Origin of the sequence: Streptomyces solicamelliae (assembly GCF_045348655.1) — a bacterium.
In the GTDB taxonomy this organism is placed as follows: Bacteria; Actinomycetota; Actinomycetes; order Streptomycetales; family Streptomycetaceae; genus Streptomyces; species Streptomyces solicamelliae.
Genome location: NZ_CP160404.1, coordinates 5,435,343 through 5,492,183, shown reverse-complemented (window position 1 = coordinate 5,492,183; position 56,841 = coordinate 5,435,343). Strand labels below are relative to the sequence as shown.

General features: G+C 72.1%; 49 protein-coding genes and 1 riboswitch (2 of these 50 running past the window's edge). Of the genes, 18 read left to right on the top strand and 31 right to left on the bottom strand.

Annotated features, from left to right (window positions below; genetic code table 11):
- From ABZO31_RS25495 to ABZO31_RS25470, 6 genes are all read left to right on the top strand, one after another.
- On the top strand, positions 1-1,022 hold the 3' portion of the coding sequence (locus tag ABZO31_RS25495; protein WP_406863601.1) for a 3-keto-5-aminohexanoate cleavage protein. Its footprint begins 31 nt before the window's first position; the window shows 1,022 of its 1,053 coding nt (coding positions 32-1,053); its start codon lies off the left edge, out of view; the stop codon is at positions 1,020-1,022.
- A 54-nt stretch (positions 1,023-1,076) separates the two neighbouring features.
- Positions 1,077-2,051, top strand: coding sequence for a quinone oxidoreductase family protein (locus tag ABZO31_RS25490; RefSeq protein ID WP_406863600.1), 975 nt, complete (start codon positions 1,077-1,079; stop codon positions 2,049-2,051).
- 27 nt (positions 2,052-2,078) lie between these two features.
- Positions 2,079-2,993, top strand: a complete 915-nt coding sequence (locus ABZO31_RS25485) for a TauD/TfdA dioxygenase family protein (protein WP_406863599.1) — start codon at positions 2,079-2,081, stop codon at positions 2,991-2,993.
- A 41-nt stretch (positions 2,994-3,034) separates the two neighbouring features.
- Positions 3,035-4,381: an MFS transporter gene (locus ABZO31_RS25480; protein WP_406863598.1), complete on the top strand. Its 1,347-nt coding sequence runs from the start codon at positions 3,035-3,037 to the stop codon at positions 4,379-4,381.
- The gene (locus ABZO31_RS25475) at positions 4,378-4,974 is read left to right on the top strand and encodes an RBBP9/YdeN family alpha/beta hydrolase (protein WP_406863597.1); all 597 of its coding nucleotides are present in this window, start codon (positions 4,378-4,380) and stop codon (positions 4,972-4,974) included. Before ABZO31_RS25480 ends, ABZO31_RS25475 begins: the two co-directional genes overlap by 4 nt.
- Before the next feature lie 146 nt (positions 4,975-5,120).
- Positions 5,121-6,023 (top strand): LysR family transcriptional regulator, encoded by a 903-nt coding sequence (locus tag ABZO31_RS25470; RefSeq protein WP_406863596.1) that lies wholly within the window; start codon positions 5,121-5,123, stop codon positions 6,021-6,023.
- On the opposite strand, the gene ABZO31_RS25465 is transcribed toward ABZO31_RS25470, so the two are convergent.
- The 4 genes from ABZO31_RS25465 to ABZO31_RS25450 all read right to left on the bottom strand — a co-directional run bounded on the left by ABZO31_RS25465 (position 6,004) and on the right by ABZO31_RS25450 (position 12,434).
- Positions 6,004-7,062, bottom strand: coding sequence for a YeiH family protein (locus ABZO31_RS25465; protein WP_406863595.1), 1,059 nt, complete (start codon positions 7,060-7,062; stop codon positions 6,004-6,006). The two genes, ABZO31_RS25470 and ABZO31_RS25465, sit on opposite strands and share 20 nt — an antisense overlap.
- A gap of 150 nt (positions 7,063-7,212) precedes the next feature.
- Positions 7,213-8,943, bottom strand: a complete 1,731-nt coding sequence (locus ABZO31_RS25460; RefSeq protein ID WP_406863594.1) for a TnsA endonuclease N-terminal domain-containing protein — start codon at positions 8,941-8,943, stop codon at positions 7,213-7,215.
- 51 nt (positions 8,944-8,994) lie between these two features.
- Complete coding sequence (locus ABZO31_RS25455) at positions 8,995-10,314, bottom strand: class I SAM-dependent RNA methyltransferase (RefSeq protein WP_406863593.1); 1,320 nt, start codon at positions 10,312-10,314, stop codon at positions 8,995-8,997.
- Positions 10,315-10,382: 68 nt separating this feature from the next.
- Positions 10,383-12,434 (bottom strand): APC family permease, encoded by a 2,052-nt coding sequence (locus ABZO31_RS25450; protein WP_406863592.1) that lies wholly within the window; start codon positions 12,432-12,434, stop codon positions 10,383-10,385.
- 234 nt (positions 12,435-12,668) lie between these two features.
- Here ABZO31_RS25450 and ABZO31_RS25445 point away from each other — a divergent pair, with 234 nt between their 5' ends.
- Both ABZO31_RS25445 and ABZO31_RS25440 read left to right on the top strand, forming a co-directional pair.
- Complete coding sequence (locus tag ABZO31_RS25445; RefSeq protein WP_393649209.1) at positions 12,669-13,337, top strand: potassium channel family protein; 669 nt, start codon at positions 12,669-12,671, stop codon at positions 13,335-13,337.
- Positions 13,337-14,017, top strand: coding sequence for a potassium channel family protein (locus ABZO31_RS25440; RefSeq protein WP_406863591.1), 681 nt, complete (start codon positions 13,337-13,339; stop codon positions 14,015-14,017). Before ABZO31_RS25445 ends, ABZO31_RS25440 begins: the two co-directional genes overlap by 1 nt.
- 85 nt (positions 14,018-14,102) lie before the next feature.
- Here the strand turns inward: ABZO31_RS25440 and ABZO31_RS25435 are convergent, their stop codons facing one another.
- Genes ABZO31_RS25435 through ABZO31_RS25420 form a run of 4 tightly spaced genes read right to left on the bottom strand, consistent with a single transcriptional unit; the run spans position 14,103 to position 18,619 of the window.
- The gene (locus ABZO31_RS25435; RefSeq protein WP_406863590.1) at positions 14,103-14,864 is read right to left on the bottom strand and encodes a DUF3159 domain-containing protein; all 762 of its coding nucleotides are present in this window, start codon (positions 14,862-14,864) and stop codon (positions 14,103-14,105) included.
- A gap of 3 nt (positions 14,865-14,867) precedes the next feature.
- Positions 14,868-15,266 (bottom strand): OB-fold nucleic acid binding domain-containing protein, encoded by a 399-nt coding sequence (locus ABZO31_RS25430; RefSeq protein WP_406863589.1) that lies wholly within the window; start codon positions 15,264-15,266, stop codon positions 14,868-14,870.
- Positions 15,267-15,326: 60 nt separating this feature from the next.
- Positions 15,327-16,013: a response regulator gene (locus tag ABZO31_RS25425; RefSeq protein WP_406863588.1), complete on the bottom strand. Its 687-nt coding sequence runs from the start codon at positions 16,011-16,013 to the stop codon at positions 15,327-15,329.
- A gap of 26 nt (positions 16,014-16,039) precedes the next feature.
- Positions 16,040-18,619 carry a DUF4118 domain-containing protein gene (locus ABZO31_RS25420; RefSeq protein ID WP_406863587.1) on the bottom strand — a complete coding sequence of 860 codons (2,580 nt, stop codon included), beginning with the start codon at positions 18,617-18,619 and terminating at the stop codon, positions 16,040-16,042.
- A 244-nt stretch (positions 18,620-18,863) separates the two neighbouring features.
- Between ABZO31_RS25420 and ABZO31_RS25415 the strand changes: the two genes are divergently transcribed.
- Positions 18,864-19,256, top strand: a complete 393-nt coding sequence (locus tag ABZO31_RS25415; RefSeq protein WP_406865473.1) for a YciI family protein — start codon at positions 18,864-18,866, stop codon at positions 19,254-19,256.
- Positions 19,257-19,277: 21 nt separating this feature from the next.
- Here the strand turns inward: ABZO31_RS25415 and ABZO31_RS25410 are convergent, their stop codons facing one another.
- The 4 genes from ABZO31_RS25410 to ABZO31_RS25395 all read right to left on the bottom strand — a co-directional run bounded on the left by ABZO31_RS25410 (position 19,278) and on the right by ABZO31_RS25395 (position 22,017).
- Positions 19,278-20,009 carry an ABC transporter ATP-binding protein gene (locus tag ABZO31_RS25410; RefSeq protein WP_406863586.1) on the bottom strand — a complete coding sequence of 244 codons (732 nt, stop codon included), beginning with the start codon at positions 20,007-20,009 and terminating at the stop codon, positions 19,278-19,280.
- Positions 20,010-20,151: 142 nt separating this feature from the next.
- Positions 20,152-20,919: a DUF3710 domain-containing protein gene (locus tag ABZO31_RS25405; protein WP_406863585.1), complete on the bottom strand. Its 768-nt coding sequence runs from the start codon at positions 20,917-20,919 to the stop codon at positions 20,152-20,154.
- A gap of 1 nt (position 20,920) precedes the next feature.
- On the bottom strand, positions 20,921-21,433 hold the full coding sequence (dut, locus tag ABZO31_RS25400) for a dUTP diphosphatase (RefSeq protein WP_406863584.1): 513 nt from the start codon (positions 21,431-21,433) through the stop codon (positions 20,921-20,923).
- A complete protein-coding gene (locus tag ABZO31_RS25395) occupies positions 21,433-22,017 on the bottom strand; it encodes a PaaI family thioesterase (protein WP_406863583.1) in 585 nt (194 codons plus the stop codon). The genes dut and ABZO31_RS25395 overlap by 1 nt, the downstream gene beginning before the upstream one ends.
- Before the next feature lie 58 nt (positions 22,018-22,075).
- On the opposite strand from ABZO31_RS25395, the gene ABZO31_RS25390 reads away from it, so the two are divergent.
- Entirely contained in the window at positions 22,076-22,549 is a 474-nt protein-coding gene (locus ABZO31_RS25390; protein WP_406863582.1) for a DUF3093 domain-containing protein, read from the top strand.
- On the opposite strand, the gene ABZO31_RS25385 is transcribed toward ABZO31_RS25390, so the two are convergent.
- From ABZO31_RS25385 to ABZO31_RS25370, 4 genes are all read right to left on the bottom strand, one after another.
- A complete protein-coding gene (locus tag ABZO31_RS25385; RefSeq protein WP_406863581.1) occupies positions 22,546-23,484 on the bottom strand; it encodes a hypothetical protein in 939 nt (312 codons plus the stop codon). The genes ABZO31_RS25390 and ABZO31_RS25385 overlap by 4 nt on opposite strands.
- A 13-nt stretch (positions 23,485-23,497) precedes the next feature.
- The gene (locus ABZO31_RS25380; RefSeq protein ID WP_003955561.1) at positions 23,498-23,794 is read right to left on the bottom strand and encodes a DUF4193 domain-containing protein; all 297 of its coding nucleotides are present in this window, start codon (positions 23,792-23,794) and stop codon (positions 23,498-23,500) included.
- 394 nt (positions 23,795-24,188) lie between these two features.
- Positions 24,189-25,427 carry a sensor histidine kinase gene (locus ABZO31_RS25375; protein WP_406863580.1) on the bottom strand — a complete coding sequence of 413 codons (1,239 nt, stop codon included), beginning with the start codon at positions 25,425-25,427 and terminating at the stop codon, positions 24,189-24,191.
- Positions 25,428-25,431: 4 nt separating this feature from the next.
- On the bottom strand, positions 25,432-26,085 hold the full coding sequence (locus ABZO31_RS25370) for a response regulator transcription factor (RefSeq protein WP_331920146.1): 654 nt from the start codon (positions 26,083-26,085) through the stop codon (positions 25,432-25,434).
- Positions 26,086-26,444: 359 nt separating this feature from the next.
- Here ABZO31_RS25370 and ABZO31_RS25365 point away from each other — a divergent pair, with 359 nt between their 5' ends.
- On the top strand, positions 26,445-26,618 hold the full coding sequence (locus tag ABZO31_RS25365) for a hypothetical protein (protein ID WP_406863579.1): 174 nt from the start codon (positions 26,445-26,447) through the stop codon (positions 26,616-26,618).
- An 82-nt stretch (positions 26,619-26,700) separates the two neighbouring features.
- Here ABZO31_RS25365 and ABZO31_RS25360 read toward each other — a convergent pair whose 3' ends face one another.
- Positions 26,701-27,543, bottom strand: coding sequence for an inositol monophosphatase family protein (locus ABZO31_RS25360; protein ID WP_406863578.1), 843 nt, complete (start codon positions 27,541-27,543; stop codon positions 26,701-26,703).
- Positions 27,544-27,552: 9 nt separating this feature from the next.
- Entirely contained in the window at positions 27,553-28,680 is a 1,128-nt protein-coding gene (locus tag ABZO31_RS25355) for a ferrochelatase (RefSeq protein ID WP_406863577.1), read from the bottom strand.
- Positions 28,681-28,831: 151 nt separating this feature from the next.
- Here ABZO31_RS25355 and ABZO31_RS25350 point away from each other — a divergent pair, with 151 nt between their 5' ends.
- The 3 genes from ABZO31_RS25350 to sepH all read left to right on the top strand — a co-directional run bounded on the left by ABZO31_RS25350 (position 28,832) and on the right by sepH (position 32,860).
- Positions 28,832-30,112, top strand: coding sequence for an MFS transporter (locus tag ABZO31_RS25350; protein ID WP_406863576.1), 1,281 nt, complete (start codon positions 28,832-28,834; stop codon positions 30,110-30,112).
- Positions 30,033-31,391, top strand: a complete 1,359-nt coding sequence (locus tag ABZO31_RS25345) for a D-arabinono-1,4-lactone oxidase (RefSeq protein ID WP_406863575.1) — start codon at positions 30,033-30,035, stop codon at positions 31,389-31,391. Before ABZO31_RS25350 ends, ABZO31_RS25345 begins: the two co-directional genes overlap by 80 nt.
- A 395-nt stretch (positions 31,392-31,786) precedes the next feature.
- Positions 31,787-32,860: a septation protein SepH gene (sepH, locus tag ABZO31_RS25340; RefSeq protein ID WP_406863574.1), complete on the top strand. Its 1,074-nt coding sequence runs from the start codon at positions 31,787-31,789 to the stop codon at positions 32,858-32,860.
- A gap of 58 nt (positions 32,861-32,918) precedes the next feature.
- On the opposite strand, the gene ABZO31_RS25335 is transcribed toward sepH, so the two are convergent.
- Positions 32,919-33,746 carry a sulfurtransferase gene (locus ABZO31_RS25335; protein ID WP_406863573.1) on the bottom strand — a complete coding sequence of 276 codons (828 nt, stop codon included), beginning with the start codon at positions 33,744-33,746 and terminating at the stop codon, positions 32,919-32,921.
- A gap of 205 nt (positions 33,747-33,951) precedes the next feature.
- On the opposite strand from ABZO31_RS25335, the gene ABZO31_RS25330 reads away from it, so the two are divergent.
- Complete coding sequence (locus ABZO31_RS25330) at positions 33,952-34,752, top strand: VOC family protein (protein WP_406863572.1); 801 nt, start codon at positions 33,952-33,954, stop codon at positions 34,750-34,752.
- Between the two features lie 42 nt (positions 34,753-34,794).
- On the opposite strand, the gene ABZO31_RS25325 is transcribed toward ABZO31_RS25330, so the two are convergent.
- The 3 genes from ABZO31_RS25325 to ABZO31_RS25315 are packed head-to-tail and all read right to left on the bottom strand — an operon-like array spanning position 34,795 to position 39,818.
- On the bottom strand, positions 34,795-36,105 hold the full coding sequence (locus tag ABZO31_RS25325) for a polysialyltransferase family glycosyltransferase (protein ID WP_406863571.1): 1,311 nt from the start codon (positions 36,103-36,105) through the stop codon (positions 34,795-34,797).
- A gap of 35 nt (positions 36,106-36,140) precedes the next feature.
- Complete coding sequence (locus ABZO31_RS25320; RefSeq protein WP_406863570.1) at positions 36,141-37,106, bottom strand: glycosyltransferase family 2 protein; 966 nt, start codon at positions 37,104-37,106, stop codon at positions 36,141-36,143.
- Between the two features lie 39 nt (positions 37,107-37,145).
- Complete coding sequence (locus tag ABZO31_RS25315; protein ID WP_406863569.1) at positions 37,146-39,818, bottom strand: YfhO family protein; 2,673 nt, start codon at positions 39,816-39,818, stop codon at positions 37,146-37,148.
- Positions 39,819-39,990: 172 nt separating this feature from the next.
- Between ABZO31_RS25315 and ABZO31_RS25310 the strand changes: the two genes are divergently transcribed.
- Together ABZO31_RS25310 and ABZO31_RS25305 are read left to right on the top strand one after the other, a co-directional pair.
- The gene (locus ABZO31_RS25310; RefSeq protein WP_406865472.1) at positions 39,991-41,853 is read left to right on the top strand and encodes a ricin-type beta-trefoil lectin domain protein; all 1,863 of its coding nucleotides are present in this window, start codon (positions 39,991-39,993) and stop codon (positions 41,851-41,853) included.
- A 113-nt stretch (positions 41,854-41,966) separates the two neighbouring features.
- Complete coding sequence (locus tag ABZO31_RS25305; protein ID WP_406865471.1) at positions 41,967-45,104, top strand: glycoside hydrolase family 3 protein; 3,138 nt, start codon at positions 41,967-41,969, stop codon at positions 45,102-45,104.
- Positions 45,105-45,177: 73 nt separating this feature from the next.
- On the opposite strand, the gene ABZO31_RS25300 is transcribed toward ABZO31_RS25305, so the two are convergent.
- The 5 genes from ABZO31_RS25300 to ABZO31_RS25280 all read right to left on the bottom strand — a co-directional run bounded on the left by ABZO31_RS25300 (position 45,178) and on the right by ABZO31_RS25280 (position 52,187).
- Positions 45,178-46,575, bottom strand: coding sequence for an FAD-binding oxidoreductase (locus ABZO31_RS25300; protein WP_406863568.1), 1,398 nt, complete (start codon positions 46,573-46,575; stop codon positions 45,178-45,180).
- 98 nt (positions 46,576-46,673) lie between these two features.
- The gene (locus tag ABZO31_RS25295) at positions 46,674-47,324 is read right to left on the bottom strand and encodes a thymidine kinase (RefSeq protein WP_406863567.1); all 651 of its coding nucleotides are present in this window, start codon (positions 47,322-47,324) and stop codon (positions 46,674-46,676) included.
- A gap of 60 nt (positions 47,325-47,384) precedes the next feature.
- Positions 47,385-48,596 (bottom strand): alkaline phosphatase family protein, encoded by a 1,212-nt coding sequence (locus tag ABZO31_RS25290; RefSeq protein ID WP_406863566.1) that lies wholly within the window; start codon positions 48,594-48,596, stop codon positions 47,385-47,387.
- Positions 48,596-49,180 (bottom strand): DUF5998 family protein, encoded by a 585-nt coding sequence (locus tag ABZO31_RS25285; protein WP_406863565.1) that lies wholly within the window; start codon positions 49,178-49,180, stop codon positions 48,596-48,598. Before ABZO31_RS25285 ends, ABZO31_RS25290 begins: the two co-directional genes overlap by 1 nt.
- Positions 49,181-49,271: 91 nt before the next feature.
- Positions 49,272-52,187, bottom strand: coding sequence for a GNAT family N-acetyltransferase (locus ABZO31_RS25280; protein ID WP_406863564.1), 2,916 nt, complete (start codon positions 52,185-52,187; stop codon positions 49,272-49,274).
- Positions 52,188-52,359: 172 nt separating this feature from the next.
- Between ABZO31_RS25280 and ABZO31_RS25275 the strand changes: the two genes are divergently transcribed.
- Positions 52,360-52,641, top strand: a complete 282-nt coding sequence (locus ABZO31_RS25275; RefSeq protein ID WP_406863563.1) for an HPr family phosphocarrier protein — start codon at positions 52,360-52,362, stop codon at positions 52,639-52,641.
- Positions 52,642-52,866: 225 nt separating this feature from the next.
- Here the strand turns inward: ABZO31_RS25275 and ABZO31_RS25270 are convergent, their stop codons facing one another.
- The 4 genes from ABZO31_RS25270 to ABZO31_RS25255 form a co-directional block, all read right to left on the bottom strand.
- Positions 52,867-53,574 (bottom strand): GntR family transcriptional regulator, encoded by a 708-nt coding sequence (locus ABZO31_RS25270; protein WP_406863562.1) that lies wholly within the window; start codon positions 53,572-53,574, stop codon positions 52,867-52,869.
- 200 nt (positions 53,575-53,774) lie between these two features.
- A complete protein-coding gene (locus tag ABZO31_RS25265) occupies positions 53,775-54,545 on the bottom strand; it encodes a M23 family metallopeptidase (protein ID WP_406863561.1) in 771 nt (256 codons plus the stop codon).
- 12 nt (positions 54,546-54,557) lie between these two features.
- Positions 54,558-54,722: riboswitch (cyclic di-AMP (ydaO/yuaA leader) on the bottom strand.
- A gap of 201 nt (positions 54,723-54,923) precedes the next feature.
- On the bottom strand, positions 54,924-56,321 hold the full coding sequence (locus ABZO31_RS25260) for a M16 family metallopeptidase (protein ID WP_406863560.1): 1,398 nt from the start codon (positions 56,319-56,321) through the stop codon (positions 54,924-54,926).
- On the bottom strand, positions 56,318-56,841 hold the end of the coding sequence (locus tag ABZO31_RS25255; protein WP_406863559.1) for a M16 family metallopeptidase. The gene runs 841 nt beyond the window's last position; the window shows 524 of its 1,365 coding nt (coding positions 842-1,365); the start codon falls outside the window, past its right edge; the stop codon is at positions 56,318-56,320. The genes ABZO31_RS25260 and ABZO31_RS25255 overlap by 4 nt, the downstream gene beginning before the upstream one ends.

Below are 56,841 nucleotides of genomic sequence, written 5' to 3'. Positions count from 1 at the left end.
AGAACCAGCAGAAGCTGGTGATCCAGGCCGCCCCCTACGGCCCGGAGTGGCTTCCCGGGGATGCCGACGACCTGCCCCTGACGATGGACGAGCACGTACAGGCAGCCGTGGACTGCCACAACGCCGGCGCCACCGTGCTCCACATCCACGTCCGGGAGCTCGACGGCAAGGGCTCCAAGCGGATGTCCCTGTTCAACGAGCTGCTGGGCCGGCTGCGCGAGGCCGTCCCCGACATGGTCCTGCAGATCGGCGGGTCGATCTCCTTCGCCCCCGAGGGCGAGGGCGGCGACGCCAAGTGGCTCGCCTACGACACCCGCCACATGCTGGCCGACCTCACCCCGGCGCCGGACCAGGTGACGATCGCGATCAACACCAACCAGATGAACATCGTCGAGATCATGACCGCCGACGACCTGGAAGGCACCTCGATCGCCAAGCCGGACTACTACCGGGCCTACCGCGACATGGTCGTCGAGGCCGGCCCGGAGTTCTACCTCGAGCACCTGAAGCGCCTGCACGCGAGCGGTATCCAGCCGCACTTCCAGCTCGCCACCCTCGCCCAGCTCGAGACCGTCGAGCGCCTGATCCGCACCGGCGTCTACACGGGACCGCTCATCCTCAACTACGTGGCGATCGGCGGCGGTTTCGCCGGGCGGCACCCCGCCGACCTGATCGAGTTCATCCGCCGCGTCCCGGACGGCGCCGTGCTCACCATCGAGAGCTCCATGCGCGCGGTGGCACCGATGAACGCCGTCGCCATCGCCCTCGGCGTGCACGTCCGGGTGGGCAACGAGGACAACCTGTGGCGGCGCAAGGGGGAGCGGATGTCCTCCGTCGAGCAGATCGAGCAGACGGTGCAGATGGCCGAGGCGCTCGGCCGCGACATCGCGACCGGCGCGGAGGCCAAGGAGATCTACCGGATCGGCGAGTACTACACGAGCGCCGACGACACCCTGGCCCGCCTGGGCATGGTGCCGAACCGCCGTCCCGGTCAGCGCGGCTTCATGCTGCGCGACGTCTGACCGCGCGGCACTCCCACCGCGCCGCCGACCTGCCACGAGAACGGAGCACACACCATGGCTCATGCCGTCCGATTCCAGGAAACCGGCGGTCCCGACGTCCTGCGCTGGGAAGAGGTCGTCGTCGGCGACCCCGGCCCGGGCGAGGTACGGATCCGGCACGCGGCCGTCGGACTCAACTTCGCCGACACCTACTTCCGCACCGGCCTTTATCCCGCGCCGCTCCCGGCCGGACTGGGCGTCGAGGCCGCCGGGGTGGTCGAGGCGGTGGGCGAGGGCGTCACCCACGTCGCCCAGGGCGACCGGGTGACGTACACCGGAAGCCCGCTCGGGGCCTACAGCACGGAACGGGTCATGCCCGCCGACTCCCTGATCCGGCTGCCGGACGGCATCGGCTTCGAGACCGCCGCCGCGATGACCATGCGCGGCCTCACCTCCGCGTACCTGCTGCGCAGGATCCACCCGTTGAAGGCCGGCGACACCGTCCTGCTGACCGCGGCGGCGGGCGGCGTCGGCCTCATCGTCTGCCAGTGGGCCAAGCTGCTCGGGCTCACCGTCATCGGCACCGTCTCCACCGAGGAGAAGGCGGAGCTCGCCCGCGCCCACGGCTGCGACCACGTCATCCACTACCGGCGGGAGAACGTGGCCGAGCGGGTGCGCGAGCTGACCGACGGCGCCGGGGTCCCGGTCGCCTTCGACAGCGTCGGCAGGGACACCTACGCCACCTCGCTCGCCTCGCTCCGGCGCCGCGGTCTGCTGGTCTGCTTCGGTACGGCCTCCGGTGCGGTACCACCCATCGACGCCATGCACCTGGCCGTCGGAGGCTCGCTGTTCGTCACCCGGCCGGCGCTCGCCGACTACATCGCGGACCCTGCGGAGCGGGCCGAGCTGGCGGGCGAGCTCTTCGGCCATGTCGCGTCCGGACGGATCGCCATCGAGGTCAACCAGCGCTACGCGCTCGAGGACGCCGTCCACGCGCACCGCGAGTTGGAGTCGGGACGGACCACGGGGTCGTCCGTCTTCGTCCTCTAGCACCGGACCTTCCAGAAGGGAAACACCATGGAGAAAGCAGTCGCTCCCCCGGAGGGAACACCCGCGCCGGTGCGCGTGCGTTCCCACGGTTCGATCAAGGTCGAACCGCTGACCTGCACCATCGGCGCCGAGCTCTCCGGCGTGAACCTCGGCGACGCCGCGCGCGACGACGACCTGTTCGCCGAGATCAGGGCCCTGCTCCTGCAGTACAAGGTGCTGTTCCTGCGGGACCAGGACATCACCCGGGCCGAGCACGTCGCCTTCGCCGAGCGTTTCGGGCCGCTGGAGGACCACCCGGTGGCCGGCAGCGACCCCGATCACCCCGGCCTGGTACGGATCTACAAGGATCTGGACAGCGCGCCGGAGCACTACGAGAACGCGCTGCACACCGACGGCACGTGGCGTGAGAACCCGTCCATGGGCGCCGTGCTGCGCTGCATCGAGTCGCCCCCGGTGGGCGGCGACACGATCTGGGTCAACATGGCCGAGGCCCACCGCCGACTGCCCGAGCACATCAGGAACCAGATCCAGGGGCTGCGCGCCCGGCACAGCATCGAGGCCACCTTCGGCGCCGTCATGCCGCAGGAGCAGCGGCACGCGCTCAAGGCGCGGTTCCCCGACGCGGAGCACCCGGTCGTCCGCACCCACCCCGAGACCGGGGAGCAGATCCTCTTCGTCAACGCCTTCACCACGCACTTCGTCAACTACCACACGCCCGGCAACGTGCGCTTCGGGCTGGACTACGCCCCCGGCGCCGGCCTCCTGCTCAACCACCTGATCAGCCAGGCCTCGGTCCCCGAGTACCAGGTGCGCTGGCGCTGGACGCCGAACAGCGTCGCGATCTGGGACAACCGCTCCACGCAGCACTACGCCGTCCAGGACTACTGGCCCGCCGTCCGCCGGATGGAGCGCGCCGGAATCGTCGGCGACAGACCGTTCTGACCCCTTCTCCAGCAGTTCCACAAGCCCGTGAGGTGATGACAATGGAGTTGCACGTCACTGCTGGGTCCGGCCCGGAGACCGACACGAAGGTGTCGTCGGGATGGCCGGTGTCCCCCCGCTACGCCTGGGTGGTCTTCGCCCTGAGTTTCGGCCTGCTGCTGTCCGACTACATGTCACGGCAGGTGCTCAACGCCGTCTTCCCGATGCTGAAGGCCGAATGGCTGCTCTCCGACGCCGAGTTGGGGTCGCTCAGCGGCATCGTGGCCCTCATGGTCGGCCTGCTCACCTTCCCCCTGTCGCTGTTGGCGGACCGCTGGGGCCGGGTGAGGAGTCTGCTGCTCGCGGCGACGATGTGGAGCGTGGCGACCCTGGCCTGCGCCGTGTCGGCGACGTACGGCCAGATGTTCCTGGGCCGGCTCTTCGTGGGCATCGGCGAGGCGGCGTACGGGAGTGTCGGAATCGCCGTCGTCCTGAGCATCTTCCCGATCGGGCTGCGGGCCACCCTCTCCGGCGCCTTCATCGCGGGCGGCGCCTTCGGCTCGGTCCTGGGAGTGTCGATCGGCGGCGCGGTGGCCGAACAGTACGGCTGGCGCTGGGCGTTCGCCGTCATGGGCATCTTCGGGCTCGTCCTGGCCGCGGTCTACGGCGTCGTCGTCACCGAGAAGAGGCTCGCCCCGCGAGCGGGTGCCACGGCCGGCCTGACCGAGGAGGCTCCACGTGGCCGGCTGCGCGAGCTCCTGCCGCGGCTGTTCTCCTCGGTCTCGGTGATCAGTGCCTATGTCGGCAGTGGACTCCAGTTGTTCATCGCCGCCGCGCTCATGGCCTGGCTGCCCAGCTACTTCAACCGCTACTACGACATGCCCACGGCGAAGGCGGGCGCGACCGCCGGGGTGTTCGTCCTGATCATCGGCATCGGCATGGTCGCCGGCGGCCTCGCCTCGGACCGCATCAGCCGGGTGTTCCCCGTCCGGAAGTGGACCGTGGCCGTCGTCTGCAGCGTCGGCTCGCTCGTCCTGCTGACGGCCGCCTTCCAACTACCCGCAGGAACAGGCCAGTTGCTCGCCTTGGCGGTCGGGGCGCTGCTGTCGGCCGGGACGGCCGGTCCCGCCGCCGCCATGGTGGCCAATCTGACCCCGGCGTCCATCTCCGCGACGGCCTTCGCCACGCTCACCCTCGCCAACAGTCTGCTCGGGCTGGCCCCCGGGCCGGCGGTCACCGGCAGGCTCGCGGACAGCATGGGGCTGCTCGACGCGATGCGGATCGTGCCGCTCACGGCGCTCGCCGCCACCGCGGCCTTCCTGATCGGCCGCCGCTTCTACGCACGTGATCTGGTCCGTCTGACCGGGCGCGTGTCGGTGACGGGCCGGGAAAGGGAGCTTTCGTCGTGAATCGCATCGCCGAACCGGTCGTGGTGATCGTCCCCGGCCTGCGCGACCACGTCGAAGAGCACTGGCAGACCGTGCTCGCGGACCGGCTCACCGCGGCCGGGCGCACGGTCCGCACCGTTCCCCCGCTCACCGAGGACCGGTTGAGCCGCGAGGCCCGCGTCGCCGCGCTGGACGAGGTGGTGGCGGAGACCGCGGGACCGGTGGTGCTGGTCGCCCACAGCGCCGGCGTGATCACCACCGTCCACTGGTCCCGCCGGTCCCCCGTGGAGCAGGCGCAGGTGCGGGGTGCCCTGCTGGTGACGCCGCCGGACTTCGAGCGCCCGTTGCCCGAGGGGTACCCCACCCCCGAGGTCCTCGACAAGAACGGCTGGACCCCGGTACCCCGCACGCCGCTGCCCTTCCCCAGCATCGTCGCCGCCAGCTCGAACGACCCCCTGGGCTCCGTAGAGAGCGTCTCCGCACTGGCCCGGACCTGGGGTGGCCGCCTCGTCGAACTCGGCGAGGTCGGCCATCTCAACCCCGCCTCCGGCTACGGTCCGTGGCCGCGCGCGGAGGAACTGCTCCGCGAACTCGAGCACGCACCGCTCGGCTGAAGCCCCGCCCCCCTCACGCAGCCCCCGCGAAAGGCAACGATGAACACCGACACCGACCACCTGCGGTATCCGGGTCGCCGTGAGCAAGATGCTCACCCGGTTCGCGGACTTCGCGCGAACCTCACCGGGGAACAGGTCCTGAGGCCATGAGCGGGCGGCCCGACCTGGAATCGCTCCGGCTCCTCGTCCTGGTCGGGGACCTGGGCAGCCTGAGCGGCGCGGCGGCGAAGCTGGGCATCGCGCAGCCGTCGGCGAGCAAGCGGCTGTCCGTGCTGGAGCGCAGACTGGGTCTGGCTCTGGTGGAGCGCACCCGCCGGGGATCGCAGCTCACGGACGCGGGCCGTGCGGTGGCCGGCCGGGCCCACCGGGTCCTCGATGAACTGCAGGGCCTCCTGACCGGGGCCGAGGCACTGCGCACCCGGCGGAACGCCGAACTGAAGATCGCGGCGAGCATGACCGTGGCGGAGTACCTGATGCCGGGCTGGATCGGCGAACTGCGGAGCGTGCAGCCGGAGTTGTACGTCGGACTTCAGGTGACCAACAGCGAACAGGTCCCGGAACTGGTCCGCCACGGAGCCGTGGACCTCGGGTTCGTCGAGTCACCGCGGGTCCCGGCCGGGTTGTCGGCCCGGCAGGTCGCCCGTGACCGCCTGCTCGTCGTGGTCGCGCCCGGCCACCCCTGGGCGCGCCTCCCGCGCCGGCTCAGCGCCACCGAACTCGCGGCCGCCCCGCTGGTCCTGCGCGAACGGGGCTCCGGCACCCGCGAGACGCTCGACCGGGCCCTGAGCCGGGCCGGGGCGGGCGAAACCAGGCCACTGCTTGAGCTGGGGTCGGCGACGGCCGTGCGCCATGCGGTGATCGCCGGGACGGGCCCCGCGGTGATGAGCGAGCTGGCCGTACGGACCGACATCGCCGACCGGCGCCTGGTCGCGGTGGACGTCGAGGGCATCGAGCTGCGTCGGTCCCTGCGCGCGGTCTGGGCGGCGGGGCGCGCGCTCATGGGCCCCGCCGCCGAACTCCTCACCGCGATCACAGCGAGCCGACGGTGAACTGCAGGCCGAGGCTCGTGAGCGAGACGATCACCCAGAGGCAGGCCCCGAGGACCAGGGGACGGGGACCGGTACGGCGCAGGCCCGCGAGGTCGGTGGACAGTCCGATCGCACTGAGCGCGACGGTGATGAGGAAGACCGACAACTCGCCGAACCCTCGCTGAACGCCCGCCGGGACGAGCCCGACGCTGTTGGCAGCAGCCGCCATCAGGAAGGCCACGAGGAACCAGGGCACCAGCCCGGCAAGGCGAACCCGCGATGCGGAGGCGCCCGTACGTGCGGCGAGGGCCCGCCGGTTGGCGAGGACGGCGAGTCCGACACAGATCGGGATGATCATCAGAGTCCGGGTCAGCTTGACCACGACGGCGTAGTCGACCGCCGCAGGCCCGTAGGTGGTCGCGGCGGCGACCACGGAGGACATGTCGTTGACGGCGGTCCCGGCAAAGAGACCGAACGCATCCGGATCCATCCCCATCACATGCCCGAGCGCGGGAAACACGATCACCGCGGCCACATTGAACACGAAAATCGTGGAGACGGCATAAGCGACCTCCGCGCCGGCCGCCCCGATGACCGGGGTGACCGCCGCAATGGCAGAGGCACCGCAGATACCGGTCCCCGCCCCGATGAGAGCACGCAGATTGCCACCGATCCCGAGCCACCGGCCGAGCAGAAAGGCCCCGGCCAGACAAGCGACCAACGACCCCACCATGACCGGCAACGACTCGGCACCGACATGAAATATCCGAGCGAGCGAAAGCTGCGTCCCCAGAAGAACGACCGCAATCTGCAAAAGCGACTTGCTCGCGACCCGGACCCCCGGCCGGACCCGCACCCCCGGCTTCCACACCGCGGCCACCAGCGCCCCGACGACGACCCCGGCAACGGGCCCACCGACGAGCGGAAACACCTCCCCCACCACCGTGGCAAACCCTGCAACGCCCGACGCGAGAGCAAGTCCGGGAATGTGGGACGTCAGCGCGGAAATACGTGCGGCAGTCGGCGAGCGGGGCTCCCGGGAATCCAGTTCATTTTCCATGAACCTGACTGTGGCCCTTGACGGACCACCCCTGTAGCCCTCGATACGCGACAAGGCCATAGCCGATCGCTATGACCAACAGTGCACTGCCGCAATGCAATTCACCCCCTCACGGCCGGCCGGCCGAGTTCGACGGAGTGCTGGGGCGGTTCACGGCGAGGCCGGGCGGAGCCGGTAGGGGCGACTCTGCCATGTCCAGCCATGCTTGAGGATCAAGGAACTGAGGCCCAGCGCATCCAGGGGCAGCGAATCGGCCGCGGCCACGACCTGCGGCCAGGTGAGCTCTCCCTGTGCATCGAGGGCGGCGACCAGCGCCGCCTCGAGACGTGGGTCGACCGCGCGGTGCTCCAGCAGTCGGCGTGTGCGGTTGCCGTCGGTGGCCACGAGACCCCAGCCCCGGAGCCGGCAGAACTCCTCGGCGGCCCGGTACTTGGCGACGTTGATGGCCATCGCCATTTCGTAGACCCGTTTGACCTCGATGAGGATGCACCGGCCGTCCTCGGTCACGGCCAGGAGATCCGGATAATAGGTGCGCTGTTGCCCGGCGAACTCGTAGCTGATGGCCAGGGGTTGTTCCTGGTAGTACGCAATCTGCGGCGCGAAGCTGAGCAGGTGGATCACTCTCAGCTCGGTCTCCGACTCGTACGACACATCACGGTCCAGCTTCGGGCAGTGCCACACTCCGAAGCGTCCCCGGTCGGCGTTCTCCTCCTCCCGGAGGGTTTCCCATGCAGTGCGTGGCGGGGCCGGTTCGGGCTCGCCGAACCAGGTGACCTCGCCGACCAGAGCTTCCCAGCGCCGGCCGGCACGTTCGATACGTCGCTCCCGTGTCGCTTCGCGCCGGGCCGACTCGTTCTGCAGGATGCGTATCGTCGACGCCTCCGCAGCCAGATTGTCCGCACGGACCTTGTCCGCGCCGGCCAGCCGTGCCAGAAGGGGTACCGCCTGCCGGGGCGTGACCGAGGGCAGCAGCACGGCTGACAGGTCGAGCAGCCGTTCCGCCGCCGATGGCCCCGCCTCGGGCGGAACCCTCTGCACACAGCTCAGTTCGGCCAGTACCTGTCGGAGCTTGCGCGAAGCCGGAGCGTCGGCTCCGGCCAGGCGGCGGATCGCCCTCGTCTGCAGTTGCCGGACCCTCTCCCGCGACAGACCGAGAGTCTCCGCGACCTTCTCCAGGGTCCGGGCCGGTTGATCGTCGAGTCCCAGACGACGGGAGAGGACCTCCCGGTCCCGCTCCGCGGGCATCTCGTCCACGGCCGCGGCCATCAGCTCCCCCAGGACGAGCACTGTGTCGGCATCGCGTTCGGCGATCAGCGACCAGTCGGCCGCCAGGCGCACAGCACCCGGGCACACGCATTCGAGCAGCCAGTCGTCCAGCAGCAAGACGTCGCCGTCGTGCCACAACCGCCGGGCCGCTGCCCGCCGCACGGCCACGGCTTTGGCCGCCAGGTCGTGGACCACGCTTCGGGCCAGGAAGACCTCGCGGCGCTCGGGACGCAGCACATGGCCGGTGACGTGCTCCCAGTCCGCCAGCACCTCGGCCGTCGAGCTCGCCGGTGCGGCCGCCAGGGGCTCGGCCGGCGCGTGCGTCCCGTGACGCCCACGCCGTTCCCGGAGACGCCGTTCCGCCCCCACCTCCCGCCATGCGTAGCCAGGATCCGCGGCCAGCCTGGACCTCAGCCGACCCAGCGGATCGTCGACGGGCGAGCCGGACCAGGGAACGAACCGGTCCAGACGCGCACGGACACCGCCCGTCGTCCGGCCGTGCCGCTCAGCGAGCTCGGACAGACCCAGCCCTTCGCGCACGCCTTCGACCAGCTGAGCGTCTTCCTCTTCACTCCAGGCACGACCCCGCCTGGCCCCGGCCGCCTGATCCCCCACGCTCTCTCCCCCGCATAAGGCACGCCCCTACAAAGCCACAGGTCAGCAGCCCTACTTCACCGGCTCCAGAATCGCCACGCACTCCACGTGATGCGTCATCGGGAACAGGTCGAAGGCGCGCAGGGTGCGGACGCGGTAGCCGGAGTCGCGGAAGTAGGCGAGGTCGCGGGCGAGGGCAGCCGGGTCGCAGGCCACGTAGGCGATGCGGCGGGCGCCGAGGGCGGCCAGGTGGTGGACCGTCTGCTTGCCGGCGCCGGCGCGCGGGGGGTCCAGGACGATGAGGTCCACGTCGGTGATGCGGGTGCGCGGGAGGACCGTCTCGACCTTGCCCTGCTCGATGCGGACCCGGTCGAAGTGCTGCAGGTTGTGGCGGGCGTCCTCCACCGCGCGCTTGCCGGACTCGATGCCGAGGACGGCTCCCTTGTCGCCGACGCGGTCCGCGATCGCGCCGGCGAACAGGCCGACGCCGCAGTAGAGGTCCAGGGCGGTGTCGCCCTTGCGGGGCATCAGGCCCTGCATGACCGCGAGGACCAGGGTCTGGGCGGCCTTCGGGTGGACCTGCCAGAAGCCGCCCTCGCCGACGCGGTACGTGCGGTCGTCGGCGCGCTCGCGGACGAAGTCGCGACCGTGGACGCGGTGGATCGCCTTGTCCTTCTCGCCCACCCGGAGCACCGAGACCGGCTTGTTCAGGTCCACGATCGGGAGGCGGGCTCCCGGCTTCGGCGTCAGGACCACCTGGCGGTCCTGGGAGCCCGTGGCGGCGATCGCCTCGACCGAGGCCATGCCCTCCCAGGTGCGCGCCTCGATGCCCAGTTCGCTGACGCCCTCGGCGGCGATCAGGCAGTGGTCGATGACCTCGACCTCGTGCGAGCGGTGCTTCCGCAGGCCCGCGCGGCCCTCCGCGTCGACCGCGTACTGGACCCGGGTGCGCCACTGCGGGACCTCGCCCGCCGGGAGCTTGTCGCCCTCGGCCGGCATGACCGTGCCGTCCCAGCCGGCCTCCTCCGGGGTGAGCCCGGCGAGCCTCATGAGCTGCTCGGCGATCACCTCGCCCTTCAGCCGGCGCTGCGCGCCCGGCTTGGCGTGCTGCCAGTCGCAGCCGCCGCAGCGCCCCGGGCCGGCGAAGGGGCAGGGCGCGGCCACCCGGTCCTTCGAGGGGTCGATGATCGTCACCGCGTCCGCGCGCAGGAAGCGGGAGGTCTCCTCGCCCTCCGTGACCCTCGCCACCACCCGCTCCCCCGGCAGCGCGTGGCGCACGAACAGCACCCGGCCCTCCGACGTGCGGGCGATGCAGTGGCCGCCGTGCGCCACCGGGCCGACCTCGACCTCGTACTCGGTCCCGATCAGCGATTCGGCGGGGGCGTTCTGCATGATCGGGGGCTCCAGGGTTCGCACAAGGACAAGTGGGCTGCTGTCCGTGTCGACAGCAGCCCACCAGTTTAGTTCGTCTTTCCGGACGCTTCCTTCGTGCCCTTCTCCACCGGGCCGCGCCGCACCGAGCCCGGCGCGTTCCAGTCCTGGCGCTTGCGGGCCCGCTTCTTCGCCGCCTCCGAGGACTGCAGCTGGTACGGGACCGACGTCACCATCACGCCGGGCGTGAACAGCAGCCGGCCCTTGAGGCGCAGGGCGCTCTGGTTGTGCAGCAGGTGCTCGTACCAGTGGCCGACGACGTACTCGGGGATGTAGACCATCACCGCGTCGCGCGGGCTGTCCTTGCGCAGGTTCTTGACGTAGTCGATGACCGGGCGGGTGATCTCGCGGTACGGCGAGTCGAGGATCTTCAGCGGCACGTTGATCCCGCGCCGCTCCCATTCCTCCTTGAGCGCCTTGGTGTCCGCCGGGTCGACGTTGACGCTCAGCGCCTCGAACGAGTCGGCGTGCATGAGCCTGGCGTACGCGAGGGCGCGCAGCGTCGGCTTGTGCAGCTTGCTGACCAGCACGATGGAGCGGACGCGGGAGGGCCGGACGTACTCGTCGGGGCGCTCCTCGGCGGCCGCGATCTCGTCGGAGACGCTGTCGTAGTGCCGCCGGATCGCGGACATCGTCACGTAGAAGATCACCATGCCGAGCAGCGCGACCCAGGCTCCGTGGGTGAACTTGGTGGCGAGGACGACGACCAGGACCAGGCCGGTGAAGAAGGCGCCGAAGGTGTTGATCGCGCGGGAGCGGATCATGTGGCGGCGCCTGGCCGGGTCGCGCTCGGTCTTCAGGTGGCGGTTCCAGTGCCGGACCATGCCGGTCTGGCTGAGCGTGAAGGAGACGAAGACGCCGACGATGTACAGCTGGATCAGCTTGGTCGAGTCGGCCCCGTACACCCAGACCAGCAGGATCGCCGCGCCGGCCAGCAGCACGATGCCGTTGGAGAAGGCGAGCCGGTCGCCGCGGGTGTGCAGCTGGCGCGGCAGGTAGCGGTCCTGGGCGAGGATCGAGCCGAGCAGCGGGAAGCCGTTGTACGCGGTGTTCGCGGCCAGGAAGAGGACGAGCGCGGTGGCCGCGGCGAGGAGGACGAAGAAGAACGTGCCGTCGCCGAAGACCGCCGCCGCGACCTGGGAGATCACCGGGTCCTGGACGTAGCTGTCGCCGACCGGCGTCCCGTTGTGGATCAGGTCCTTCGCCGGGTTCTCGGCCATCCGCACATCGGTGGCCATGGCGAGGAAGATGATGCCGCAGAACATGGTGACGGCCAGGCCGCCCATGAGGGCGAGCGTGGTCGCCGCGTTCTTCGACTTCGGCTTGCGGAAGGCGGGCACGCCGTTGGAGATCGCCTCGACACCGGTGAGGGCGGCACAGCCGGAGGAGAAGGCGCGCAGCAGCAGGAAGACCAGCGCGAAGCCGGACAGGCCCGCGTGCTCGGGCTTGATCTCGAAGTCGGCGGTGGGGGCCTTCATGGTGTCGCCGAGGACGATGCCCCGGTACGCGCCCCAGGCGATCATGATGAAGACGCCGGCGACGAAGATGTACGTCGGGATGGCGAAGAGGCTGCCGGACTCCTTCACGCCGCGCAGGTTCATCAGCGTCAGCAGCACGATGATCACGATCGCGCAGAGGACCTTGTTCTCCACGACGAACGGGATGGCCGAGCCGAGGTTCTCCACTCCGGAGGAGATGGAGACGGCGACGGTGAGGACGTAGTCGACGAGCAGGGCGCTCGCGACGGTCAGTCCGGCCTTCGGGCCCAGGTTGGTGTTGGCGACCTCGTAGTCGCCGCCGCCGCTCGGGTACGCGTGCACGTTCTGCCGGTACGAGGCGACGACCGTGAACATCAGGACGACGACGGCCAGGGCGATCCACGGGCTGAAGTGGTACGCCGAGAGCCCCGCGATCGAGAGGACGAGCAGCACCTCGCCGGGTGCGTACGCCACCGAGGACAGCGGGTCGGAGGCGAAGACGGGGAGGGCGATGCGCTTCGGAAGGAGCGTTTCCCCGAGGCGGTCGCTGCGCAGGGCCCGCCCGATCAGGATCCGTTTGGGCACGTCGGTCAGTTTGGGCACGCAGAGGATCGTAAGCGTTCGAAATCCGCCATGCCCACGCGCACCCCCGATGCGCACCGAATCTCCCACGTAGCCACCGCGGATGAGGCCCGGCAAGGGGTTGCCGCATAAGCTCGGACCGGGCAGTACAGCAGGCTGCTGTCCGCCGCGGCCCGGGCCAATCGGGCGAGGAAAGTTGTGAGCAGGGTGTATTCGCAGGTCAGCAAGGCGATCAGGAGTGCGGGGTAAGGGGACGTGCACATCGTCATCATGGGCTGCGGGCGAGTGGGAGCCGCTCTCGCGCAGACCCTGGAACAGCAGGGACACACCGTCGCGGTCGTGGACCAGGACCCGACGGCATTCCGCCGTCTCGGCTCCGGTTTCGGCGGCCGGCGCGTCACCGGCGTCGGCTTCGACCAGGACACGCTGCGGGAGGCCGGCATCGAGGAGGCCGGCGCGTTCGCGGCGGTGAGCTCCGGCGACAACTCGAACATCATCGCGGCGCGGGTCGCCCGCGAGATGTTCGGCATCGAGAACGTGGCGGCGCGGATCTACGACCCGCGGCGCGCCGAGGTCTACCAGCGGCTCGGCATCCCCACGGTCGCGACCGTCCGGTGGACCGCGGACCAGATGCTGCGGCGGCTGCTGCCGTCCGGCGCGGAGCCGCTGTGGACCGACCCGAGCGGCGGGGTGCAGCTGGCGGAGGTGCACACCTCCCCCGCGTGGATCGGGCACAAGATCAGCCGGCTCCAGGACGAGACCGGGGTCCGGGTCGCGTTCCTCACCCGGCTCGGCGAGGCGGTCATCCCCAGCTCGCAGACGGTGCTGCAGGAGGGCGACCTCGTGCACGTGATGATGCGTACGGACGAGATCGAGAAGGTCGAGGCGGCGTTCGCCGCCGGGCCCGAGGAGGGCGGTCACTGATGCGGGTCGCTATTGCGGGCGCGGGTGCGGTGGGCCGTTCCATCGCGGGCGAGCTGCTGGAGAACGGGCACGAGGTGCTCCTGATCGACAAGGCGCCGACGGCCATCTCGGTGGAGCGGGTGCCGCAGGCGGAGTGGCTGCTGGCCGACGCCTGCGAGATCACCTCGCTGGACGAGGCGGCGCTGCAGCGCTGCAACGTGGTCATCGCGGCGACCGGCGACGACAAGGTGAACCTGGTCGTCTCGCTGCTCGCGAAGACCGAGTACGGCGTGCCGCGCGTGGTCGCCCGGGTGAACAACCCGAAGAACGAGTGGCTGTTCACCGAGGCGTGGGGCGTGGACGTCGCCGTGTCGACGCCGCGTCTGATGTCGGCGCTGGTGGAGGAGGCGGTGAGCGTCGGCGACCTGGTCCGGCTGCTGCGCTTCAGCCACGGCGACGCGAACCTGGTGGAGCTGACGCTGCCGCCGGAGTCGGCGGTCACGGGTACGGCGGTCGGCGACGTGGCCTGGCCGCAGGACACCTCGCTGGTCACGATCATCCGCGGCTCGCGGGTCCTCACGCCGAGCGCGGAGGAGACCCTGGAGGCGGGCGACGAGCTGCTGTTCGTCGCGGCCCAGGCCCGCGAGGAGCAGCTGGAGGACCTGCTGTCGGTCCGCCGCGAGGAGGAGTCCACCGGCTGACGCCGGACGGACGACGGGCACGTACGCGTACGACGAAGGGCCCGGGAAGCGGAATCGCTCCCCGGGCCCTTCGTCGTGCGTACGGCTACGCCTCCGGCTGCTGCTGCGTCGCCTGCGCGGCCTCGGCCTTGCGGGCCTGTTCGGCGCGCTCCTCGGCCTCCATCTCGGCGAAGACGTCGATCGGCGGCGGGGCCTTCGCCAGGAAGACCCAGGTCAGGTAGACCGCCAGCAGGAACGGCGGGATCTTCAGGGCGACCAGGACCCAGCCGAGCTGGGTGGTGTCGGCCCACCAGTACAGCGGGAAGAGGATCGCGCACTTGGCGAGCAGGATCAGGCCCCAGGCGTAGCTCGCCTTCGCGTACGCCTTCTTCCGGCCGGGGTTGCGGGTCCGCCAGGAGAGGTTCTCCTTGAAGACCGGGCCGAGGATCAGGCCGATCAGCGGCACGCCCGCCAGCGTCGTGATGATGTACGCGAGGCCCAGGCCGAGCGTGTACAGCATGCCCGGCAGGTAGAAGTCCTTCGCGTTGCCGGTCATCATCGCGAAGACGACGCCGAAGCCCACGCCGAAGACGCCGCTGAAGGCGTGCTTCACCGTGTCCCGGCGGATCAGCCGGACCGCCACGAGGACGAGCGAGACCGCGAGCGCGGCGATCGCCGAGAGGTGCAGGTTCTTGTTGATCGTGTAGATCGTGACGAAGAGCAGGCCCGGGACCACCGTCTCGATCATGCCCCGCAGGCCACCGAACGCCTCGAACAGCGCGGCCTCCGTGACCTCCTTCGAGGCCTGGCCGCCGCCGTCCTGCCGATCGTCGCGCTGATCCGTCGTCGGCTTGTCGAGAGACGTCACCGGCTACTCCTGTCCGAGCGGTCGCAGCTCGTATTTGGGGTTGAAGAGGACCCGTCGGCCGTGGCTCATGGAGATCCGGCCGGAGGCGATCAGCTTGCGGCCCGGCTCTATGCCCACGATGGACCGCCGGCCCAGCCACACGACGTCCAGCGGCGCGGTGCCGTCGAACAGCTCGGCCTCCAGCGCGGGCACGCCGGCGCGGGGACGCAGCGTGACCGTGCGCAAGGTACCAGTCACCTTGACTATCTGGCGGTCGGAGCAGTCCGAGATGGGCGTGCACCCGGACGCCTGGGTGTCCTCCTGGAGCTCCTCCGACTCCAGGTCCTCCTGCGAGGAGGACAGGCGGTCGAGCATCCGCCGGAACCTTCCGGCAGGCTTGTCCGTACGCGGTGCAACACTCATACAGAAAGCGTACCGGGCCTGGCGGACAGCGGATCGGGTGACGGAGGACCGGTATTCGGATCAGTGCTCGAAGCGGTACCCCATGCCCGGTTCGGTGACGAAATGGCGGGGGTGCGAGGGGTCCGCCTCCAGCTTCCTGCGCAGCTGGGCCATGTAGACCCGCAGGTAGTTGGTCTCGGTGCCGTACGAGGGCCCCCACACCTCCTGCAGCAGCTGCTTCTGGCTGACCAGCCGGCCGCTGTTGCGGACCAGGACCTCCAGGAGGTGCCACTCGGTGGGCGTGAGGCGGACGTCCTTGCCGTCGCGGTGCACCTTCTTCGCCGCGAGGTCGACGCTGAAGGACGCCGTCTCGACCAGGACGGCCCCCTCCTCCGTCCCGCCGACGGGCTCGGAGCGGCGGACGGCGGCGCGCAGCCGGGCGAGCAGCTCGTCCATGCCGAAGGGCTTGGTGACGTAGTCGTCGGCGCCGGCGTCGAGTGCCTCGACCTTCTCGTCGGAGGTGTGCCGGGCGGACAGGACGAGGATCGGTACGCGGGTCCAGCCGCGCAGGCCCTTGATGACCTCGACGCCGTCCATGTCCGGCAGGCCCAGGTCGAGCACGACGACGTCCGGGTGGCGTTCGGCGGCGAGCTTGAGCGCGGTCGCGCCGTCGGGCGCGGCGTCCACCTCGTACTTCCGCGCCTTGAGGTTGATCACCAGGGCGCGGACGATCTGCGGTTCGTCGTCGACCACGAGGACCCGGGTCATGGAGGGATACCTGCTTTCTGCCGGCGTCACGAGACGGCCTGGGCGGGGGATGCGTCGGAGTCGGAGGAGGAGGAGCGTGCAGGGGTACCTGGCGAGGTGCGGTCCTCGCCGTTCGCCGCGCTCAGCGTGAGCACCATGGTGAGCCCGCCGCCGGGGGTGTCCTCGGCGGTGATCGTGCCGCCCATGGCCTCCACGAAGCCCCGGGCGACGGCCAGGCCGAGGCCCACGCCCGCGCCGCGCGGGGCGTCGCCGAAGCGCTGGAAGGGCTCGAAGATGCCGTCCTTGCTCTCGTCGGGCACGCCGGGCCCGCGGTCGACGACACGCAGCTCGACGCGCTCGCCGAGCGCGCTGGCGGCGACCAGGACGGGGACGCCCTCGGGGCTGTACTTCACGGCGTTCTCGACGATGTTGGCGACGGCCCGTTCCAGGAGTCCCTTGTCGACCCGGACCATCGGCAGCGTCTCCGGCACGTCGAGGTCCGCGCTGCCGTCGGGGACGCCGCCGAGCGCCATCGGCACGACCTCGTCGAGGTCGATGTCGCGGATCAGCGGGGTGACGGTGCCGGTCTGGAGCCGGGACATGTCGAGCAGGTTGCCGACCAGGTGGTCCAGCCGGTCGGCGCCGTCCTCGATGCCCTCCAGGAGCGCCGCGACATCCTCCTCGGACCATTCGACGTCGTCGGAGCGGAGCGAGGAGACGGCGGCCTTGATACCCGCGAGGGGGGTGCGCAGATCGTGGCTGACGGCGGCGAGCAGCGAGGTGCGGATCTTGTTGCCCTCGGCCAGCTTGCGGGCCTCCTCCGCCTCGTCGACGAGCCGCTGCCGGTCCAGTACGACAGCGGCCTGGGCCGCGAACGCGCCGAGCACGCGCCGGTCCTCGGCGGGCAGCACCCGGCCGGTGAGGGCCAGCGCGAGACGGTCGTTGACCGGCATGTCGACGTCGGCCTCCTCGGGCCGTGCGGCCGGGTGCGGGCCGACGCTCGCGGCGCGGGTCCACGGCTCGACGCCGCCGGCCCGCTCCAGCAGGGCGACGGAGTCCATGGAGAAGGTCTCCCGGACCCGTTCCAGCAGCGCCTCCAGGGTGGTCTCGCCGCGCAGCACGCTGCCGGCGAGCAGCGAGAGGGTCTCCGACTCGGCCCGCAGCCGGGCGGCCTGGTGGGTGCGGCGGGCGGCGAGGTCGACCACCGAGGCGACCGACATGGCGACGAAGAAGAAGACCGCGATGGCGACGATGTTCTTCGGGTCGGCGATGGTGATGCGGTGGATCGGCGGGGTGAAGAACCAGTTCAGCAGCAGCGAGCCGAAGGCGGCGGAGGCCAGCGCCGGGTACAGCCCGCCGAGCAGCGCGGCGGCCACGTTCAGCGCCAGGAACAGCAGCATGTCGTTGGCGAGGCCGAGGTCCGCGTCCACGTGGGTGAGCAGCAGCGTGAGCAGCGCCGGTCCGCCGAGCCCGACGAGCCAGCCGGCGAGCAGCCGGGAGCGGCCCAGCCGGGCGCCGCGCGCCACGGGCAGTCCGCGGCCCTTCGCGGCCTCCTCGTGGGTGACGATGTGGACGTCGAGGTCGGGCCCCGACTCACGGGCGACGGTCGCGCCGACGCCGGGTCCGAGCACGTACTGCCAGGTCCTGCGGCGGCTGGAGCCGAGCACGATCTGGGTGGCGTTGACGCCCCGGGCGAACTCGAGCAGCGCGGAGGGGATGTCGTCGCCTATGACGTGGTGGAAGGTGCCGCCGAGGTCCTCGACGAGGGTGCGCTGGACGGCCAGCTCCTTCGGGGAGGCCGCGGTGAGCCCGTCGCTGCGGGCGATGTAGACGGCGAGGACCTCGCCGCCGGCGCCCTTCTCGGCGAGCCGGGCGGCCCGGCGTATCAGCGTCCGGCCCTCGGGGCCGCCGGTGAGGCCGACGACGATCCGCTCGCGGGCCTGCCAGGTGGTGCGGATGCCGTGCTCGCCGCGGTACTGCCGGAGGTACTCGTCGACCCGGTCGGCGGTCCACAGCAGGGCCAGTTCGCGCAGGGCGGTGAGGTTGCCGGGGCGGAAGTAGTTGGAGAGCGCCGCGTCGACCTTGTCCGGCTGGTAGATGTTGCCGTGGGCCATGCGGCGGCGCAGCGCCTGGGGCGACATGTCGACCAGCTCGATCTGGTCGGCATGGCGGACGACCTCGTCCGGGACGGTCTCCTTCTGGCGCACCCCGGTGATCGACTCGACGACGTCGCCGAGGGACTCCAGGTGCTGGATGTTGACTGTGGATATGACGTCGATCCCGGCCGCGAGCAGCTCCTCGACGTCCTGCCAGCGCTTGGCGTTGCGGGAGCCGGGCACGTTGGTGTGGGCGAGTTCGTCGACGAGGGCGACGGCGGGCCGCCGGGCCAGGACCGCGTCCACGTCCATCTCGGTGAACGCGGCGCCCCGGTACTCGAGGGTCCGGCGCGGTACGTGCTCCAGGCCGTGCAGCATCACCTCGGTACGCGGCCGGTCGTGGTGCTCGACGAAGCCGACGACGCAGTCGGTGCCCCGCTCCACGCGCCGGTGGGCCTCCGAGAGCATCGCGTAGGTCTTGCCGACGCCCGGTGCCGCACCGAGGTAGATCCGTAGCTTGCCGCGTCCCATGGGACGACCATACGTCCGGCTCATCGGGCGTTCCGCACGCGTGAACGACCGCCGGATCGACCTTGACGGGATTCTGATGGCACCCGGCGCGGCGGGCAGCGCGACGCCCACACCCCGGCCGAGGGGATCCGAAAAAACTTCTCCGGGGATGTCGAGGGCGCGTGGCCGGCTACGACCTCAGGGTGGAAGGCAACGTGGCAGCACGAACCGACCCACTTGAAAGGTAGGGCACACCGTGAAGTACATGGTGCTGATGCAGTTCAGCTCGCAGACCCTGGAGGTCCCGCGGATCGACACCTGGCAGCCCGAGGAGATCAACGCCCACATCGACTTCATGCGGCGCACCAACGAGAAGCTGAAGGCCGCCGGGGAGCTCGTGGAGGCGCAGGGGCTGGCGATGCCGGAGACGGCGCTGATCGTGAAGGCGGGCCCGGACGGCGCGCCGCTGGTCACGGACGGGCCGTTCGCGGAGACCAAGGAGTTCCTGGCCGGCTGGTGGATCGTCGACGTCGACTCGGCCGAGCGGGCGGTCGAGATCGCCGCGCACGTCTCCACCGCGCCCGGTCCGGGCGGCAGGCCCATCAACATGCCGATCGAGGTGCGCGAGGTCATGTCCGAGCCCCCGCAGGACCTCTGAGTCACCCCTGGCGTACGCGCCTCAGTGCTCGACGATCTCGCCGTCGCGCAGTTCCAGGACCCGGTCCGCCAGGCCCAGGAGCTGCGTGTCGTGCGTGGCGACCAGGGCGGTGACGCCCTCGCTGCGCACGACGGCGCGCAGCAGTTCCATGACCGCCAGACCGGTCTCGGCGTCGAGCTGGCCGGTCGGCTCGTCGGCGATCAGCAGGGACGGGCGGTTGGCCAGGGCGCGGGCGATGGCGACGCGCTGCTGCTGGCCGCCGGAGAGCTCGCCGGGCCGCTGGGCGGCGTGGTCGGCGAGGCCGACCAGGGCGAGCAGCAGGGCGACCCGCTCCTCGCGTTCCTCGGTGTCGGTCCTGCGCAGCCGCATGGGGACGCCGACGTTCTCCGCGGCGGAGAGGATCGGGATCAGTCCGAAGGACTGGAAGATGAAGCCGATGCGGTCCCGGCGCAGGGCCAGCAGGCCCTCCTCGCCGAGGTCCGCGAGGTCGGTCCCGCCGACGGTGATCCGTCCGCCGTCGGGGGTGTCGAGGCCGCCGACCAGGTTGAGCAGCGTGGTCTTGCCGGAGCCGGAGCGGCCCCTGAGGGCGACCAGCTCGCCGCGCGGTATCTCGAAGGAGACCCCGCGCAGGGCGTGCACGGCCGCCGCGCCGGTCCCGTACGAGCGGCGCAGGCCCTCGACCCGGACCATGGGCCCGTCGGCCCGCTCCGCCACCGCGGTCGCCCCGGATTTCGCCCCGGTGTTCTCGCCCATCCCCGTCGCCCCCTCGATCCCCTGATCCCCGTCGATCACCTGGCCCGGCCAGTATGTGTCGTCGACACCGTCCGGGGCCAGGGATCGGATACAGGATCCGGGGACGCGGGATCCGGGGACACCGGACCACGGGACCGCGGCGTCAGCGGACCTCGGTGATCTCCGGTCCGCGCTGGAGCTGGCCCATGCCGCCGGAGAACCGCGAGGTCTCCTGGTCCTCCTGCTGCACGCCCTCGGGCACCATCTGGGCGTCGTCGGGCAACTTCAGGACGATCGGGTCGCGCGGGGCCATCGGGCCCTCGCCGCGGACCACGACGGTGTCGCGGACGATCTGCTCCAGCAGACCCGCGGCCTCGGGCTGCACCGCGCCCTGCCCGGAGATCACGCCGCGCAGGAACCAGCGGGGCCCGTCGACACCGACGAAGCGCACCAGCTGCACGCCGCTGTTGCCGTCGGGCAGCTGGACCGGGACCTGCGCCCGCAGCTCCCAGCCGAGGGGGCCCTCGACCTCGTCGACGACACCGCCCTGCTGGGTGATGCCGGAGGCGATCTCCTCGCGGACCTCGCCCCAGATGCCTTCCTTCTTGGGCGCGGCGAACGCCTGCAGCTGCACGGCGCTGTCACGCAGTACGACGGTGGCCGCGACGATCGCGTCGCCCGCCACCTCCACTCGCAGCTCCATGCCCTCGACTCCGGGCACGAAGATGCCGCCGAGGTCCACGCGGCCGTCCTCGGGCCGGGTGACCTCGGAGACGTCCCAGGGACCGTCGGGCCGGGGCGCCGGCGGAAGGTTCATCCGCCGCGGGGCCGCGTCGGCGGCTTCCTCGCCGTCCACCGCGTCGACGACCTGCTCGGCCTCGCCCGCTGCGTCCTGGGCAGCGGCACCGCTCTTCTTGCGACGTCCGAACACGTCACTGTCCTTCCCGGTCGGATACGACCGAAGCGTATCGATTCCCACCCGTGGTGCCGTCCACGGCGGCATGACCGCCGGTGGACCCGAAGCCCCCCTCGGCCCGCGCCGAGCCGGGAAGCTCCGCCACCTCGTGGAAGCGCACCTTCTCGACCTGCTGGACGACCAGTTGGGCAATCCGGTCGAACCGCTCGAACCGCACGCTGTCGCGCGGATCCAGATTGACCACGATCACCTTGATCTCCCCACGGTACCCGGCATCCACGGTCCCCGGGGCATTCACGAGCGCCAGACCGCAGCGTGCGGCCAGACCGGAGCGGGGGTGCACGAACGCGGCGTAGCCGTCCGGCAGCGCCACGGCGATGCCGGTGGGCAGCACGGCGCGCTCGCCGGGGGCGAGCTCGGCGGCCTCGGTGGTGACGAGGTCGACCCCGGCGTCGCCCGGGTGTCCGTAGGCGGGGATCGGGACGTCCGGGTCCACGCGGCGGATCAGCACGTCGACAGGGTTGCGCATCAGGGGTTCACCTCGAAGGCGCGGGCGCGCCGGACCTGGTCGGGGTCGGACATGGCGGCCTGGATCTCCTCCGGGCGGCCGTTGTCGATGAAGTGCTCCACCTTGACCTCGACGAACAGCGCGAAGCCGCGAACGGCGACGGGGCCGTCCGGCCCGCCGATCCGGCCGGTGGCGGTGGAGTAGATCTTGCGGCCGCTGACGGCGGTGACCTCGGCCTCCAGGTGCAGCACGGTGCCGACCGGCACGGGACGCACGAAGTCGGTCTCGAGGCGGCCGGTCACGGCGATGACGCGGAGCAGCCAGTTCAGGGAGCCGAGGGTCTCGTCGAGCGCGGTGGCGAGGATGCCGCCGTGGGCGAGGCCGGGGGCGCCCTGGTGGTCGGCGGTCACGGTGAACTCGGCGGTGACGTTGACGCCCTCGCCGGCCCGCGCGTCCAGGTGCAGCCCGTGGGGCTGGCCGCCGCCGCAGCCGAAGCACTGCGCGTAGTGGGAGCCGAGCGGCTCGCCGGGAGCCGGCGCCTCGGGGTGGCGTACCGGCGGTAGGGCGTCGGCCGGCGGGGTGAGGGCGGCAGAAGTTCCAGTCACAGCCGCAGACCTTACCCGCGCGGGTAGCCGCAGGTCGCGCCGTGCCAAGCTAGGAGCCATGCAGCCTTCCGCCCCGTCCTACGACGAACGTCTGACCGCCCCCGGCTCCTGGTGGGTGATCGCCGCTCTCCTCGGCCTCTCGGGGGGCCTGGTGCTGTACCCGCTGGGCAATGTGCCGATGCTCGCCGGGGTGATCGTGGCGGGCGCGCTGGCGGCGATGGCGGTCTCCTCGTACGGCTCCGCGCGGATCCGTGTGGTGGCCGGCTCGCTGGTCGCGGGCGAGGCGCGGATCCCGGCGTCGGCGCTGGGTGCGCCGGAGGTGCTGGACGCGGAGGAGGCGCGCGCCTGGCGCACGTACAAGGCCGATGCGCGCGCCTTCATGCTGATGCGCGGCTATGTCGCCGGGGCGGTGCGGATCGAGGTGACGGATCCGCAGGACCCGACGCCGTACGTGTACCTGTCCTCGCGCGACCCGGAGGCGCTGGCGGCCGCGGTGGAGGCGGTGCGCGCCGGGGCCGTGCGCGAGGGCTAGAAGCCCAGCTCCTTGGGGTTCTCGGGCTGCTCCAGCGGGGGCAGCTCGGGCAGCGCGCCCCAGGGGATCTGGCGGCGGCGCAGGTCCGCGCGGATGTGCTCGGCGAGCTTTCTGGTGTCGCGGCGGTTCATCACCGCGCCCACGGCGGCGCCGACCATGAACGGCATCAGGTTCGGCAGGTTGCGCATCATGCGCTTGACGATCTGCTGGCGCAGTTCGCGCTTGAGCTGGCCGCCGAGCGCCGCGTTGACGGTGGTGGGCTTGGTGGGGTCGATGCCCCGCTCCTCGGCCCAGGAGGTCAGGTACGCGGTGGAGCGCTGGGTGAGCGAGCCGGGCGGACGCAGGCCGTAGACCTCGTGCAGCTCGGCGATGAGTTTGAGCTCGATCGCGGCGACCCCGGTGATCTCCGCGGCCAGCTCGGCCGGCAGGGCGGGGGGTACGGGCAGCATGGCGGCGGCGCCGATGCCCGCGCCGACGGTGGAGCTGGCGTTGGCCGCGCCGAAGATCAGTTTGTCGGCGATCTCCTCCGGGCCGAGGCCGGGGAAGTGCCGGCGCAGCGTCGCGAGGTCCCGTACGGGGATGCGCGGCGCGATCTCGATGAGGCGGTCGGCGAGGTGGCCGATGCCGGCTCTGGCGGCCTCGCCGGTCTTCTGCACACCCCGTTTGACCGCGGCATAGCCGCCGCCTCGCCGAAGGGCCTCCAGACGGCGGCGCCGGGGCGCCTGCTCGACCGGTACGGGGTGGGGTGACGCTGCTTCGAGCGAGGCCGTACGGCCTCGCTCGTCGTCACGTGCACCGGGGGACGGCAGGGGGGCGGAGTGCTCGGTGTCGGGTGCCTCCACGGCGCCCTCCACCTGGCCTGAGCCGCCCTGCTGCGTGTCCGGCGTCCTGGGGAGCCGGAAACGCCGCTTCCGAGACGGGGTGTCGCCTGCCACGGCCGACCGGACCTCAGTCGCAGTCGCGGCAGATCGGCTGGCCGTTCTTCTCGCGGGCCAGCTGGCTGCGGTGGTGCACGAGGAAGCAGCTCATGCAGGTGAACTCGTCCGCCTGCTTCGGCAGCACTCGGACTGCCAGCTCCTCGTTCGAGAGGTCGGCGCCCGGGAGCTCCAGACCCTCTGCGGCCTCGAACTCGTCGACGTCGACGGTCGAGGTCGACTTGTCGTTCCGCCGGGCCTTCAGTTCCTCAAGGCTGTCCGAGTCGACGTCGTCGTCGGTCTTGCGTGGGGTGTCGTAGTCGGTTGCCATGTCGCTTCTCCCCCTCTGGGTGGTTGCGGTGTCTCCAGCGCACGTAACGCGTGAGAGGCCGGACTTGTGCCCGACCTGAGGCGGAGATTTTGCCTCACATCAAGGTCTGTTACTCAATCGACACCCAACGCGACCCCTCACGGGTGATCGGGTTTGGGTGGCGAAGCGGACCGTACACGGTCCGTCTGCCGCTCTACACGGGCGCCACCCCGTGTACTTCCCGTGATCCGGGGCCCGGGAAACCCGGACTTTTCCTGGCTTTCCGGTGGCTCCGGTGCTCACGGAGAGTAGATGGCCGAAACATCTCGCCTGTGATCGATCACACACGATCTCTCCAGGAACAGTTCCCGAAAATTCCGCGCAAAGCGAACATCCGACCGGCTCGTGCGGCGTGTCAGATCGGCAGAGTGACACGCATCACGAGGCCGCCGCCCTCGCGGGGCTCCGCGATGATACGGCCCCCGTGGGCCCGCGCGACGGACCGGACGATCGACAGGCCGAGTCCGACGCCCTTGTCGCTGCCGGTCCGCTCCTGGCGGAGTCTGCGGAACGGCTCGAAAAGGTTGTCGATCTCATAGGCCGGGACCACCGGCCCCGAGTTCGAGACGACCAGGACCGCCTGTCCGTGCTGGGTCTCGGTGGTGACCTCGGCCCAGCCGCCCTCGGGAACGTTGTACCGCACGGCGTTCTGGATCAGGTTCAGGGCGATCCGCTCCAGGAGCACACCGTTGCCCTGGACGACCGCGGGAGCCGCCTCGCCGCGGATCTCCACGCCCTTGGCCTCGGCCTCCGAGCGCACCTGGTCGATGGCCCGGGAGGCCACCTCCGCGAGGTCGACGGGTTTGCGCTCCACGATCTGGTTGTCGCTGCGGGCGAGCAGCAGCAGGCCCTCGACGAGCTGCTCGCTGCGCTCGTTGGTGGCCAGCAGCGTCTTGCCGAGCTGCTGGAGCTCCAGCGGCGCGCCCGGATCGGACAGGTGCACCTCCAGGAGCGTGCGGTTGATCGCCAGCGGGGTACGCAGCTCGTGCGAGGCGTTGGCGACGAAGCGCTGCTGGGCGGTGAAGGCCCGCTCCAGGCGCTCCAGCATCTCGTCGAAGGTGTCCGCGAGCTCCTTGAGCTCGTCGTCCGGGCCGTCCAGCTCGATCCGCCGGGCCAGATCGGAGCCGGCCACCTGACGGGCGGTCCGGGTGATCCGGCCGAGCGGCGACAGGACCCGGCCGGCCATCGCGTAGCCGAAGGCGAACGCGATGATGCTCAGGCCCAGCAGGGCGAAGAGCGAGCGGCGCAGCACGTCGTCCAGGGCCAGGTCGGTCTGGTGCCGCAGACAGATCGTGATGGCGTCGTTGAGCTCTTCGGTGGTCGGGGTGGCGGGGAGCCGGCACCAGGGCGTGGTGGTCTCCACCCTGCCGCTGGTGACCCTGAAGGGCAGCTGCGCGGTGGCGTCGCTGACCGCCTGCGCGGTGAACAGGTAGATGATCGACAGGAGCAGGATGCCGGCGATCAGGAACATGCCGCCGTAGAGCAGCGTGAGCCTTATCCGGATGGTCGGCCGCAGCAGCGGACGCACGGGATCCCGGGGATCCCAGGTGGGTTTCGGGGGCGCCTGGGGGTGCGGCGCGGGAGTCGTCGCCATCAGGTCAGATCCGGTAGCCGGAGCCCGGCACGGTGACGATCACGGGAGGCTCGCCCAGCTTGCGGCGCAGGGTCATGACGGTGACGCGGACGACGTTGGTGAACGGGTCCGTGTTCTCGTCCCAGGCCTTCTCCAGGAGCTGCTCGGCGGAGACCACGGCGCCCTCGCTGCGCATCAGGACCTCGAGCACCGCGAACTCCTTGGGCGCCAGCTGGACCTCCTTGCCGTCCCGGAACACCTCGCGGCGGTTCGGGTCCAGCTTGATCCCGGCGCGCTCCAGGACCGGCGGCAGCGGCACGGTGGTGCGGCGGCCGAGGGCCCGGACGCGGGCGGTGAGCTCGCTGAAGGCGAAGGGCTTGGGCAGGTAGTCGTCGGCGCCGAGTTCCAGGCCCTCCACCCGGTCGCTGACGTCACCGGAGGCGGTGAGCATCAGGACCCGGGTGGCCATGCCCAGTTCGACGATCTTGCGGCAGACGTCGTCCCCGTGGACGAGCGGCAGGTCCCGGTCCAGGACGACCACGTCGTAGTCGTTCACCCCGATGCGTTCGAGCGCGGCGGCGCCGTCGTACACGACGTCGACGGCCATGGCCTCCCGGCGCAGTCCGGTGGCCACCGCATCGGCGAGCAGCTGCTCGTCCTCGACGACGAGTACACGCACGTCGCTGTTCCTTCCTCCGAGCCCTGGCCCCGGCGGGGACGGGCGGTCCTCAGCACTGACTGTGCGTATCCATCCTGCCCCTTACGTGCGTAAACCGGCTGTAAGACGAGGTGCACAGGGGGTGCCCGAAGGGCGCGGGGCACGCCGAGTGCGTCCCGGGGCCCCAAGAATTCACCTGATTCGCGGGCCAGTTGAGGTTTCTCTGAGGAAACCCCTGGGGAGGACGACTGCACACCCCGCGATCACGCCCCGTATGTGGCACGCCACCTACCGCTCTGTCCCCCAGAGGTTGCCGTGCGTGATCCGTTCCGACCCTCGGCACACCCCCGTGCCACCGACCCACGACGAGGGGGCGCACGATGGACGCTTTCACCGCAGGGCTGCTGCAGCGCATCAGGACCACGCAGTCCGACCTCACCCGGGCTCGCGAACAGGGCGACGACTTCCTCGTGGAAGTGGAGGAGGCCGAGCTCGACGACCTGCGCCGCCTGGCCGCGGAGCACGGTGTGGAGATCGGCGCAGCCAGCGTCTGATCCCGACCGCCGTCGCCCGAAGGGCCCCGGAGCCGCACCGGCTCCGGGGCCCTTCGGTCTGTGCGGGGTCTGTGCGGCTCCCTCAGTCGTGCCAGGCGCCGTACTCCTCCAGGAGGGCCTGGAGCGGCTCGAAGACGCCCGGGGAGGCCGCCACGGCCAGTTCCCCGGAGGGCCGCTCCCCCGGACGGCCGCCGGTCAGCGCGCCGGCCTCGCGGGCGATCAGATCGCCCGCGGCCAGGTCCCAGGGGCTGAGCCCGCGCTCGTAGTAGCCGTCCAGGCGGCCGGCGGCGACGTCGCTGAGGTCGATCGCGGCGGAGCCGCTGCGGCGGATGTCGCGCAGCCGCGGGATCAGCCGCTGGGCCACGTCGGCCTGGTGGGAGCGGACCTTCTGCACGTAGTTGAAGCCGGTCGAGACCAGGGCCTGGTCGAGCGGCGGGGCAGGGCGGGCGCCCAGCGGCCGCCACGCGCCGCTCCCGCCGGCCCGCACGTACGCCCCGCCGCCGCGCACCGCCCGGTACGTCTCGCCGCGCATCGGGGCCTCCACGACGCCGACGACGGCCTCGCCGTCCCGCTCGGCGGCGATGGAGACGGCCCAGGTGGGCAGCCCGTACAGGTAGTTCACCGTGCCGTCGAGCGGGTCGACGACCCAGCGGACGCCGCTGGTGCCGGGGCTGGACGCGCCCTCCTCGCCGAGGAAGCCGTCGTCGGGGCGGTGCTCGGCGAGGAAGCCGGTGATCAGCTTCTCGGCGGCGATGTCCATCTCGGTGACCACGTCGATCGGGCTCGACTTGGTCTTCGCGACGGTCAGGTCCTGCGGGCGGCCGTCGCGCAGCAGGACGCCCGCCCGGCGTCCGGCCTCCAGGGCGAGGTCCAGCAGCTCGGCGAGCAAGGGGTCGGTCGGGACGGTGGGATCGGTGTCGGTCATGGCGTCTCCCTACGCGTACGGGCTGTCGGCGCCGGCCGCGGCGGGCCGGTCGGCCCGGGCCGGGCAGCAGCCGATCGGGCAGAGGTCGTGCGAGGGGCCGAGGGCGCCCAGGGCGCAGCGCTCGACCACGGCGCCGCGCTCCGTGGCGGCGCGCTCCAGGACCAGCTCGCGGACGGCCGCGGCGAACCGGGGGTCGTCGCCGACGGTGGCCGAGCGGCGCACCGGCAGGCCCAGCTCGGCGGCCTTGGCCACGGCCTCGGTGTCGAGGTCGTAGAGGACCTCCATGTGGTCCGAGACGAAGCCGATCGGCACCATGACGGCGGCGGGCACACCGGCGCCGTGCAGCTCCTCCAGGTGCTCGCAGATGTCCGGTTCCAGCCAGGGGATGTGCGGGGCGCCGCTGCGCGACTGGTAGACGAGCTTCCAGGGGTACGTGACACCGGTGGCCTCGCGCACGGCGTCGACGATCACCCGCGCCACGTCCAGGTGCTCCTTCACGTACGCGCCGCCCTTGCCGTGCGCCTCGAGCGGGCCGGAGGAGTCGGCGGCGGAGTCCGGGATGGAGTGGGTGGTGAAGGCCAGGTGGGCGCCGGCCCGCACGGACTCGTCGAGCTCGGCGAGCGAGGCGAGGACGCCGTCGGTCATCGGCTCGACGAAGCCCGGGTGGTTGAAGTAGTGCCGCAGCTTGTCGACCCGGGGCAGCGGCAGCCCTTCCGCCTCCAGCGTGGACAGCGCGTCGGCGAGGTTCTCGCGGTACTGGCGGCAGCCGGAGTAGGAGGCGTACGCGCTGGTCGTGAGGACGGCGATGTGGCGGCGGCCGTCGGTGACCATCTCCCGCAGGGTGTCGGCGAGATACGGCGCCCAGTTCCGGTTGCCCCAGTAGACGGGCAGGTCGAGGCCGGCCTGCGCGAAGTCCTTGCGCAGCGCGTCGAGCAGGGCGCGGTTCTGGTCGTTGATGGGGCTGACGCCGCCGAAGAGGAAGTAGTGCTGCCCCACTTCCTTGAGCCGCTCCGTGGGGATGCCTCGGCCGCGGGTCACGTTCTCCAGGAACGGGACCACGTCGTCCGGTCCTTCCGGGCCGCCGAAGGAGAGCAGCAGCAGGGCGTCGTACGGGGCGGGATCGCGCTGATCGGACATGTCACCGATCCTCCCACCCGGCACGGACCGTGCGTGCCCGGGTCCGTCCGCGTGTGGCCCGGCCGTCCGGAAAAGTTCGTGACCCATTCGCTTCGAAGCCTTAGGCTTTAGGAGTTAATTACACGTGTTGAGCAGAACGCCGGAGCCTCCCTTGGCCAGTCCCTATCGCGCGATCTTCGAGAGCCCGGGCACCCGGGCCTTCTCGGTCGCCGGCTTCCTCGGCCGGATGCCGCTGTCCATGATGGGCATCGGCATCGTGACCATGATCTCCCAGGTCACCGGGCGGTACGGGCTCGCCGGCGCCCTCTCCGCGACGCTGGCGATCTCCGCGGCGGTGCTCGGCCCGCTGGTCTCGCGCTGGGTGGACCGGTACGGGCAGCGCCGGGTGCTGCGCCCGGTGACGCTGGTGAGCCTCGTGGCCGGTGCCGCGCTTCTGATCAGCGTGAGTCTGAAACTTCCGGACTGGACGTACTTCGTCTCCACCGCCGTCATCGGCTGCGTGCCCAGCGTAGGCGCGATGACCCGCGCCCGCTGGGCGGCGATCTACGAGGGCCGCTCCGGGATGCTGCACACGGCGTACGCCTGGGAGTCGATCGTCGACGAGGTGTGCTTCATCTTCGGCCCGATCATCTCCATCGGTCTGTCGACCATCTGGTTCCCGGAGGCCGGTCCGCTGATCGCCGGGATCTTCCTCACCATCGGCGTCTTCTGGCTGACCTCCCAGACCGGCACCGAGCCGAAGCCCCGCCCGCAGGAGGAGCACACCGGCGGTTCGGCCCTGCGCTCCCCCGGGCTGCAGGTCCTCGCCCTCACCTTCATCGCCATGGGCGCCGTCTTCGGCTCGGTGGACGTGGTGACGGTGGCCTTCGCCGAGGAGCGCGGCGCGAAGGCCGCGGCCAGCCTCGTCCTCGCGGTGTACGCGCTGGGCTCCTGCCTGGCCGGCGCGGTGTTCGGGATGCTGCGGCCGAAGGGCGACCCGTCCCGCCGCTGGCTGGTGGGCGTGGCCGCGATGGCCGTGAGTATGATCCCCCTCCTACTGGCCGGGAACCTGCCGTTGCTGGCCGTGGCGCTCTTTGTCGCGGGTATGTCCATCGCGCCGACGATGGTGACCACCATGGCCCTCGTCGAAGTGCACGTACCGCGCGCCAAGCTCACCGAGGGCATGACCTGGACAGGGACCGGGCTCGCGATCGGTGTGGCCCTCGGCTCGTCGGCCGCCGGCTGGGTGGTCGACGCGCAGGGCGCCGCCGCGGGGTACGTGGTGCCCGTCGTCTCGGGCGCGGCCACGGTCGTGATCGGGCTCCTGGGCTATCGCCGGCTGCGCAGGTCGGCGCCGACGCGGGAGGGGCAGCGTGAGCGGGACGCCGAGTACACCGAATCCACCGAAGGCACGGAGCGGCGCGAGGACGGGCAGCAGCAGCCCGTGGCGTAACTGGGCGGGCACGGTCGAGTCCCGGCCGGCCCGCGAGGTCGCCCCGGCGTCCGCCGAGGAGCTGGCCGCGGAGGTCCGCCGGGCGGCCGAGGACGGGCTGCGGGTCAAGACGGTCGGCACCGGGCACTCGTTCACCGCGATCGCCGCCACGGACGGGGTCCTGATCCGGCCGGACCTGCTCACCGGCATCCGCCGGATCGACCGCGAGGCCATGACGGTCACGGTGGAGGCGGGCACCCCGCTCAAGCGCCTGAACGTGGCGCTGGCCCGCGAGGGCCTGTCGCTCACGAACATGGGCGACATCATGGAGCAGACGGTCGCCGGGGCGACCTCCACCGGCACTCACGGCACGGGCCGCGACTCGGCCTCGATAGCCGCCCAGATCCGCGCACTTGAACTGGTGACCGCCGACGGGAAGCTCATGACCTGCTCGGCGGACGAGCATCCCGAGGTCTTCGCCGCGGCCCGGATCGGGCTCGGCGCGCTGGGCGTCGTCACCGCGCTCACCTTCGCCGTGGAGCCGGTGTTCCTGCTCACCGCCCGCGAGGAGCCGATGAGCTTCGACCGGGTCACCTCGGAGTTCGACGCGCTGCACGCGGAGAACGAGCACTTCGAGTTCTACTGGTTCCCGCACACCGACAACTGCAACACCAAGCGCAACAACCGCAGTGCGGGCCCCGAGGCCCCGCTGAACCCGGTGACCGCCTGGATCGACGACGAGCTGTTGTCCAACGGCGTGTTCCGGCTCGCCTGTTCGCTGGGGCGCGCGGTGCCGCCGGTCGTACCGGGGATCGCGAAGCTCTCCAGCCGCGCCCTGTCGGCCCGTACGTACACCGACATCCCCTACAAGGTGTTCACCTCACCGCGCCGGGTCCGGTTCGTGGAGATGGAGTACGCACTGCCGCGCGAGGCGGCGGTGGCCGCGCTGCGCGAGCTGAAGGCGATGATCGAGCGCTCCCCGCTGAAGGTCAGCTTCCCGGTGGAGGTGCGGACCGCGCCGGCGGACGACATCGCGCTGTCCACCGCCTCGGGCCGGGAGTCGGCGTACATCGCGGTGCACCTCTACAAGGGGACGCCGTACCGCGCGTACTTCACCGCGGTGGAGCGCATCATGACCGCGCACGGCGGCCGGCCGCACTGGGGCAAGCTCCACACGCGGGACGCCGCGTACCTCTCCGGGATCTATCCGCGCTTCGGCGAGTTCACCGCGCTGCGCGACCGACTGGACCCGGACCGGCGCTTCGGCAACGACTATCTGCGCCGGATCCTGGGCGCCTGAACAAATCGTTCTCTTTCCACCCATTCCCTGAACTTCCCCTCGGACAAGGGGAGATCACGGGGACTCAACTCCCGTCCCTGCGGAGAAACTCGGCGGCGCGGCGGTCCACCCAGATGGTCCGAATGGAGTACTGTGGCGACCCCGGGGCCGTGCTCCCGCACGGGCGCGTGGAACACCGGGAGGGGGCCGAAAAGCGGCACTCGAACCGGCGGCGCCGCTGCACCGCACGGCGCCTGCTGCACAGAGTGACCGTCGCGGTCACTCTGCGTTGCAAATAGGTAACCGTGCCATAACGGCGTTTCGGGGTCCACGCCCGACACGCCGGGCAACTCGGCAAGGTTGTGGCAGGCTGCACCCGGGCAGGCCACACTCGACTAGCGGAAGCAGCGACGCACGTGACGTCGGCAGGCACCACCCGGGAGGTCCCCATGCCCGAACTGCGTGTCGTGGCCGTCTCCAACGACGGCACACGACTGGTGCTGAAGGCTGCGGACAACACGGAGTACACGCTTCCGATCGACGAGCGGCTCCGTGCCGCGGTGCGCAACGACCGCGCCCGCCTCGGTCAGATCGAGATCGAGGTGGAGAGCCACCTCCGCCCCCGCGACATCCAGGCGCGCATACGAGCCGGTGCCTCCGCGGAGGAGGTCGCCCAGCTCGCCGGCATCCCCGTCGACCGCGTCCGCCGCTTCGAGGGCCCCGTGCTCGCGGAGCGGGCGTTCATGGCGGAGCGGGCCCGCAAGACGCCGGTGCGCCGCCCCGGCGAGAACACCGGACCCCAGCTCGGCGAGGCCGTCCAGGAGCGGCTGCTGCTGCGCGGCGCCGAGAAGGACACCGTGCAGTGGGACTCCTGGCGGCGCGACGACGGCACCTGGGAGGTGCTGCTCGTCTACCGCGTCGCCGGCGAGGTGCACAGCGCCAGCTGGACGTACGACCCGCCGCGCCGCCTGGTGCAGGCGGTGGACGACGAGGCGCGCTCGCTGATCGGCGAGACCGACGACACGATCGCCGCCCCGGAGCCCAGCTTCCCGTTCGTGCCCCGGATCGCCCGGCTCCCCCGGGACCGGCCGCTGGACCGCGCCCTGGACCGCCAGATCGAGCGGCACCAGCCGCCGGCCGCGTCCGTCGAGGACGAGCCGAGCGAGCGGGACTCGCTGACCAGCCTCCTGGAGGCGGTGCCGAGCTTCCGCGGCGACATGGTCGTGCCGGACCGCTCCGACGACGCGCCGTCCACGGAGCCGGACCAGGAGCCGGAGGCGGAGGAGCCGCCGGCCCCGGCGGCCTCGGCCGGCGCGGGCTCCGCGTACGCGGACGTGCTCATGCCGCGCGCGGTCTCCGGCCACCGTGACCGTCTGATCGGCACCACCGACCGGCAGGCGGAGGCCGACGGCGTCCGCCCCGGCCGGCGCGCCGCGGTGCCGAGCTGGGACGAGATCGTGTTCGGCACACGGAGGAAGAAGCAGGACTGAGACGCGGTCGACGCGTGTGAGGGGCCGGCACCGGCAGAGGTGCCGGCCCTTCGTCGTGCTACGGGTTCGGGCCCGTGGCCACCGGGCGGGCCGGGTCGCTGACCCACTCCGACCAGGAGCCCGCGTACAGAGCGGCCGCGATGCCGGCGAGCTCCAGAGCCACCAGCTGCTGCGCGGCCGAGACGCCGGAACCGCAGTAGACGCCTACCTCCGGCGTCTCTGTCGCGCCGAGGGCCTTGAAACGTGCGGCCAGCGTCTCGGCGGGCAGATAGTGACCCGTCGCGTCCACGTTCTCCGTCGTCGGCGCGGAGACCGCGCCCGGGATGTGGCCGGCCACCGGGTCGATCGGCTCGGTCTCGCCGCGGTACCGCTCCCCCGCCCGCGCGTCCAGGAGCAGGCCGGTACGGGCCAGGGCCGCGGCGCCGTCCGCGTCCAGGAGCCGCATCGCCCCCGGCGCCGGGACGAAGTCGCCCTCCGCCGGGGACGGGGTGTCCGTCGACAGCGGTCCGGTCCAGGCGGGCAGGCCGCCGTCGAGGATCCGTACGTCCGTGTGCTCTGCCCACCGCAGCAGCCACCACGCGCGGGCCGCGGCCCAGCCCTGGCCGCCGTCGTACACGACCACGGGCGTGCCGGACCGGACGCCGGCCCGCCGCATCACCGCGCCGAAGGCGTCGACGTCCGGCAGCGGGTGCCGGCCGCGGCCGCCGCCCGGCGGGTCCGCCAGTTCCTCGTCCAGGTCGACGTAGACCGCCCCGGGAAGGTGCCCGGCCGCGTACGCGGGACGTCCGGGCGGACCGCCCATCTGGTAGCGGACGTCGAGCAGCACCGGAGGCCGCGACCCGGCACATTCGCTCGCGAGTTCGGATGCGGAGATGATGGGTGTCATGGGGGCCATCCTCGCGCAGTCGCGGCCCTCCGTGTCGCGACCGTGGCGGGAACGACCTCACGGCAAAGGCGGCGAACAGGACATCCTCTCGCGGGATCGCGCCGGAATCGGCGCGGTCGGGGCGCGCGACGCGCCGGGTGGTGCGAGCATCGGCACTGGCACGCGACACCACGGCCACCGGCGAGGGTCCGAGGAGAGAGTGACGATGACCGAGGCGACTCGGCGCACACCGGGTGCACCCTGTTGGGTGAGCCTGATGGTGCACGGGCTCGAACCGACACAGGAGTTCTACGCCGAGCTGTTCGGCTGGGAGTTCCGCCCCGGCCCGCAGCAGCTGGGCCCCTACTCCCGCGCACTGCTCGACGGCAAGGAGGTGGCGGGGATCGGCCGGCTGCCTCCCGACCGCCATCTGCCGATCGCCTGGACCACCTATCTCGCCACGGACGACGCGGACGAGACCGCCGAGCTGATCCGCTGCTGCGGCGGCACCGTCGCGGTCGGCCCGCTGGACGCCGAGGAGGCCGGCCGGCTGGCGATCTGCTCGGACCCGACGGGCGCGGTGTTCGGCATCTGGCAGGCCGCGGCGCACCACGGCACGGCCATGGCCGGCCCGCCGGGGACACCGGTCTGGAACGAGCTGCTGACGTACGAGACCGCGACGGTCGCCAAGTTCTACCAGTCGGTCTTCGGGTACGAGATCGAGCCCGTCGTCTCCGCCGACTTCGACTATCTGACCCTGCACCTGCAGGGCCGCCCGGTGGCCTCCCTGCACGGCGTGGGCACCGCCCTGCCGCGCGCCCGGGGCGCGCACTGGATGACGTACTTCGAGGTCGCCGACACCGACGCGGCGGCCGCGCTGATCACCGAGCTGGGCGGCCAGGTGCTGCGGCCGCCCCGGGAGGGCACGGCGGGCCGCCTGGCGCTGGTGGCCGACCCGGAGGGCGCGGTGTTCACGATCGTCCACTCTGCTCTTCGAGACACCTGGAGCGGCGTTCGGGCCTCCTGAGCGGGGTCATGCCTCCGTGCGGCGTCATGCCTCCGTGCGGCGTCATGCCTCCGTGCGGCGCAGCAGGCGGGAGCGCTGGCGTGGCAGCGCGCCGCCGGGCAGCTTCAGCTCGGTGAGCCGCTCGCCCGGGAAGCAGTGCGCGGTGCCCGGGTCGCGGGCCAGCCCGGGCAGAAGCGCGGCGACCTCGTCGCGCAGTCCGGGGTGGCTCGTCGGCCGCATGCAGTAGCCGACCGCGCGGACCAGCGCGGTCAGCGACTCGGGCGCGGCCCCGGGCACGACGGGCGTCGCGCCGGCCTCCAGGTCCGGGACGAGGTGGTCGACGATGGTCAGCGGCACCCGGTTGCTGTTCTCGTACGGGGTGAGCCGCTCCAGGACCGTGCGGGTGCCGACGCGGGCGACGGGCACGTCGTAGTACACGGAGGCGGTGAGCATCGCCGTGGAGAAGCAGCCGACGACGAGCCCGGGGCGGCACCGCTCGTAGAAGGTCTCCGCGAGCAGCGGCCCGTCCAGGACGGTCAGCCGGACCCCGGCGGCCTCGGCCGCCTCGTGCAGGGCCAGCGAGTAGCGGGCCGGGGCGGTGGGGTGGGGCTTGAAGACCACCGACGCGTGCCCGGCCGCGGCGGCGGAGCGCAGCATCCGGACGTGCAGCTCCTCCTCCTCGTCGGCGGTGAGGATGCCGAGCGCGGCGAGGTACTGGCCGAGCAGCAGCGCGGTCGGGGCGGCGGCGACGGCCCGGTCGACCTGCGGGTCGCCCTCGGCCGCGGCGGCGATCTCGGCGAGGACGCCGCGGAAGGCGTCGTCCGGGACCAGTTCGGCCCCGACGCCGTACTCGGTGAGCAGCATCGGGCGCAGGCCGGGCACCAGGTCGAGGTGGAGCAGCCGGTGGATGCGGCAGGCGATCGACTGGGGCAGCTCGTCGCGGGTGGGGCCGTAGCTCATCAGGCCGTCCGCGTACACCTGGATCGAGCTCTCGGCGAAGGAGGCGGCGAGCGCGCGGGCCGGGTTGACCTGGATGGACTCGACGATCAGCTCGACGGGCGCGTCGTCGAGGTCCCAGGCGGTGCGGAAGACCCGCTGCCACAGCGGCGCCTCCTCCGGGCGCGGTGCCCACGTGCCGGGGTGGTGCGGCCGGATCGCCTCGTTCCAGTCGAGTACGCCGTCGAAGCGGGCGGCGATCCGCGCGTAGCCGGTCATCTCCTCGAGGCGGAGTGCCGTCTCGGGGATCTCGGCGTTGTGGGAGAGCAGCAGCAGTCGGCGGGCGCCGTCGCGGGGGCCGAACTGTCCGGCGTCCAGGGCGGCGGCGAGGGTGGCCGCGCCGTAGAGCGTGGACACCTGGAAGATCTGTGTGCGCATGGGGAGTTCGGGCTTCCTGCGGGTTCGGTGGCGGGTCAGGCGGCCCGGTGGGCGCCGCGCAGCCGCCGGAGCAGCGTGCTGCGGGTGGTGTCCATGGTGGCGAGGGTGTCGTCGAGCACCGCCTGCGGCATGCGGGCGAGCGCGTCGGACACGTCCCGGCGCAGCCGCTTGGCGACGGCGGGTTCGTACTGGTCGGCCTTGGCCATGTGGAAGGCGATCATGGCGCAGTACGTGCGGACCGCCTTGGGCAGGAAGCGGTCGGCCTCCGGGTCCTGGGCGACCTCCTCCAGGAGCAGGTCGTAGGACGGGATGAAGTCGAGCTGCCGGTTGTCGGTGATCTGGGTGAGCGAGGTGGTGACGCCGCGCCGGTAGAACACGCCGTGCAGCGAGAGCGCCGCGTACGTGGTGGCCTTGAGGTGCAGCCGCCAGACCCAGAGCCGGTCCTCGGCGGTGCGCAGCCTGGTCTCGAAGCGCGACTGCCCGTGGCGGAAGAGCCGGCTGCTGTAGATCCCGAAGGGGACGAACGGGTAGTCGACCATCGTGACCATGCTGGCCGGGGCGATGCCGTCGCGCGGGTCCATCACCTGGTCGCGGAACCGGGCCGGGGCGTAACGGATCTGCCGGTTGCGGCCGTCGGACTGGACGTGGTCGGTGCGGGCGAAGTCGCAGCCGAGTCTCTCGACGCGGTCGACCAGGGCGCGCAGATGGCCGGGGGCGTACCAGTCGTCGCCGTCGAGGAAGGTGATCCAGTCGCCGGTGGCCGCGTCGATGCCGGTGTTCCGGGCCTGGGCCACGCCCTGGTTGGTGGCGTGCCGGATCACGGTGGCGTTCGGCACGCGGTCGAACCAGTGGTCGAGGACGTACGGGGTGTCGTCCGTGGAGCAGTCGTCGATCAGCAGGAACTCGACATCCGGGTCCGCGTTGTTCGCGAGGCTGCGCATGGTGTCGGGGGCGTACGCCCCGACGTTGTGGAACGGGACGACGACGGACAGCTTGGGCACACGGATTCCCCACACTCGAACGGCACTCCGCCCGGCACGCTAGTCCGCGCCGATTCCGGCGGGACGAGGCTGAGGGGCACGGTCGGTGAACTCTTGCCGTCGTGCGGAGGAACCCGGCCGCCGCCTCTGCAGCCACCACACGGCGGCCAGCGCGAGCAGCGCCGTCGCGCCGACCGCACCGCCGAGCATGAGGCCCGGGGGCCGGAAGACGCAGGTCACCGAGTCCGTGCCGGGGCCGCCGCCGAGCGGGACGGCGAGCAGGCCGAGGCGGCGGGCGGCCGGGGCGGGTTCGGCGTCGCCGGCGGCGCAGCGCCAGCCGGTGATCCGGGGCGCGGCGACGACGGCGGTCCCGGTGCTGCCGGGCGGCAGCTGGGCGGTGAGGGTGTGGCCGTCGACGCGTACGTCGGTGGCGCCGGTGGCGGTGAGCCGTTGTACGGCCCGGTCGAGGCGGTCCTGGACGAGGCAGGCCACGGGCTCGGCGGGCAGGGCGGGTGCGGCGGCCTTGGTCGCGTGCACGTCGACGCGGACCTCGCCGGAGGGCGGGACGGTGCCGAGGGACTGCATGGGGGCGCGCACAGACGGCGGTTTGCCGTCGAAGCGGGCCGGCGGGCGGCCGGCGAGCGCGGCACTGCCGGTGTGGTCCGGGGCCCAGAACCACACCTCGGAGCCGGCGGGGCAGGTGCCGGTGAGGGTGAGGGTGAGGGTGCCTCCGTCGGTGGGTGTGCGGCGCTGGTCGGTGGGGAGGTCGTAGACGTCGGCCCCGAGGGCGAGTTCCTGGTTGGCGAAGGCGGAGTCGCCGTACCGGAGGGTGTCCCCGTCCGTGCCGGGGTGCACGGTGACCAGGGGCGGTACCGGCCGTTCGACGGTGGTGACCTCGGCCTCGGGGAGGGTGTCCTCGCGGACGGGGGCGGTGGGCGTGGAGCGGATCCGCGCGCCGACGGAGAAGATCGCGTCGGCGACCGGGCTGTCGAGGGTGACCGGGTGGCGGCCCTTGGCGTAGTAGCCGAAGCCGAGGGCGGACAGGGTCTCGGAGTACGTCCGGGAGGTCAGGCTGCTGTAGTAGTCGGCGCCCTGGCCGCCGGTGACGAGGACGTCGTTGCCGCCGGGGGTCTCGCCCGGGTCGGTGCGGTGCCGGGGCCAGTCGTCCGCGCGGGCGGCGGCGCGGGCGACCTCGTCGTGCCAGGGGCCGAGGCGCGGGGCCCAGGAGACCTTGCTCAGCTGCTCGCGCTCGATGCGCGCTCCGGTGACGGCGGCCTCGCCGGCCTGCGCGGCGAGCAGCAGGGCGACGGCGAGGACGGGCAGTACGCGGCTCGTGGCGTTCCGGGAGGCCAGGACGGCTGTCCCGGCGGCGGCTACGGCGAGTGCGGCGGCCGCGCCGAGGGCGGGGAACGTCCAGCGGTCGATGTCCACGCTGTCGCGGGCGGCGAGGGCGAGGACGGCGAGCAGCGCGGCGCCGCCGGCCAGGGCGGGGAGCCGGGGCAGGCCGCGCGCGCTGGAGAGCCAGGCGGCCAGGACGAGCAGGCCGCACAGGACGAAGGTCTGGCGGTACGGGATGCCGTTGGGCGAGGCGCCGGCGTGCCACAGCAGATGGGTGGGCTCCCACTGGAGCGAGAGCGCGACCAGGACGACCGCCGCGGTCCATACGAGGCGCTCACGGCGCGGTACGGCGGCGTTGAACGGCAGGGTGAGCGCGAGGGCGAGCGCCGCGGTGCCGATGTACAGGGCGGGCGTGGCGACACTGGACGTGGCGGGCAGCAGCCGGGCGAGGACGTCGGTCCACGCGGCGGCGGCGAACGCGGTCGGGGGTGTCGGGTCGGCGACGCGGGTGGCGAAGAAGACGACCGTGACCAGCGGCGCGGCGAGGCCGATGCCGATGAGGACGCTGCGGGTGGCGCGGAGGAGGGCGGCGAGGCGCCGGCGCGCGCGGTCGCCTTCCGTCAGCAGGCGGACGACGAGGAAGACGGCGACGCCGATCGTGGCCATGTACGCGGTGTAGAAGTTGGCGATCCAGGCCAGGGCGACGACGAGCGGCCCGAGGAGGGGCCGGCGTCCGTTCCGCGCCCACTCGCCGACCAGGCACAGCAGCGGGAAGGCGACCAGGCCGTCCAGCCACATCGGCACCGTGGCGCCGTAGTTGAACGTCCAGCCGGAGAGCGCGTACGCGGCGCCGAGCACGGCCGCCACGGGCCAGGGGCCGCTCCGGCGCAGCGTCAGCAGCAGGGCCGTCATGGCGGCCCCGGCCGCGGTGATCTTGGCGGCGGTGATCACGTAGAGCGCGAGCTCGATCCGGTCGGCGGGGAAGAGCACGACGATCAGGTCGAACGGGCTGCTGAGGTACGTCCCGACGTCGCCGAGGAAGTTCGAGCCGAAGCCGGAGGACCAGTTGACGAACAGGTCCCCCTCGGCGTCGCCGCGCAGGAAGCGCCGCCAGTACGCGTGGTACGGCAGGTACTGCTGCCCGAGGTCGACGATGTTGCGGGTGACGGGCCCGAAGGGGTACGTGCGGGCCAGCAGCCCCGCGAGGCAGAGCACGACGCAGGTCAGCCCGCCGCCCGCGAGCGCGCCCCTCAGCCGCGTACGGTCGGTCGGGGCGGGTGCGGTCGGTACGGATACGGCGGTGGGCACGGGCCCATTACGGCGGAGCCGGGCGACCCGTACCCGATCGGGGGGCGAGGCCCGGGCGTGCTGGAGGTGAACTCCGGGTGTCGTCATCTCCTGAACGTCTGACGTCGGCACGGCGCACGACACATTCGAGTCTTGTATGCACAAGGGGTTGACGAGCAGGGAGTGGCTCCCTAACTTCACAGCTTGATATAAGACTCCCCACAAAGCGGCGAAGGGTTGTCAGGTGCATAACAAAGCGCGCAACAAACTCGTGCGGGGGATGCGGGTGTTGGCCTCCGCCGCCCTCGTCGCGAGTGCCCTGGTGCTCTCCGGCCCCGGCGCCGCACAGGCCGCGGGCGAACGCGTCGACGTCTGGCTCACCACCACCTCCGACTCCGGAGGCCGTACCGTCACCCGGGGCCTCGCCCCGCAGACGCCGCTCGCCTTCGGCCCCGCCGGCGGCAGCGCGGCCCACACCCTCACCGTCGACGAGAACACCACCTACCAGCAGTTCGAGGGCGGCGGCGCGTCCATCACCGACACCACCGCGCACCTCCTGCGCGGCGGGGCGGTCAGCGCCGGCACCCGGGACGAGGTGATGCGCAAGCTGTTCTCGCCGACCGACGGCATCGGCCTCTCCTTCGTCCGCAACCCGATCGGCGCCTCCGACCTCTCCCGGCCCGGCAACGTCTCCCTGGACGACACCTGCTGCGACCTGAACGACTTCGGCTCCAACGGCTACGACACGAATGTGCGGCTGCTGACCGTGCAGGCCAAGCAGCTCAACCCGGCCCTGCGGGTCAAGGGCGTGCCGTGGAGCGCCCCCGGCTGGATGAAGGACAACGGCCGGATGGACCAGATGGGCTGGCTGAAGTGGGAGCACTACCCCACCTACGCCCAGTACCTGGTCAAGTACGTCCAGAGCTACCAGGCGGCCGGGATCAAGGTCGACTACCTGTCCGTGCAGAACGAGCCCAACTGCTGCCAGGCCGGCAACCCCACGGCCATGAACTACCCGGGGATGAGCTGGAACCCGTCCGGGCTGGCCGAGTTCACCAAGAACCACGTCTACCCGGCCTTCCGGGCCGCCGGGCTCACCACCAAGGTCCTGGTGCACGACTGGAACTACGGCGACTACGCGAACTTCGGCTCCGGCGTCCTCAACGACGCAGGCGTGCGCAACGACCCGCTGTTCGGCGGGATCGCCTGGCACGGCTACTTCGGCGACCCGGCCGTCGGCAGCCAGGTCCACGACCAGTACCCGTCGGTGCGGCAGTTCAGCACCGAGCACTCGGGCGGCACCTGGATCGGGAACCAGCACAACGAGGACCTGAACGACATCGTCACGTACGCCCGCAACTGGAGCGGCAGCCTGGTGAAGTGGAGCCTGGCGCTGAACCAGAACATGGGGCCGCACAACGGCGGTTGCGGCACGTGCACCGGGCTGATCACGGTCCAGGAGGGCGGCCCGCGAGCCGGTCAGGTCGACTACACGGTCGAGTACTACACGACCGGGCACCTCACCAAGTTCGTGCGCCCGGGCGCGTACCGCATCGCCTCGACGGCCAACTCGACCGTGCAGAACGTCGCGTGGCGCAACCCCGACGGCTCGAAGGCGCTCATCGCCCACAACGGCGGCGGCTCCGCGCAGTCGGTCCGCGTCGACTGGGGCGGCCAGTCCTTCACGTACAGCCTGCCGGCGCGTACCACCGCCACGTTCAAGTGGTCCGGTACGCCTGGTGGTTCCGCTCCCGCCACCGGCGCGCTGACCGGCCTGGCCGGGAAGTGCCTGGACGTGACCGGCGCCTCCAGCGCGGACGGCACCCCGGTGCAGCTCTACACCTGCAACGGCACCGCGGCGCAGCAGTGGACCCTCGCGGCCGACGGCAGCGTGCGGGCGCTCGGCAAGTGCCTGGACGTCACCGGCGGCGGCACCGCCGACGGGACCCGGGTGCAGCTCTACACCTGCAACGGCACCGGCGCGCAACGCTGGTCGTACAACGCCTCGACACACGACGTCGTGAACGCGGCCGCGGACAAGTGCCTGGACGTCACCGGCAACACCTCGGCGGACGGGACGCGCACCCAGATCTGGTCCTGCACGGGCGCCGCGAACCAGAAGTGGACGCACCACGCGTCGTGACGCCCTCCCGCGCCCGGCCGGGACGCGCGCGGCGTGTCCCGGCCGGTGCTTCCCGTCTGCTCACCGACCCCCTCCCCTGCTCCTGAGGAGACCGTATGCCGCACCCGCGCACCATGCCGCACCCGCGCCGTCGAAACCGGCGGAGAGGGGCGGGCGTCATGTCGCTCGCCGTGACCGCCGCCACCGCCGTCCTGGCCGGGCTGCTCGCCGGGGCCGCGCCGAGCGCCGCCGCGCCGGGCACGGCCCTGCCGGCGGCGCTCGGCGCGGCCGAGGCCGACGATCCGGCGCCCCGGGCCGTCGACCGCTTCGAGGGCGAGGTGCCGTTCGCCGGGCCGCCCGCCGAGGGCCTGTTCACCTGGGGCAGCGACACCGACGACCACCCCACGCTCACCCTCGCCGAGCGCGCCGACGCCCCCGAGGGCGCGAAGGTCCTCGAAGGCCGCTACGACATCAGCGGCTGGGGCGGTTTCACGCACGACTTCGCCTTCGACAAGCCGGCGCAGGACTGGACCGCGCACCAGGGCATCCGGTTCTGGTGGTACGGCCAGAACACCGCGCCGCTGCCGCCCGGTTCGGGCAAGCGGATCAACTTCGAGATCAAGGACGGCGGGGCGAACGGGGAGGCGTCCGAACTGTGGACGACGTCGTTCACCGACGACTGGGAGGGCTGGCACCTCGTCGAGATCCCGTTCTCCGACTTCCGCTACCGCGCGGACTACCAGCCGGTCGGCGGCATCGACCAGGTGCTCGGGCTCGACAAGATGTGGGGCTACGCGCTGACGCTGCCGACGGGCGCACCGGGTGCCTTCGCGGTGGACGCCGTGGAGCTGTACGGCAAGGCCGACCCGGCCCTGAACACCCGGGTCGTGACGGGGGCCGTTGTGCACCCGGTGGACGAGGGCGGCACGGCGCGGATCGACGTGTCGGTCGCCACCACGGGCTCGCAGCCGACGGGTGAGCCGGTCACGGTCGCGTACGCGACGGAGGACGGCGGGCCGGCGCAGGCGGGCGAGGACTACACACCGGTGAGCGGGAGCGTGACCTTCCCGGCGGGAACGCCCTCGGGGACGACACGGTCGATCGCGGTGGAGACCCTGAAGGACCGTACGGCCGAAGAGGCCGAGACGATCCCGGTGAAGCTCACCGTCGAGGGCGCGAAGGCGCCGGCCGAGACCCCGGTGATCGCGGTGAACGCGCACGGACTGCCGTACCTGGACGAGCGGCTTCCGGTGAAGAGGCGGGTGGCGGACCTGCTGGGGCGGATGACCCTGGCGGAGAAGGCCGGGCAGATGACCCAGGCCGAGCGCAACGCCCTGCGCTCCCCCGGCGACATCGCGGGCTACGGGCTGGGCTCGCTGCTGTCCGGCGGCGGTTCGGTGCCCACACCGAACACGGCGGAGGCGTGGGCCAGGATGGTCGACGCGTACCAGCTGCGGACCCGGGCGACCCGGCTGCAGATCCCGCTGATCTACGGCGCGGACGCGGTGCACGGGCACAACAACGTCATCGGCGCGACGATCATGCCGCACAACATCGGCATCGGCGCGACGCGGAACCCGGCCCTGGCGGCGCGGACGGGCGCGGTGACGGCGAAGGAGGTCAGGGCGACCGGCGTGCCCTGGGACTTCGCGCCCTGCCTGTGCGTGACGCGGGACGAGCGGTGGGGCCGCTCGTACGAGGCGTTCGGCGAGGACCCGGCGCTGGTGACCGCGATGGAGACGGTCATCGACGGCATGCAGGGCGCGGCGAGCGGCAAGGACCTGGACCGCGACGACAAGGTCCTGACGAGCGCCAAGCACTTCGTGGGCGACGGCGGTACGGAGTTCGGCTCGTCGACGACGGGCTCGTACACGATCGACCAGGGGATCACGAAGGTCACGCGCGAGGAGCTGGAGGCCGTCCACCTGGCCCCGTTCGCGGAGGCGGTGAAGCGAGGCGCCGGCACGGTCATGCCCTCGTACTCGTCCCTCGACATCATCGGGGACGACCGGGGCCCGGTGAAGATGCACGCCAACGCCGAGATGATCAACGGTGTGCTGAAGGACCGGATGGGCTTCGAGGGCTTCGTCATCAGCGACTGGCAGGCGATCGACCAGATCCCCGGTGACTACCCGAGCGACGTGCGCACGTCCATCAACGCGGGCCTCGACATGATCATGGTCCCGACGAACTACCAGGACTTCACGCGGACACTGACGGCGGAGGTGGAGGCGGATCGCATCGCGCAGTCCCGCATCGACGACGCGGTGCGCCGCATCCTCACCCAGAAGTTCCGCCTGGGCCTTTTCGAGAAGCCGTACGCGGCCACGACGAACCTGGCGTCGGTCGGCTCGCCGCAGCACCGGGCGGTGGCGCGGGAGGCGGCGGCCGCGTCGCAGGTGCTCCTGAAGAACGAGGCCGGGGTACTCCCCCTGAAGCCGACGCAGAAGGTCTACGTGGCCGGCTCCAACGCCGACGACCTGGGCAACCAGGCGGGCGGCTGGACGATCACGTGGCAGGGCGGCTCGGGCCGCACGACGCAGGGCACCACGATCCTGGAGGCGATGCGCAAGGCTGCCCCGGACGCGGAGATCACCTACTCGAAGGACGCGACGACGTCCACGGACGCCCATGACGTGGGCGTGGTGGTGGTCGGGGAGACCCCGTACGCGGAGGGAGTGGGCGACGTGGGCAACGGCCACGACCTGGAACTGAGCGCGACGGACAAGGCGGCGGTGGACCGGGTGTGCGCGGCGATGCCCTGCGCGGTCCTGATCGTCTCCGGCCGCCCGCAGCTGATCGGCGACCGCCTCCCCGAGATCGACGCCCTGGTGGCGTCCTGGCTCCCGGGCACGGAGGGCGACGGCGTGGCGGACGTCCTGTACGGCAAGCGCGCCTTCACGGGCCGACTGCCCGTGTCCTGGCCGAAGTCGGAGGCCCAACTCCCCCTGAACGTGGGCGACAAGACCTACGACCCCCAGTTCCCCTACGGCTGGGGCCTGACCACCCTCACCGCACCCCCGAAGGGCGGCGAACTCACCCTCCGAGCCCTGGAACTGGCCGCCCGGGTCCTCCAGTCGACCGGCCGAGCCACCTCCCCTGAGGCCCACCAACTGGTCACCCGAGCCCGCCTGATCGTCCAGTCCCGGATCGGCCGGAAGCCGACGGAGGCCACGTCCAAGCCCTTCGCCGACGCCGACCACCTCCTCCTCACGGGCAACCCGACAGGAGCCATCCACAAACTGACGGAGGCATACCGAGCCGCGAACTGACGTTCAGGCACACGCGTTTCGGGGCCGGGAGCGGCCGAGCATCAGCCGCTCCCGGCCCCTTCCCGTCCCCAGGTCACGGCAGCAGCGGTGCGAGTACGCCGGTGGGGTCGTGGCGGTGTCGGAGCGCGTGGAGGCGGGGCAGGTTGTCGCCGTAGGCGGCGTGCGTCTCGGATGCGGTCTCGGGGAGGCCGGGGCGCAGCTCCACGTTGTAGAACCCGACGGTGTGCGCCGCCAGTTGGCGCAGCGTGTCGCGGGTCCAGGTCCTGCAGACCTCGTCGTCGGCGCCGTCGTCCCAGATCGCGTTCAGCGGGACGCTCCACTCGGCGGTTCGGCCCCGGAACGCGGTGGCGGTGTCGTCGACGTCGGCGAGAGCGCCGCCGGTGTGCTGGAAGTCGATGCGGCAGGCCCGCGTGGGTGCGGTGCGGATCCGGTCCGCGAGGGCGTCCGCGACCTCGTCGTCGAGGGTGGGACCGGTGAAGGCCGCCTTGCCGAAGAACGAACCGCGCGGGCCGCTCCCCGGGGCGGGTTCGGGTGCGCCGGCACCGGGGACGGCGAACTCGGGCAGTCCGGCGGGGTATCGGGCCGAGGTCTCCGAGCGGTACAGCGGCGCCGCGCGCGAACCGGCGACGACGGCGTCGACGCCATCTCTGGCCCGCCCGACCGCGCTGTCGCGCCGACTCGCGCACACGGCGTAGAGGAACAGCACCGGCTCGTCCGGCGAGAGGGAGCTGTGGCCGAGGACGGCGCTCATCGTGATGTCCCGCGGGAGTTCGGGAGCGACCTGGAAGTAGGTCGCGAGCGCGTCCAGTCCCGTCACCGCCCGCCCGACCCACACCGGACCGATCTCGTGCGTCCGAAACTCCGCGGACGTGACCACCCCGACGGAGGGCGCGCACCCCCGGACGGCCCACCACAGCTCGGCGTCGTCGCCCGAGCTCTGCTCGGAGAGGTGGACGATGTCGCCGGACGGGAGCACGAGTTCGACCCCGACGAGATGATCGACGGTGAGCCCCAGGGACCTCGTCAGGTGACCGATGCCCCCTCGGGTGGCCATGCCCAGGCCGGCGTGTCCGACGACGCCGACGGGCACCGCACGACCTGCCGGGGCGAGGGCCCGATGCATCGCGCCCATGGTCGCCCCGCCGCCGACGACCACCCGGTCCGCGTCAGGACGGGCGGCGTCCAGGTGCTGCGAGAGGTCCAGCATCACGGCGCCGTCGGCGACGCAGTTCGAGCTCAGCCCACCGCCGCGCACCGTCACCCGCGCTCCCGCCGCGGCCGCCACCCGCATCGCGGTCGCGACATCGCCGACCGTGCGCGGCGCCACGACACACGCGGGCCGCCGCCGTGCCGCCTCGGGAAAGAAGACCGCCGCCAGGGCGTTCTCGTACGCCGTGCTTCCCGGCGGCGCACACACCGCCGATCCGAGCACGGCCCGCATCTGCCCGACAACGCCGTCCGAACTGGCCACGGTGACCCCGATTCCCGGTGATCGGGTTTCGGGCGGAGCGCCTTCGGTTGTCCCGGACGAATGGAGCGGCAACCCCGGGAGGCTACCGCACCCAGGGCTCAGCCGGAGGTGACCGGGAGGACGTCCGGCGACAGGGCGGCGGAGCGGGACGTGGCGCTCGTCATGCGTTTGCGGTGGTGCCGACGGCAGAGGACTTCGTAGCCGACGACCCCCGCGGCGCCGCCCACGTCGCCCACCACGACCTGTTCGCCCTCGACGACCATCTCGCCGTCGACCGTACGGGCGTTGTGGGTGGCGCGGGCGCCGCACCAGCACATGGCCTCGACCTGGAGGGTCTCCACGCGGTCCGCCAGTTCGATCAGGCGCTGCGAGCCGGGGAAGAGCTTCGTGCGGAAGTCGGTCGTGATGCCGAAGGCGAAGACGTCGAGGTTCAGGTCGTCCACGATCCGCGCCAGCTGGTCGATCTGCCCCGTCAGCAGGAACTGCGCCTCGTCCACGATCACGTAGTCGACCTTGCCGCCTCGCGACATCAGGTCCACCACGAAGCCGTACAGGTCCAGATCGGGCGCGGCCTCCACCGCCTGGGTCACCAGGCCGAGCCGCGACGACAGCTTGCCCTCGCCCGCGCGGTCGTCCCGCGTGAAGATCACGCTCTGCAGGCCCCGCGCCGAGCGGTTGTGCGCGATCTGCAGCGCCAGGGTGCTCTTTCCGCAGTCCATCGTTCCCGAGAAGAAAGCCAATTCGGGCATGAGGAGGTGACGGCCTTTCGGAAGAGTGAGGAGGAGGGGTGGAGTGCGCTGTCGACGCCGCTACGTGCGGATTTCCAGGAGGGGGACCAGCTGTTCCGCCGGGGTCATCGAACCGTGGACGCCCGTCATCGCGGACTCGTTGGGCTCGTTGACGGAGGCCGTGATGATCACGTCGTCGTGCGCCGCCGCGACCACGTCGCCGAGCCGGCCGTACACCCGCTCGTCGTACCAGCCGGGCGGGCCGAACCAGCCCGCCTCCAGCGCCTCTTCGCGGCTCGCCACCCAGAAGCGGTCGCCGAGCACCTCGCGCCAGCAGGTCAGGACGTCCGACTCGGCGCCCGGCACCGCGTACACATGGCGGGCACGGCCCTCGCCGCCGAGCAGGGCGACGCCGGCCCGCAGCTCCCAGTCCTCGTCAAAGTCGATGCGGTGCTCGTCGTCGAAGGGGATGTCCACCATGCCGTGGTCCGCCGTGACGTACAGCGCGCTGCGCGGCGGCAGCTGCTCGGCGAGCCGCTGCACCAGCCGGTCGACGCACATCAGCTGGCCGCGCCAGGCGTCGGAGTCGACGCCGAAGCGGTGGCCCGCGCCGTCGAGTTCGCTGTAGTACGTGTAGACCAGCGAACGGTCGCCGGCCGCGAGCCGCTCCGCGGCCGTGTCCATGCGCTCCTCGCCGGAGAGCCGGCCGAGGAACGTTCCGCCGCTGAGCGCCACCTTGGTCAGCGGGGTGTCCTGGAAGGCCGGCGCGGAGACCTGCGCGGTGTGCACGCCCGCCTCGTGGGCGAGCTGGAAGACCGTCGGGTACGGCTGCCAGACGCGCGGCGCGGTCCACGGCTGCCAGCGGAGCTGGTTCATCAGCTCGCCGGTGTCCGGGTTGCGCACGGTGTAGCCGGGCAGGCCGTGCGCGGCCGGGACCTGGCCCGTACCGACCGAGGCCAGCGAGGTCGCGGTGGTGGCGGGGAAGCCGGCCGTGACCGGGCGGCCGGTGCCGCCGCGGGAGCTGCCGAGGAGGGAGGTGAGGTACGGGGCCTCGTCGGGGTGGGCCCTGATCTGCTCCCAGCCGAGCCCGTCGATCAGGAACACGCAGTTCCGGTCCGCCGGCGCGAGCTCCGCGATGCGCGGTTCGAAGCCCGGCACGCCCTGGCCGGCGACCAGCGTCGGCAGCAGGTCCGCGAGGGATCCCGTGCCGTACTCGGGCACGGGCGCGGTGTCGAGCGCCAGGGGCGCGGGCTCGTCGGGCCAGCCGGGGGCCACCGTCGTCGGCTGCGCCATCAGCGGGTCGCCGCGGTGGCTTCGGAGAGCGACTGGGCGAAGGCCAGGGTCTGGGCCACGGTGTCCGGGCCGTCGCCGGCCTCGCTGACCCGCAGGCTCAGGTCGTCGGCGGTGGAGTTCCCGGTGTAGCCGTGGTCGGCGTCGCAGTTCGGGTCGCCGCAGGCGGCGGGTTCCAGGTCGATCCGGGAGACGGCGCCCCAGCCGATGGTCAGCACGACCTCACGCGGCAGGGTGCCGGGGGTGTACGACTCGGGGTTGGCGACGACGCGGCTGACCACGATCGACGAGATCCGGTCCAGCTTGACCGACTCCGTGGACGTGGTCGCGTACGGCGTGGGCGAGCTGTTGTCGGCGGACTGCTCGTCGGTGTGGCTGACGATGAAACGGTTGGCCGTCAGGACGAGGACCGTCACATGACGGCGGACCTCGTTCTGGTCGAAGGTGGTCTCCTGGTGCACCAGGTACGACGCGATCGGCTCGCCGCCGACGGCGGCCTCCACCGCCTCGGCCACGAGGGCCGGGTAATAGCCGCTGCGCTCGATCGCCGCGCGCAGCCCCTGGGTCGTCGTACCGGTCTTCGCCATGGACTCCATCCTAATCCGTCGGAAGGGGCGCTCCGGATGCGTCGAGGGGGCGCTCGGGGCGGGGTATGTCACTCCAGCGACACGTGGGCCGTCAGTAGCTGGGGAGGGTGCGGGGGCCGAGGTCGGTGCGGGCGGGGGGCGGGGCGAGACGGACGGTGGCGCCGAGCACGGAGACACCGCGCGGGGCGACGACGACGGGTTCGAGTGCGACCGCCATGACCTCGGGGTGGTCGTCGACCAGCCGGGACAGCCGGAGCAGCAGCTGCTCCAGGGCGGGGGTGTCGACGGGCGCGGAACCGCGCCAGCCGAACAGGAGCGGAGCGGTCCGGATCGACCGGACGAGCTCGGCGGCGTCCCGGTCGGTCGCCGGGACGAGCCGGTGGGAGGTGTCGCCGAGCAGCTCGGAGGCGGCGCCGACCAGGCCGAAGGAGAGCACCGCGCCGACCGCCGGGTCGATCGCGGCGCGTACGACGGTGTCGACGCCGCGCGGCACCATCGCCTGGACGACCGGCTGGAGCTCCTCCGGCTTGCCGAGCGCCTCGGTGAGTTCGGCGTACGCGGCCCGCAGCTGTTCCTCGGTCGCCAGGTCGAGCCGCACGCCTCCGAGGTCGGGGCGGTGCCGCAGGTGCGGGGCGGTGGTCTTGAGCGCGACCGGGTAGCCGAGGCGGGCCGCGGCGTCGACGGCGGCGTCCGGGGTGGGCGCGGGCAGGGTGGGCCGGACCTCGATCCCGTACCGGCCGAGCAGCTCGCTCGCGTCGTCCGCGCCGAGGGTCGTGCCCTTCTCGTCGATGTCGTCGCCGAGCAGCCGCTCGATGAGCGCGGCGGCGCCGGCCTCGTCGATGTCCTCGTACTCGGGGACCCGGCCCGGGTCCGCGGACTGCCGCCGCCACTGCGCGTACCGCACCGCCTCGGCCAAGGCCCGTACGGCGCGCTCGGCGGCGGGGTAGGCGGGGATGTTGCCGGGGGTGGTGGAGGGGGTCGCGGCGGGGACGGGGTCCGCGGTGCCGGGTGTGGGGGCGGGGGAAGGCTCGGACGGCGGGGCGGCGGGCTGTGGGACGGCCCCCGGGGCAGGTGGCCGGGGCGCATCGACGGGGGCCGCAGCCGATGTCGGCTGCCTCCGCGCCGCCGCGCCCGGCGCCGTGCTCGCCGCCGCGGACAGGGCCTCCGCGAGGCCGCCCATCTCGACGTGGACGACCACGACCGGCTTCGCCGGGCCGCTCGCGGAGGCGACGGCCGCACGCAGGGCCGCGGCCAGGACCTCGCCCTCGCCGGACTCGGTGACACCGTTCTCACCGACCCACGGGATCGCGGTGACGACGACGGCGTCGGAGAGAGGGTCGGCCAGCGCCTGGGCGAGCGCGGCCCGGAAGTCGTCGGGCGTCGCCGCCGTCGTCAGGTCCAGCGGCCGGAGCGGACGCAGGCCCTCCGTCAGGCAGGCGTCGTACGTGAGCAGCCCGAGCGACTCGGAATTGCCCAGGATGGCGACCCGGGGCCCGTCCGGCAGCGGCTGGCCGGCGAGCAGCAGGCCCGCGTCGACGAGTTCGGTCACCGTGTCGACGCGGATCACGCCGGCCTGCCGCAGCAGCGCGGAGACGGTGGCGTGCGGGACGCGGGTGGCGGGGACCCGGTGTCCGGGCGGCGCGCTGCCGCTGTGCCGCGCGCCCCTGACGACGACGACCGGCTTGACCGCCGCGGTGCGCCGGGCGAGGCGGGTGAACTTACGCGGGTTTCCCATGGACTCCAGGTAGAGCAGGACGACGTCGGTGTCGGGGTCGTCGTAGCCGTACTGGAGGTAGTCGTTGCCGGAGACGTCCACCCGGTTGCCGGCCGAGATGAAGGAGGAGAGCCCGGCGCCGCGCCGGTGCAGCCCGGCGAGCAGGGCGATGCCGATCGCGCCGGACTGGGTGAAGAGCCCGATCCGCCCGGCCGTCGGCGACTGCGGCGCGAGCGAGGCGTTCAGCCGGACGTCCGCGGCGGTGTTGATGATCCCGAAGGCGTTGGGCCCGATGACCCGCATCCCGTACGAGCGGGCCTGCCGCAGCAGCTCGCTCTGCCGCCGGGCGCCCTCGGCGTCGCCGCTCTCCGCGTACCCGGCGGACAGGACGACGAGGCCCTGCACCCCGTGCTCGCCGCAGTCGGCCACGACCTCGGGGACGCGCTCGGCGGGGACGGCGACGACGGCCAGGTCGACCGGCGCGCCGATCGCGCCCACCGAGCGGAAGGCGGGGACGCCGTCGATGTCCGTCGCGCCCTCGGGCAGCGACGCGTTCACCGCGTGGACCGGCCCGGTGAAGCCGGCGTCGAGGAGGTTGCGCAGCACGGCGCGGCCGACACCGCCGTGGGTGCGGCCGGTGCCGACGACCGCGACCGAGCCGGGCGCGAGCAGCCGGTGGACCGAGCGCGACTCGGCGCGCTGCTCCCGGGCGCGCTGGACGGCGAGCGAGCGGTCGGTGGGCTCCAGGTCGAGGTGGAGCCGGACCGAGCCGTCCTCGAAGCTCCGCTTCTGGGTGTAGCCGGCGTCCGTGAACACCTTGATCATCTTGGTGTTGGCGGGCAGCACCTCCGCCGCGAACCGGCGGATCCCCCGCTCCCGCGCCACCGCCGCGATGTGCTCGAGCAGCGCGGAGGCGACGCCGCGCCCCTGGTGGGCGTCCTGCACGAGGAAGGCGACCTCGGCCTCGTCGGCGGGCTCGGGCGCCGGGCGGCCGTGCTCGTCGATGCGGTCGTAGCGGACGGTGGCGATGAACTCGCCGCCCACGGTGGCCGCGAGCCCGACCCGGTCCACGTAGTCGTGATGGGTGAAGCGGTGCACGTCCTTGGCGGAGAGCCGCGGATACGGGGCGAAGAAGCGGTAGTACTTCGACTCGTCCGACACCTGCTCGTAGAAGCTGACCAGCCGGTCGGCGTCGTCGACGGTGATCGGCCTGATCCGCGCGGTGCCACCGTCGCGCAGCACGACGTCGGCCTCCCAGTGGTCGGGGTACGCGTGTTCCGACGGCGTGTGCATGGCGCAAGCCTACGGCCGGGTCGGGCCACGGGCACCGGTCGCGCACCCGGTCGGTGCCGTGCAGGGTGAGGGGGACCCGGGGGCCCACACCGGGGCGGCGGGCGGTACGAGCCACCCGGCAAGCTGTGCGAGACTGGTCTAGACAACTCCCTGAGACTCGAAGGGCAACACCATGGCAGAGCGCCGCGTCAACGTCGGCTGGGCCGAGGGCCTGCACGCCCGCCCCGCCTCCATCTTCGTCCGTGCCACCACGGCCTCCGGCATCCCGGTGACGATCGCCAAGGCCGACGGCAACCCGGTCAACGCCGCCTCGATGCTCGCGGTCCTCGGTCTGGGTGCGCAGGGCGGCGAGGAGATCGTGCTCTCGTCGGACGCGGAGGGCGCCGAGGCCGCCCTGGACCGTCTGGCGAAGCTGGTGGCCGAGGGTCTGGACGAGCTGCCCGAGACCGTCTGATCCCCCGTCGGGATCCGGGAGCCCTGCGCCCGAAACGAAGAGCCGTCCCGTGCCGGAATTCCGGCGGGGCGGCTCTCACGTTCACCAAGGACAATCCAGGGGAATCGTCGACACCGGCCGGCCGCATCCCGAATCCGCCGCCCTGAATTCCGGGCAGGCCGAATTGGGGGCGCAGGAGAATTCTCCCGTCCCGCGAATTGCTCTTCTTTGTATACGGCGCGTCTGTTAATGCAGTGATCCCGCAGTGTTTACGGGATGTTGCGAAGTACTCACACGACCCCTCGCGCGGTCCCGCTCGCGGTCCCGTTCCGGGTGCCGCAGCCGGTGCAGCGGAAGGGTGCGTTCGGCGTGCAGTGCGGTGAGCGCACGCGCCCGCTCGGCGTCGCCGCGGGCCACGGCGTCCACGATCGCGCCGTGCTCGGCCCAGGTGTCCACGGGGCGGGCCGAGGTCTCGACCGCGTACATCCAGGCGATCTTGTGCCGCAACTGGGTCAGCAGCGAGGTGAGAGCCGGACTGCCGGAGGCCTGCGCGAGGGTCTCGTGGAACCAGCCGCCGAGCGAGCGCAGGTCCTCCCCCTGACCGCGCCGGGCCCGCTCCTGCCCCAGTCGCACCAGGCCGCGCAGCACTTTGAGGTGCGCCTCGGTGCGACGCTGGGCGGCCCGGCCCGCGGCGAGGGGTTCGAGCAGGGACCGGACGTCGAGCAGGTCGGCGGCCTCCTGCTCGGTCGGCTCGGCGACATGCGCGCCGGCGTGCCTGCGGCTGACCACGAAGCCCTCGGACTCCAGGGTGCGCAGCGCCTCGCGGACCGGGACGCGGGAGACCCCGTACCGGCGAGCCAGCTGCTCCTCGGTCAGCCGGCTGCCCCGCTCGAAGACACCGGAGACGATGTCGTCCCGGATCGCCGTGCATACCGAATGCGCGGGAATGCGCATGTCCCGACCTCCGCCTTAATCCGCGTGAAACCCGCCGACGGTCCCCTGTTCGCCGACTCTTCCGTGACTCTATTGCAGAGAAGCGGTAATTCCGACGGCCGGTCGTGAATCATGGATGTCTTTTGGACGCGGAAAAGCCCCGACTCCGTACGAGCCGGGGCTTTTCCGATGCGATGAAGGTGGCGCTGCCTGCCGTGCCGTCAGACGTTCACGCCGCGGGCGCGCAGATACGCGAGCGGGTTGATGTCCGAGCCGTAGTCGGCGCCGGAGCGCGCCTCGAAGTGGAGGTGCGGTCCGGTGGAGTTGCCGGTCGAGCCGGAGACGCCTATCTGCTGGCCGGGCATGACGGACTGGCCGACCGAGACGGTGACCGAGGCGAGGTGGCCGTACTGGGTGTACGTGCCGTCGAGCATCTTGATCACGACGTTGTTGCCGTACGCGCCGCCCCAGCCGGCCTCGACGACCGTGCCGGCGCCGACGGAGACGACGGTGCTGCCGTAGGGAGCCTTGAAGTCGATGCCGGAGTGGCTGCCGGAGGACCAGAGGGAGCCGCCGGTCTTGTAGCCGGTGGTGACGTACGTGCCGGCGATGGGCAGCCGGAAGGAGTGCAGGCGCTTGCGCTCGGCCTCGCGGGCGGCGCGCTCGCGCTCCTCTCGGATCTTCTTGGCCCGGGCCTCGGCCTTGCGCTTCGCCTCGGCCTCGGCCTTCGCCTTGGCGGCGGCCTCGAAGGCCTCCCGCTCCTGGGCGGCGGCCTGGGCATTGATGCGGTCCGCGAGCGAGTCCACACTGATCGCCTGGGTCAGGCCGGTGTCCTCGAGGGCGGCGGCTTCCGTGTCGGCGGCGAACGCCGGGGAGGCGATGGTGCCGATCACGCCGGTGGTGGCGAGGGCGGCGACGCCGGCGACGCCCGCGCTGCGGCGCGCCAGTCGGCTCGGACCACGATGCTTCCCGGTGGCACGGGTGAACGCCATGAAGTGGCTGATCCTTTCCTTCCTTCTCGCCTACCGGGTTAGCTGACGGGTTCGGAGCAGGAAGGTCTCCTACGGGCCCCTCCACCCGAAGGCGAAGGCGTCCGATTCACCCCAGGGACTGCGGTGGGTCCCCGGCTCCCCAGGCTCGCGCCTTCGGGGACTCGGCGATGACTGTCCGTTGCCGCGAATGCGGCGCGTACAACCGACGAACAGCCGGGTCGACGCTAAGCGGCCGGTCTTTCAATCGCCAAACAGACACGGAAGTTTGTAGCGCATCCCACAGGGCATACGCATGCTTTCCTCTTTGAACCGGACAAACAGGAGGACCCCGACGCACCGGGGCATCGGGGTCCTCTCAGCGGCCTGCGGCCGGGGCGATCAGCCGGTCACGACGGTGACTTCGCCGATGCCGAGGGCGCGCACCGGCTCCTCGATCTCGGCCGCGTCGCCGACCAGGACCGTCACCAACCGGTCCACCGGGAAGGCGTTGACGACCGCGGCGGTCGCCTCGACCGTGCCCGTCTCGACGAGCCGGGCGTACAACTGCGCCTGGAAATCGTCCGGAAGACGCTGCTCGACCTGGTCGGCGAGAGTGCCGGCGACCGAGGCGGCGGTCTCGTACTTGAGCGGCGCCACGCCCACCAGGTTCTGCACCGCCACGTCGCGCTCGGCGTCCGTCAGCCCTCCGGCGGCGAGGGTGCGCAGCACTTTCCACAGGTCGTCAAGTGCCGGGCCGGTGTTGGGGGTGTCGACGGATCCGTTGATGGCGAGCATCGACGCGCCGTTTCCGTGGTCGTCCGAGCGGAGCACCTGCGCGAAGGCGCGCACGCCGTACGTGTAGCCCTTCTCCTCGCGCAGCACGCGGTCGAGCCGGGAGGTGAGGGTGCCGCCGAGGCAGTACGTGCCGAGCACCTGGGCCGGCCACACCCTGTCGTGCCGGTCCGGGCCGACGCGGCCGATCAGCAGCTGCGTCTGGACGGCGCCGGGGCGGTCGACGATGATCACGCGGCCGGTGTCGTCGGCAGTGATCGGCGCGACCGGGTGCGGCTCCGCGGTGTCGCCGCTCCAGTCGCCGAGGGTGTCGGCGAGCAGAGCGTCCAGGTCGACGCCGGTGAGGTCGCCGACGACCACCGCGGTGGCGTTGGCGGGCCGGACGTGCGCCTCGTAGAAGGCGCGGACGGCCGCGGCGTCGATGGCGGCCACCGTCTCCTCGGTGCCCTGGCGGGGCCGCGACATGCGCGTACCGGCCGGGAACAGCTCCTTGGAGAGCTGCTTGGCCGCGCGGCGGCCCGGGTTGGCCTGCTCGTGCGGGATCTCGTCGAGCCGGTTGCGCACCAGGCGCTCGATCTCGGTGTCGACGAACGCGGGCGCGCGCAGGGCCTCGGCGAGCAGACCGAGCGCCTTCGGCAGCCGGGAGACCGGGACCTCCAGGGAGACCCGCACGCCCGGGTGGTCGGCGTGTGCGTCCAGGGTGGCGCCGCAGCGCTCGAGTTCGGCGGCGAACTCCTCGGCGGAGTGCTTGTCGGTGCCCTCGGACAGTGCCCGCGCCATGATCGTGGCCACGCCGTCCAAACCGGCCGGCTCGGCGTCCAGCGGGGCGTCGAGGACGATCTCGACGGCCACCACCTGCTGGCCGGGGCGGTGACAGCGCAGGACCGTCAGCCCGTTGTCGAGCGAGCCGCGCTCGGGCGCCGGGAAGGCCCAGGGGCGGGCGTCGCCCGGCTGCGGCTGCGGGTGGAACTCCATCGTCGTCAAAGACGCGGCGGCGTCGCTCACTGGCCGGCTCCCTCTTCCTCGTCGCTGTCGCTCTCGGCGGCCTCCGCGGCCGGGTCGGCGGTGATCGGCTCGTACACCAGCACCGCCCGGTTGTCGGGGCGCAGCCGGGCCTTGGCGACGGCCTGCACCTCCTCGGCGGTGACGTCCAGCACCCGCTGCACGGCCGTCAGCGCCAGCTGCGGGTCGCCGAACAGCACCGCGAACCGGCACAGTTCGTCAGCACGGCCGGCGACCGTGCCGAGCCGGTCCAGCCACTCGCGCTCCAACTGCGCCTGGGCGCGCTCCATCTCCTCGGCCGTCGGGCCCTCGGCGGCGAACCGCGCGAGCTCCTCGTCGACGGCCGCCTCGATCTGCGGCACCTCGACGCCGCCGGAGGTCTTCACGTCCAGCCAGCCGAGGGACGGCGCGCCGGCCAGCCGCAGCAGGCCGAAGCCGGCGGCGACGGCGGTGCGGTCGCGGCGGACCAGCCGGTTGTGCAGCCGGGAGGACTCGCCGCCGCCGAGGACGGTCAGGGCCAGGT

Excerpts from the sequence above, each read along its gene's own strand:
- ABZO31_RS25490 (WP_406863600.1), top strand. The coding sequence starts at position 1,077 with ATGGCTCATGCCGTCCGATTCCAGGAAACCGGCGGTCCCGACGTCCTG.
- ABZO31_RS25485 (WP_406863599.1), top strand. The coding sequence starts at position 2,079 with ATGGAGAAAGCAGTCGCTCCCCCGGAGGGAACACCCGCGCCGGTGCGC.
- ABZO31_RS25480 (WP_406863598.1), top strand. The coding sequence starts at position 3,035 with ATGGAGTTGCACGTCACTGCTGGGTCCGGCCCGGAGACCGACACGAAG.
- ABZO31_RS25470 (WP_406863596.1), top strand. The coding sequence starts at position 5,121 with ATGAGCGGGCGGCCCGACCTGGAATCGCTCCGGCTCCTCGTCCTGGTC.
- ABZO31_RS25465 (WP_406863595.1), bottom strand. The coding sequence starts at position 7,062 with ATGGAAAATGAACTGGATTCCCGGGAGCCCCGCTCGCCGACTGCCGCA.
- ABZO31_RS25455 (WP_406863593.1), bottom strand. The coding sequence starts at position 10,314 with ATGCAGAACGCCCCCGCCGAATCGCTGATCGGGACCGAGTACGAGGTC.
- ABZO31_RS25440 (WP_406863591.1), top strand. The coding sequence starts at position 13,337 with ATGCGGGTCGCTATTGCGGGCGCGGGTGCGGTGGGCCGTTCCATCGCG.
- ABZO31_RS25430 (WP_406863589.1), bottom strand. The coding sequence starts at position 15,266 with ATGAGTGTTGCACCGCGTACGGACAAGCCTGCCGGAAGGTTCCGGCGG.
- ABZO31_RS25425 (WP_406863588.1), bottom strand. The coding sequence starts at position 16,013 with ATGACCCGGGTCCTCGTGGTCGACGACGAACCGCAGATCGTCCGCGCC.
- ABZO31_RS25420 (WP_406863587.1), bottom strand. The coding sequence starts at position 18,619 with ATGGGACGCGGCAAGCTACGGATCTACCTCGGTGCGGCACCGGGCGTC.
- ABZO31_RS25415 (WP_406865473.1), top strand. The coding sequence starts at position 18,864 with ATGGTGCTGATGCAGTTCAGCTCGCAGACCCTGGAGGTCCCGCGGATC.
- ABZO31_RS25410 (WP_406863586.1), bottom strand. The coding sequence starts at position 20,009 with ATGGGCGAGAACACCGGGGCGAAATCCGGGGCGACCGCGGTGGCGGAG.
- dut (WP_406863584.1), bottom strand. The coding sequence starts at position 21,433 with ATGCGCAACCCTGTCGACGTGCTGATCCGCCGCGTGGACCCGGACGTC.
- ABZO31_RS25390 (WP_406863582.1), top strand. The coding sequence starts at position 22,076 with ATGCAGCCTTCCGCCCCGTCCTACGACGAACGTCTGACCGCCCCCGGC.
- ABZO31_RS25380 (WP_003955561.1), bottom strand. The coding sequence starts at position 23,794 with ATGGCAACCGACTACGACACCCCACGCAAGACCGACGACGACGTCGAC.
- ABZO31_RS25375 (WP_406863580.1), bottom strand. The coding sequence starts at position 25,427 with ATGGCGACGACTCCCGCGCCGCACCCCCAGGCGCCCCCGAAACCCACC.
- ABZO31_RS25365 (WP_406863579.1), top strand. The coding sequence starts at position 26,445 with ATGGACGCTTTCACCGCAGGGCTGCTGCAGCGCATCAGGACCACGCAG.
- ABZO31_RS25360 (WP_406863578.1), bottom strand. The coding sequence starts at position 27,543 with ATGACCGACACCGATCCCACCGTCCCGACCGACCCCTTGCTCGCCGAG.
- ABZO31_RS25355 (WP_406863577.1), bottom strand. The coding sequence starts at position 28,680 with ATGTCCGATCAGCGCGATCCCGCCCCGTACGACGCCCTGCTGCTGCTC.
- ABZO31_RS25335 (WP_406863573.1), bottom strand. The coding sequence starts at position 33,746 with ATGACACCCATCATCTCCGCATCCGAACTCGCGAGCGAATGTGCCGGG.
- ABZO31_RS25330 (WP_406863572.1), top strand. The coding sequence starts at position 33,952 with ATGACCGAGGCGACTCGGCGCACACCGGGTGCACCCTGTTGGGTGAGC.
- ABZO31_RS25325 (WP_406863571.1), bottom strand. The coding sequence starts at position 36,105 with ATGCGCACACAGATCTTCCAGGTGTCCACGCTCTACGGCGCGGCCACC.
- ABZO31_RS25315 (WP_406863569.1), bottom strand. The coding sequence starts at position 39,818 with ATGACGACACCCGGAGTTCACCTCCAGCACGCCCGGGCCTCGCCCCCC.
- ABZO31_RS25310 (WP_406865472.1), top strand. The coding sequence starts at position 39,991 with ATGCGGGTGTTGGCCTCCGCCGCCCTCGTCGCGAGTGCCCTGGTGCTC.
- ABZO31_RS25305 (WP_406865471.1), top strand. The coding sequence starts at position 41,967 with ATGCCGCACCCGCGCCGTCGAAACCGGCGGAGAGGGGCGGGCGTCATG.
- ABZO31_RS25295 (WP_406863567.1), bottom strand. The coding sequence starts at position 47,324 with ATGCCCGAATTGGCTTTCTTCTCGGGAACGATGGACTGCGGAAAGAGC.
- ABZO31_RS25290 (WP_406863566.1), bottom strand. The coding sequence starts at position 48,596 with ATGGCGCAGCCGACGACGGTGGCCCCCGGCTGGCCCGACGAGCCCGCG.
- ABZO31_RS25285 (WP_406863565.1), bottom strand. The coding sequence starts at position 49,180 with ATGGCGAAGACCGGTACGACGACCCAGGGGCTGCGCGCGGCGATCGAG.
- ABZO31_RS25280 (WP_406863564.1), bottom strand. The coding sequence starts at position 52,187 with ATGCACACGCCGTCGGAACACGCGTACCCCGACCACTGGGAGGCCGAC.
- ABZO31_RS25275 (WP_406863563.1), top strand. The coding sequence starts at position 52,360 with ATGGCAGAGCGCCGCGTCAACGTCGGCTGGGCCGAGGGCCTGCACGCC.
- ABZO31_RS25270 (WP_406863562.1), bottom strand. The coding sequence starts at position 53,574 with ATGCGCATTCCCGCGCATTCGGTATGCACGGCGATCCGGGACGACATC.
- ABZO31_RS25265 (WP_406863561.1), bottom strand. The coding sequence starts at position 54,545 with ATGGCGTTCACCCGTGCCACCGGGAAGCATCGTGGTCCGAGCCGACTG.